Here is a 55,514-nt window from a genome sequence, read left to right as displayed (position 1 = left end):
GGCCCGGTGGCCACGCGCATGCGCGAACTCTATCTGGATGAAATGCGCCGCGCCGCGCTGTGATCCTGCGATGGCCCGGGCCGCCCGATGGGGGTGGCCCGGCGCTCAGCCCTGATCGGGATCGTATTTCGCCATGCCAAGCTTGTAGGCGATCTGTCGCAACATGCCATGAAAGGTGCGCACCTCTGCCGTGGTCAACGGCAGGCGCGACCACATGTTGCGCAAGCTGACCTTCATGCCCGGCGCCTTGTCGGGCGGGAAGAAGAAGCCCGCCTGTTCCAGCCGTTCCTCGAAATGCCGGGCCAGCGCCTCGATCTCATGCGCCTTTGCCGGTTCGGTTCGGGCGAAGTTCATCACCTCGGGGGCGACTTCGGTGGTCTGCCGTGCCCATTCATAGCCCACCAGCAGCACACATTGCCCCAGGTTGAGCGACGGGAATTCCGGGTTCACCGGCACCGTGATGATCGCATTGGCCAGAACCACATCTTCGTTTTCCAGCCCCGCTCGTTCTGGCCCGAACAGGATGCCGACCCGCTTGCCCTGTGCGGCCAGAGCGCGGGCATATTCCATCGCGCGTTCCGGGGTCATGACCGGTTTGGTCAGTTCCCGCGACCGCGCCGTGGTGGCAAAGACGAAATCGCAATCCGCAATCGCCGCAGGCAGGTCATCAAACAGCCCGGCACCATCCAGCACCCGCCCCGCCCCGCTGGCCATGGCCACGGCCTTGGGGTTGGGCCAGCCGTCACGCGGGCCGACAACACGCATCCGCGTCAGGCCGAAATTCAGCATAGCCCGCGCGGCAGCTCCGATGTTTTCGCCCATCTGGGGCCGCACGAGGATGATGGCCGGTTCGGTCATGACACTTCCGTTTCCAATCTGATGCGGCGCAGATACGCTGCATGGGGCGGCAAAACAAGGTGCTGGCCCCGCCGCCAAAAGTAGCCAAGCCGCACAAAACCCGCTAAGGACGCGCAAACCGCTTGCAGGAACCCCCATGTCCGAAGACCGCCCGCAAATCTATCTTGTCACCCCGCCCGAATTTGACCTTGAGGTTTTCCCCGCGCGTCTGGCCGCCGTGCTGGACGGGATCGAGGTGGCCTGTGTGCGCCTTGCGCTTGCCTCGCGCGATGAGGACCGGCTGGCACGCGCCGCCGATGCGCTGCGCGAAGTGGCCCATGCCCGCGACGTGGCGCTGGTGATCGAACAGCATGCGCTGCTGGTGGAACGGCTGGGTCTGGATGGGGTCCATCTGACCGATGGCGCGCGCAATGTGCGCAAGCTGCGCAAGGATCTGGGCGACGATGCGATCATCGGGGCCTTTTGCGGGGTCACCCGCCATGAAGGCATCAATGCCGCCGAAGCCGGGGCCGATTACTGCGCCTTTGGCCCGGTCGGGGAAACACCGCTGGGCGACGGGTCGCGTGCCGGGCTGGAGCTGTTCCAGTGGTGGTCGGAAATGATCGAAGTGCCGATTGTGGCCGAAGGCGCGCTGACGGCCGATCTGGTGGCGCAGCTTGGTCCTGTCACCGATTTCTTCGGCTTTGGCGAGGAAATCTGGCGTGCCGACGACGCCGCGGCCGCGTTGAAAACCCTGCTGGCCCCGCTGGGTTGATTTTCACCTGCACTTTGCGACATGAAAAGGGGGCCTTCCGGCCCCCTTATTGCGATCAATGCACCCGGACCTCGGGCGGTGCCTTGCGGCCCGAGGCAATCACCCGGTCACCCAGAATCAGCCCCTCCGGCCCTGCAGTCACCGACAACTCGCTGCCATCCAGCACTTCGCCCGACAGCAGCATTTCGGCCAGCGGGTCCTGCAACTGGCGTTGGATCACCCGTTTCAGAGGTCGTGCGCCAAAGACCGGATCATAGCCTTCTTCAGCCAGCCAGGCCTTGGCGGCATCATCGAGCGCAAGCGTAATCTTGCGCAGTGCCAGCCGCTTTTCGAGACGCCGCAACTGGATCTCCACGATCCCGCCCATGTCGGCCCGGTTGAGCCGGTCAAAGATGATCTGTTCATCCAGCCGGTTCAGGAATTCGGGCCGGAAATGCGCCCGAACGGCCTCCATCACCTCGGCCTTGGCCGCGGTGACATCGGCTCCATCGGGCAGTTCGCTCAAGGACCGCGCCCCAAGGTTTGACGTCAGGATGATCAGCGTCTGCTTGAAATCGACCGTCCGGCCCTGACCATCCGTCAGGATGCCGTCATCCAGCACCTGCAGCAGCACGTTGAACACATCCGGGTGGGCCTTTTCCACCTCGTCGAACAGCACAACCTGATAGGGCCGCCGCCGCACGGCTTCGGTCAGCACGCCGCCTTCGTCATAGCCGACATAGCCGGGCGGGGCGCCGATCAGACGACTGACCGAGTGCTTTTCCATGAACTCGCTCATGTCGATCCGCACCATCGCGCTGTCATCGTCGAACAGGTATTCCGCCAGCGCCTTGGTCAGTTCGGTCTTGCCAACGCCCGTGGGACCAAGGAACAGGAACGATCCCAGCGGTTTGTTTTCATCCGACAAACCGGCACGCGACCGCCGCACGGCCCGGGATACGGCCTCGACCGCCGCGCGCTGTCCAACAACCCGGCGACCCAGCTCGTCCTCCATGCGCAGCAGTTTTTCCTTCTCACCCTCCAGCATCTTGGTGGTGGGAATCCCGGTCCAGCGTTCGACCACCTCGGCGATCTGTTCGGGCCGTACGGCCTCGGCCACCAGCGCATCGCCCTGCTTGGCCTCGGCTTCGGCCAGCGATTTTTCCAGCCCGGGAATCCGGCCATATTGCAGCTCGCCCGCGCGGGCGAAATCGCCCTCGCGCTTGGCTTGCTCCAATTCGGCGCGGGCGCGGTCCAGCTGTTCCTTCAGATCGCGCGCCTGTTCCAGCGTATCCCGCTCGGCCTGCCATTTCGCAGTCATGCCGGCAGATTGCTGTTGCAGATCGGCCAATTCCTTTTCCAGCTTTTCCAGCCGGTCCTTGGAGGCCGCGTCATCTTCTTTCTTCAGGGCCTCGGCCTCGATCTGAAGTTGCAGGATCTGGCGGTCCAGCGCGTCCAGCTCCTCGGGCTTGCTGTCCACTTCCATGCGCAACCGGCTGGCGGCCTCATCCACCAGATCGATCGCCTTGTCGGGCAGGAAACGGTCGGTGATATAGCGATGCGACAGCGTCGCCGCAGCCACCAGCGCCGAATCGCTGATCCGCACGCCGTGGTGCAGTTCATACTTTTCCTTGATCCCGCGCAGGATGCTGATGGTGTCTTCCACCGTCGGCTCGCTGACCATCACCGGCTGGAACCGCCGGGCCAGGGCGGCGTCCTTTTCCACATATTTGCGGTACTCATCCAGCGTGGTGGCCCCGATGCAATGCAACTCGCCCCGGGCCAGGGCCGGTTTGATGAGGTTGGCCGCATCCATCGCGCCATCTGATTTACCCGCGCCCACCAGCGTGTGCATCTCGTCGATGAACAGGATGATCTCGCCCGCCGCCGCCTCGATCTCTTTCAGGATGGCTTTCAGCCGTTCCTCGAATTCGCCGCGATATTTGGCCCCGGCAATCAACGCCCCCATATCCAGCGCCATCAGTTTCTTGTTGCGCAAGCTTTCGGGCACATCGCCATCGACAATGCGCAGCGCCAGACCTTCGGCAATCGCCGTCTTGCCCACGCCCGGCTCGCCGATCAGCACCGGGTTGTTCTTGGTGCGGCGCGACAGAACCTGCATGGCGCGGCGAATTTCCTCGTCGCGGCCGATGATCGGGTCAATCTTGCCTTCCGCCGCCGCCTCGGTCAGGTCGCGGGCGTATTTCTTCAGCGCCTCCATCGTATCCTCGGACGAAGCACTGTCAGCGGTGCGGCCCTTGCGCACCTCGTTGATCGCGGCGTTCAGGCCCTGTGCCGTGACGGCACCGGCCACCAGAGCATCCTTGGCGCGGGTATTCACCAGTGCAAGCGCCGTGAGCATCCGCTCCACCGGCACGAAGGCGTCACCTGCCCTCTTCGCCACCGTCTCGGCCTCATCCAGCACCCGTACAAGGCTGGGGTCGATATAGGCCTGCCCGTCACCGCCCGTTACCTTGGGTTGCTTGCTGATGAGCGCATTCACCGCTTCGGTCACGCGCGCGGGTTCGCCCCCTGCCTTGCGGATCAGGTTCGCGGCCAGCCCCTGATCATCATCCATCAGGGCTTTCAACAGATGTTCGGGCAAAACGCGCTGATGGCTTTCACGCATCGCGATGGTCTGGGCGGCTTGCAAGAAACCGCGCGACCGTTCCGTGAATTTCTCCAAATTCATCGGTCATTTCTCCTTTCAAAAGCGCCCGTTCGTCGGAATGCCCGTCTGGCGGCACATCCCCTTCAAGGGCCTCAAACCCAAGATGGGCAAGACAAGCCCGGCCCGCAAGACGGGCAAACCCCGGCGGGGGCGGAAATTTTGCGGCGGATTGTCGCCACCCGGCCCTGCCCCCGTCACGGTGGGCGGAGCATCGCCCGTCGCCAGCGCAGGTTTGGGCGAAACCCCGACACCCGATGGGCAGCGTGGCCAAAGCGGCTTGCGGGCAAGGCGCGCGGCCCCGATCCTTGCGGCCACCCTGATCTCCGAGGCTCCGATGCAGCACCTGTTCCGCCCCGTCCTACACAAGGCCCGCCTGCAGGATCTGGCCCTGCATGTAGGGCGCAGCGGGCTATGCCTGAACGACCCCTGCCAATTGCAAACCGAACCGGCAACCGGGCTGATGGTTCATGCCCTGATCGACAGGCCCTTTCTGGGGCTGATCCCACGCCGAACCCGGGTACGGCTGGGCTGTCTGGGTCCGCGTGCCAAGGCCTATCTTGCACCGCATCTGGAAACGGGCGCGCGGCTGCGCCTGCGAATCGTCGGCTTGACACCGGAACATCTGGCCGGGCCGGAGGGGCCTGAAATCAGCGTTTCAGTCTGGAGTGACCAGCTGCTTCCTGCACCGTCGGGGCAAGGCCATATGCGATAGACAGGCAGGCCTATCCGACCGGGTAGGGCATTTCGCCGATTGCGATGCAGCGCGGGTCCGCACGCAATGCTAGAAAGAGGTCACACCAGATGAACGCTCACTACGGAGACAGGCCATGACCCAGATGACCCACCGCATCGCCCGCACAGGTGCCGCCCGTCACAGCCTGCCCGATGTCCAGCGCCTGCAGGTCAGCATCTTTCAGGAACTGCGCCACCGTGAAGAAGCCCGCGCGGCCAGCGCCTCTGGCGCATCCGTGAAACAGCGCCGCAAGCTGCTGGGCGGTCTGTTCCACACGCTGGCCTGCGGGGCATCGGGCCTGTGCCCGACGCTGCACTGATCGCCTGAATTTCCCATACGCTTCGCATCCAACCTCTGTGTCCAAGTCCCTTCTCCGATGCGCGGCGGAGGGGCGCCGGTTGCCCCAATCGCCGGCGCCCCGCCCTTATCTCGATCGATTGATCGCTCAGGCCGGCGCGTAGCGCGCAAAGGCGAAAGCCCTGCCATCGGGTGCCCAGCACGGCACGTTCAGGGTTCCCTGCCCCCCGAACATCGCAAACAAACGCCGCCGCGCAATTCCATCCGGCGCCATGATCCACAACTCTACCGGCAGATCGCGCGGATGGCCTTCTGTGCTGGGCGGATAGGACAGATAGACCACCCAACGCCCACAGGGCGAAGGATGGGGAAACCAGTTCACGCGATCATCACGAAACACCGGCACCGCATCCTGCCCATCGCGCGCCATGCGCCAGATCTGGGCATGGCCGGTTGCATCGCTGTTGAACCACAAATAGCGCCCGCAAGCGGAATAATCCGGCCCGTCATGGTGCCCGGGGTCATGGGTCAACAGCCGTTCCTGCCCGGTCAGCAAATCCATCTCGGCAATACGCAACTGCCGGTCGCCCCGCGCCGCCGCATAGGTGATCGTGGTGCCATGGGCACCGTGCCACCAGCTTGGCCGCCCGGTCAACCGCTCGGCCTGCTCCTGGTGGCCTTTGCGCAATCGCCAGATCGCCGGGCCTTCCGCATCATGCGCCGTAAAGACGATGCTGCCATCGGGCAGAAATCCATGATCATTGTTGCAGCGCAGCCCTTCGGGCGTGGCAATGGGCGACAGCCCTGCCGCATCGGCCCGCCAAAGCCGCCCATCGCCATTGACCAGAAACCAGCCATCCGGGTGCCAGTTCGGTGCCTCGATCAACCGCTCGCTGCGCAGGATCACCTGCGTCTGGCCCGTCAGCGGATCACATGTTTCCAGCGATGTGCGCCAGGATGCGGTCATTCCCGCGCCTTGGGGGTCAGCAGCTTTTTCGGCCGGATCGCCTCGGCCGCCTTGAACAGGCCGAATGTCTGATTGACGTAATTCACCACGCCGCCGATCTGTTCCATATATTTCTGCAGTTCCGGCGTGCGTTCTGCCTCGACCACCTGCACCGGACGGTCCGGGCCATTGCCTTCAAACTGCACATAGAACAGCGGTTCGCCGCGCTTCAGGATGATATCCTGCTGCGGATCGTGCCATTCAAAGGCCCACATCAGCGGACGCGGCCACACGTTCAGCGGAAAGCGCCCGCCAAAGATGGTGCCGGGCAGCGGATCGCGGCGATAATGCATGAAGGCCGACAGCTGCGTCACATAAACCAGTTCATCGGCGATGAAGCAGTAGGGCAGCGACAGCTGGATCGTTGGCCTGTCGGGGTAGCGCCACTCGGCCTCGTTCACCAGCGTCAACACCTCGCCCAGCTTGTTGGCGCGAATGGTTGACGCCACCCCGGCGCGGTTCACCAGATGGCCCTTGCCCTTTTCGTCGCGGCCAAAGCCGATATGGATGTCGAAAGGGCTCTTCACCATGAAATACCGGCTTTCCAGCTGGATCACGCCGGGGCAGCGGCTGGCCGATTTCGCATGGCTCTTGTTGGTCTGGCGGAAACTGACACGTTCGGGCGGATCATACATCACCGCACCCTTGTCGGATGTCAGGAACCAGCCAACGGTGATCGGACCGGACTGGGGGCCATCTTCGGGCCGGTCGAAGGAAACATGGAACTGCATGGGGCGCCTCGTTGAACTTTGGCCCGAATCGTTCACGTGCCGGGCGACAAAGTCAACCTGCGGTGCTTGCCCAAGGGAAAGGCCGGGGCAAATTGCCCCGGCCCCTGTTCTGCCCTTGCGGGCAGATATACCGAACCCGGATCAGGCGCGGACCAGCTTTTCGTAGTCGCCCGCGATATCGCGCACCAATGCGCCCACCTCAAAGGTGTAATCGCCGATCTGGCCCACCGGCGTCACCTCGGCGGCGGTGCCGGTCAGGAAGCACTGTTCGAACCCTTCCAGCTCTTCCGGCATGATATAGCGTTCATGCACGGTGATCCCCTTGGCGCGCAGCATGCCGATCACTGTCTGCCGGGTGATGCCGTTCAGGATGGCATCGGGGTTGGGGGTATGCACTTCGCCATCCTTGACAAAGAAGATGTTCGCCCCCGTCGCCTCGGCCACATAGCCACGGTAGTCGAAGAACAGCGCGTCCGAGCAGCCCTTGGCCATGGCCGCATGTTTCGACATGGTGCAGATCATGTACAGACCGGCGGCCTTGGCGGCGGTGGGAATGGTCTCGGGTGACGGACGCTTCCATTTCGCGATGTCGAGCTTGGCGCCCTTCATCTTGGCATCGCCATAATAGGCACCCCAGCTCCAGCAGGCGATGGCCAGCCGCACCGGATTGCCGATGGAGGCGACACCCATCTCTTCGCCCGCGCCCCGGAAGGCCACCGCACGCACATAGGCATCGGTCAGACCATTGGCCGCCAGAACCTCTTCCTTGGCGCGGTTGATCTGCTCCACCGTGTAGGGGATCGGCATGTCGAGCAATTCGCCCGATTTCAGCAGACGTTCCGAATGTTCGGTCGATTTGAAGATCTTGCCGTTATAGCAACGCTCGCCTTCGAACACCGACGAGGCATAATGCAGCGCATGGGTCAGGATATGGACATTCGCATCACGCCAATCCACCAGCTTGCCATCCATCCAGATCTTGCCGTCGCGGTCGTCATATCCAGCCATCATCGCCTCCAAGGCCGTTCGTTTTGCACAAGTTGCGCAGATCAGGTCCGCATCGGACATAATGTTGCGCAAAATCTGCCATCCGGCTAACAGTTGCGACTTGGAAAGTCAACAAGGCTGACGTAAATTCCCGAGGAAGTGAGGGAGGCAGCAATGAGCGATCCGGGGCATGGCGGCGAAAGCCTGCTGTTTCTGACTGACGAGCAGTTGCGCAAGGGCATCGAGGCGATGTTCTTCGCCTATCGCGGCTTTACCGCAGATCCCGACCGGATTCTGGAAAACCTCGATTATGGCCGTGCCCATCACCGGGCGATGCACTTCATCCATCGCAGCCCGGGCACGACGGTGAACAACCTGCTCAACATCCTTGGCGTTACCAAGCAAAGCCTGAACCGCGTCCTGCGCACGCTGATCGACGACGGTCTGGTGGAAAGCCGGATCGGCAAGGTGGACAAGCGCGAACGCCATCTGTTCCTAACCGAACGCGGCGCGGAACTGGAACGGCAGTTGTCCGATGCCCAGCGGGCCCGGATGCGGGCGGCCTATCGGGCCGCCGGACCGCAGGCCGTGCAAGGATTTCGCACCGTGCTGGAATCGATGATGGACCCGGAACTGAAGCGGCAATACCTGACCTTGAAGGAGGGCGGCGCATGAATGACCTGCAGGCGCATCTTCTTGTGGTGGATGATGACGAACGCATTCGCGGCCTCTTGCAGAAATTCCTGATCCGTAACGGATTTCTGGTCACGGTCGCCAAGGATGCCCCCCAGACCCGACGCCTGCTGGCCGGGCTGGAATTCGACATGATCATTCTGGACGTGATGATGCCGGGCGAAGATGGCATCGCCCTGACCCGCGATCTGCGTGCCAAGCTGAACGTGCCGATCCTGCTGCTGACGGCCAAGGGCGAGACACAGAACCGGATCGAAGGATTGGAGGCCGGCGCGGACGACTATCTGGTCAAACCGTTTGAACCCAAGGAACTCTTGCTGCGCATCAATGCGATTCTGCGCCGTGTGCCCGCCGTGAAACCGGAACAGGCCGGGCCCAAGGTGCTGCATCTGGGCGAGGTACGCTATGACATGGAACGCGGCGAACTGTGGCGCGGGACCGATCCCGTTCGCCTGACCGCGACCGAGGCGCAGTTGATGCGCATTTTCGCGGCCCAGCCGGGCGAGCCGGTCAGCCGCGAAAGGCTGGTGGGCGATCTGGGGCCGGATGACGGGCCTGACAGCGACAAATCGCAGGAACGCGCAGTTGATGTGCAGATCACCCGGCTGCGGCGCAAGATCGAGGCCGACCCCAAACAACCGCGCTATCTGCAGACAGTACGGGGTGCGGGCTACATGCTGCAGCCCGACTGACGCCTTTCCCCGCCCGCGCAAATCCCCTAAACGGGGCGCAAAGGAGCCCTGTCCATGAGCTTGAACACCTTCGGCCATCTGTTCCGCGTCACCACCTGGGGCGAAAGCCACGGCCCTGCGCTTGGGGCCACGATTGATGGCTGCCCGCCCGGCGTACCGGTAGAGCCGGGTGCGCTGCAGCACTGGCTGGACCAGCGCAAGCCGGGGCAAAGCAAGTTCACCACCCAAAGGCAGGAACCCGACGCGGTGAAAATCCTGTCAGGTGTGTTTGACGGCCTGTCCACCGGCACCTCGATTCAGCTGATGATCGAAAATACCGACCAGCGATCAAAGGACTATGGCGAGATTGCCAAGGCCTTCCGCCCCGGTCATGCCGATATCGCCTATCACCTGAAATATGGTCTGCGCGATTACCGTGGCGGCGGTCGGTCCTCGGCGCGGGAAACGGCGGCGCGTGTGGCGGCGGGCGGGGTTGCGCGTTCCGCCCTTGCTACGCTCGTGCCCGGCCTGAAGATCACGGGCTATATGGTGCAGATGGGCGCGCGGAAGATCGATCGCAGCCGGTTCGACGCGGCAGAAATCGGGCGCAACGATTTCTGGTGCCCCGATCCTGTCATGGCGGTGGAATGGGCCGAATATCTGGATCATCTGCGCAAGGACGCGCATGATTCCGTGGGCGCCGTGATCGAGGTGGTCGCCAGCGGCGTGCCCGCAGGGCTTGGCGCACCGATCTATGGCAAGCTCGACAGCGATCTGGCGGCGGCGATGATGTCGATCAATGCCGTGAAGGGCGTGGAGATTGGCGACGGCATGGCGGCGGCAGAACTGACGGGCACCGAAAACGCCGACGAAATCCGCATGGGGCCGGACGGGCCGGTGTTCCTGTCCAACCATGCTGGCGGGATTCTGGGCGGCATCTCCACCGGGCAGGACGTGGTGGTGCGCTTTGCGGTCAAGCCGACCTCTTCGATCCTGACCCCGCGCCGCACGATCAATCAGGCCGGGGATGAAATCGATCTGATCACCAAAGGCCGGCACGACCCCTGCGTCGGTATCCGCGCGGTGCCCGTGGGCGAGGCGATGATGGCCTGCGTGCTGCTGGATCACCTGCTGCTGGACCGTGGCCAGACCGGCGGCGTTCGCGGCGAAATCGGCTGAAACCTGACGCAACCTGCCCTTCAGGTCGGGTTGCGCGACAGTTGCACCCCCAGGATTCCGGCCATCACGATGGCAACCCCGATCATGTCGGTCAGCCGGACGGTTTCACCCAGCAGGACGGCTGCAATGGCCACCCCGAAAAACGGGTTCAGAAAGTGAAAGGTCGCGGCCTTCACCGCGCCGATGCGCCGCACCAGCGCGAACCAGAGCAAGGTGGCGGCCAGCCCGGGCATGACGATCTGATAGGCCATGGCGGTCAGCCAGCGCAGCGACCATGTGCTGTGCCAGACCTCCAGCATCGCGCCCGCCAGCCCAAGACTGATGGAACCAACCCACATCTGCAGCCCGACCACGATCCAGACATTGCCGCCCGAAGCGGCCCCCCGCAGCGTGAGTGTGGCAATCGCCAGAGCCAGGGCCCCGATCACGCACAGCGCCACCCCCAGCGGATCGGCCCCAGACCCCAGCCGGGCCGACATGATGACCGCCACGCCGGCAAAGCCCATGAATAGCCCGGCCATGCCCAATACCGGCAACCGCTCGCCCTTCACCGCCCAGCCCAGACCTGCCACCAGCAGCGGCATGGTCGATGCGATGATCGCGGCCAGCGAAGCCTCGATCCACTGCATCGCAACGAAGTAAAGCCCCAGATAAATCCCGTTCTGGCACAGGCCAAAGATCAGCGTGGCCCGCCCCTGCGCCGCCGTCAGCCGCAGGCTTTGCCCCATGGCCAGCCCCGCCCCCACGGCAATCGCCCCCGAAATCGCAAAGCGCAGGGCCAGCGACAGGATCGGTGCGCTTTCAGCCACGATGATCCGCGCCGTCGCATAGGCGGAAGACCAGATCAGCGCAAAGCTGAGCCCGATGACAATTGCCCGCAAATCCATTGCCGCCCCCTCTTTGCCCCGACCCTAGGCGGCGAATGCCCAAATGCAAAGGGCCGCCCGACAGCGGGGCGGCCCTTGAAAACACATCCCCTGCGGGATCAGGCGTTCACGCTGTCCTTCAGCGCCTTGGCGATGGTGAATTTTACCTGCTTGTCAGCCGGCTTGGTCACGGTTTCGCCGGTGGCGGGGTTGCGGACCTGACGTTCGGGGCGCGCCTTGCAGGCCACCTTGCCCAGACCCGGCAGGGTCACGGTGCCGCCATTGGCCACTTCGCGCGATACGACCTCGGCAATCGCATCCAGCGCGCTGCCTGCCACTTTCTTGTCGGCGCCCATGGCTTCGGCAAGGGCGGCGACGAGTTGGGTCTTGGTCATCGGTTTCGACATGTTTCTGTTCCTTTCTTGTGCCGGGCTGCTCGCGCCGGCAGGGCCCCCGGCGGGGCATGGTGCCCCGCTACACAGGTTTTCGGGGCAAAGTTCAAGCCCCTTTTGCCTGTAAACGCTGGGGAATTGCGGGTCAGAGGAACGCGGTTTCCTCGAAGCTGCGCAGCTTGCGGCTATGGATGCGCTCGATCGGCATTTCGCGGATCAGCTCCATCGCATGAATGCCGATCTGCAGATGCCGTGCCACCTGGGTCTTGTAGAAATCCGATGCCATTCCGGGCAATTTCAACTCGCCATGCAGCGGCTTGTCGCTGACGCAAAGCAGCGTGCCATAGGGCACCCGGAAGCGGAATCCGTTGGCCGCGATGGTCGCACTTTCCATATCCAGCGCGATGGCACGCGATTGCGACAGGCGCTGCACCGGGCCGGACTGGTCGCGCAATTCCCAATTGCGGTTGTCAATCGTGGCCACGGTCCCGGTGCGCATGATGCGCTTGAGTTCATAGCCTTCAAGCTGCGTGACATGCTCAACCGCGTCTTCCAGCGCGATCTGCACTTCAGCCAAAGCCGGGATCGGCACCCAGATCGGCAGGTCGGCATCCAGAACGTGATCTTCGCGCAGATAGGCATGGGCCAACACGAAATCACCAAGCGCCTGCGTGTTGCGCAGCCCCGCACAATGGCCCACCATCAGCCAGGCATGCGGGCGCAGCACGGCGATATGGTCGGTCGCGGTTTTCGCGTTCGAAGGCCCGACACCGATATTCACCAGCGTGATCCCCTGCCCATCGGCCCGCTTCAGGTGATAGGTCGGCATCTGTGGCATTTTCGGCGTCACCGGAAGCTCGGCGTCCGGCGCGGAGATTAGGTGATTGCCCGGCGCGACAAAGGCCACATAGCCCGAAGCCGGATCGGCCAGAACCTTGCGGGCATAGGCCTCGAACTCATCGACATAGAACTGATAGTTGGTGAACAGAACATGGTTCTGGAAATGGGTCGGATCTGTCGCCGTGTAATGGGCCAGCCGTGCCAGACTGTAATCCACCCGTTGGGCCGTGAACGGGGCCAGCGGGCGCGACCCATCGGGATATTCGGTCAGCACACCATTCACGATGTCATCATTGGTGGTGGCCAGATCCGGCACGTCGAACACATCGCGCAGCGGAAAATCCAGCACGCCTTCCTGCGGCACCAGCACACCCGGATTGCCCGCCACCGCAAAATGCACCGGCATCGGGGTGGTGGATGGGCCGATCTGCACCGGAACCCCATGGTTCTGCACCAGAAGATCGATCTGCTGGACCAGATAATTGCGGAACAGATCGGGGCGGGTGATCGTGGTGGCATAGGTGCCGGGCTGTGCGACATGGCCGAAGGACAGGCGTGAGTCGGTCTTGGCAAAGCTGGTGGTGGACAGCCTGATCTCGGGGTAGAAGGCCCGAACCCGTGCGGCAGGACGTTCGCCCCGCATCACGGCATTGAAATGCTCTGACAGAAAGCCCACGGCCTGCCGGTAGAGTGCTTCCAGACGCGCCACCGCTGCGGCGGCATCGGTAAAGCTTTCATGCGCCGCATCGGGCGGCGCGATATGGGTCTGCGATATCTGCATCTTGTCTTTGTCCATTTTTTGATCGCCCTTTCTGCACCGTCTGCCCGGGCGAAATCAAGCCTTGCGTGAGGGCGCTAACGGTCGTGCATGTCAGGCGCATGACGGCCTTGCAGCCGCCGGGCTGCATCCCCAATATCAGGCCATGACCTATACCCTCCTCTCTCTTGGCCACGGCTATTCGGCGCAGGCCCTCGCCCGCCGGGCCTTGCAGCATGGCTGGCGCGTCATCGGCACCACCCGCAGCGCCGAAAAGGCCGCCACATTCGCCGCCGAAGGAATCGAACCGCTGATCTGGCCGGGCACATCGCTCGCCCCTGCGCTGGAAACGGCGACCCATATCCTTGCCTCCATCGCGCCGGGGTCCGATGGCGACCCGTTGCTGAACGCCCACGCCGACGAAATCGCCGCCGCGCGCCCGCAATGGGTGGGCTATTTATCCACAACCGGTGTCTATGGCGATCACGCGGGGGCCTGGGTGGATGAGGATACCCCGCTCACCCCTTCGACCATTCGTGGCAAACAGCGCGTCATGGCCGAGGCACAATGGCAGGCGCTTGGTTTGCCGCTGCACATCTTCCGTCTCGCGGGCATCTACGGCCCCGGTCGCGGCCCGTTCGCCAAGGTCAGGAACCGGACCGCGCGGCGCATCGTCAAACCCGGCCAGGTGTTTTCGCGCATCCATGTCGAAGATATTGCCGCCACGCTGGAGGCCTCGATGCTGCGTCCAAACCCGGGCCGCATCTACAATGTCTGCGACGATGACCCCGCCCCGCCCGAGGCCGTGATCGCCCATGCCGCGCATCTGCTGGGCATGCCAGAACCGCCCGCCGAGGATTGGGACACCGCCGAAATGACGCCGATGGCCCGCAGCTTCTATGCCGAAAGCAAGCGTGTGCGGAACGACCGCATCAAGGCGGAACTTGGCCTGCGGCTGCGCTACCCCAGCTACCGCGAAGGGCTGGCGGCACTGCTGGCGGCGGGGGATTTTACGGATGATGAGGTATAGTCACCCTCACCGCTTCCAGACCGGCGGCAGCAAATGCCCCCGGCGGATTGCGACCATGAGCAAGATCACCCCGGTCGTGGTGCACAAGACCAGCGCCACCACAGAATGCTCCATGCCGAAACTGCCCCCCGTAAGCCATTCCGGCCCCTCGATCCGCGCCTTCAGCAGCCCCGGATCGGTCGCCGAGCCCGACACGATCCCGGAAAACACCGCCGACTGGAAGTAGTTCCACGCCATGTGGAACCCCATGCAAATCCACAACCGACGCGTCACCAGATAGGCCGCCGAGAGCAACAGCCCGGCCTCGATACTGATATAGATCGCCCCGCCCAGGGTTGCGTCAGGGTTCATCAGATGCACCAGACCGAACACCGCCGAGGAAACCAGAATCCCCGCCCAGCTGCCAAACACCGCCTCGACCGAACGGTGCAGCACGCCCCGGAACAGCAATTCCTCAAAGATCCCCGATTTCACCGCCATCGCCAGATTGGGCAGCAGAAAGACCAGCGGGTTCACCCCATCCACCTGATAGATGCCAAGTATCATCAGGATCACCGCGCAGGCGGTGTAAAGCCCGGCGCCACACAACGCGCCCCAGGCCCATTCGCGCGCCAGACCTTGGGTTGCAAGCTCGCTCACCACCCGACGTTCGATGAAGCGGCCATAGGTCAGATACAGGCCAATAGCTGCCAGCCCCAGCACAATCTGGATGGCCAGATTCGTCAGCGGCGCGGCGTTATAAGCCTCCAGCCAGGATTCCGCCCAGCCCATGAAATACAGCATGACAAAGCCCAGCACGAGCAGGCGCGTCAGCGGCGATTGCAGCACGCGCTGCCAGATTGGCCGCGATATGGCAAATGCTTCCGCCATGATATCCTCGTCTTTGCGATCTGCGGCCGGCCCCGCGCCGCCGCCTTGGCCAAACAGTAGCCTTGCCCTTACGGCAAGTCACCCAATTTGCGAAACCGCCAAAGGTAGCGCAACCCAAGGCATGATCGTCGGGCAAGGTGCAGTCAGACAGGGCGGAACCGGGCCAAGCGCAGGACGGACAACCGCCGTCGGCCGAGGTGGTGTCATTGCTCGGGCCAAATTCGTGGTCTCCGACGTGAAGATCGCCTTGGGTTACAGCCCACTGACTTCGGCGAAATACCCTTCATCAACGTCATTAATGATGATGAAGGGCTTGCGTGGCCGCACCCCCACACCGTGCTGGATCATCAGCCGCGCCACCTCGGCCCCGTTGATCAAGACGATCCTGTGCTGCACCTTATTTAGATAAGCCCGCGCCTCGGCCGAGAAATCCGAGGTGGTGACAAACACCCCCTTCGTCGCCCCCTCGCCGGTCAGGCTGCCGACAAATTGCTGGATCGCGGGCCGCCCGACATTGCTGCCGGGGGCATAGCGCTTGGCCTGAATATAGACGGCATCCAGCCCCAAGGCATCTTCATGGATAATCCCGTCAATCCCGCCATCCCCCGAGGCCTTGGTACGCATCGACGTGGCCAGCTCCCGCGCACCGTAGCCCATGGCATTCAGCAGGTCGATGATCAACTGTTCAAAGCGGGTCGGGTGCATTGTGTACACCAATTCCAGCAGATCTGTTTCCAACGCACTATTTAGGTGTTTATAGGCAGCCAAGATCACTTCATCGGGGGTGGCTTCCGGCTGTGTCGACACGACAGGTTGAATAACATCCGCCAGCTCTTCACCCTTTTGCCCCTCGCGCCAATCGTTGAAAGTCTCGAACTCACGCAGCGCCGCCACATCAATGCGTCCCGGCTGCGAGGCCAGCAGGCTCCGCCCGCGCTCCGTGATCTGGTGATGGTTGCGGCGCGGGCTTTCCAACAAGCCCGCCTTGGAAAGATAGGTCCGCGCCCAATGCGCGCGGTTGGCCAACACAGTCATTGTGCCACTCGGCAGCAACTCCTCGGCCTCCGCCTCGGTGATCTGAAACTCCGCCCGAAGGCGCGGCAGCACATCAGAAACCCGCGTTGCCCCTTCCGCAAAGGCGCGCAACACAGGCAACATCAACGTCTGATAGTCAGGAACCGGCATGAGACCTCCGCAACCGCTGCGCGAAGGCTATCCGGCTCACCCGCCTGTTGCAAGGCTCAGGCCCGCAGCCCCACCGTGGCAATGCCCAGCGTTTCCAGCGCCTTGGCCTCGATCTGCGGCGCGTTCATCCCCGCCACGGCATACATGGCCTCGGGGCTCGCCTGATCGATGAACGTATCGGGCAGCACCATGGAGCGATATTTCAGTCCCCGGTCAAACACGCCTTCCTCGGCCAGAAGCTGTGCCACATGGCTGCCAAAGCCGCCCACCGCGCCTTCTTCCACCGTGATCAGCGCTTCATGGTGGCGGGCCAGTTGCAAGATCAGCTCCCGGTCCAAGGGCTTCGCGAACCGCGCATCGGCCACGGTGCAGGCCACGCCGCGCGCCGTCAGCGCCTCGGCGGCTTTCAGCACCTCTCCCAGCCGCGTCCCGAACGAGAGCAGCGCCACGCGCCCGCCCTCGCGGATCACCCGGCCGCGGCCGATCTCCAGCACCGCGCCACGCTCCGGCATCTCCACGCCCATGCCATCGCCGCGCGGATAGCGGAAGGCGCTTGGCCCCTCGTCATAGGCCGCCGCCGTCGCCACCATATCCACCAGTTCGGCCTCATCCGCTGCGGCCATCACCACCATGCCCGGCAGATTGGCCATGAAGGCCACGTCAAAGGCGCCCGCATGGGTGGCGCCATCCGCCCCCACCAGCCCCGCGCGATCAATCGCAAAGCGCACCGGCAGGCGCTGGATCGCCACATCATGCACCACCTGGTCATAGCCGCGCTGCAAGAAGGTGGAATAAATCGCGCAGAAGGGCTTCAGCCCCCCCGCCGCAAGGCCTGCGGCAAAGGTCACCGCATGCTGTTCGGCAATGCCCACATCGAAACAGCGCTTCGGGAACCGCTCGGCGAACAGGTTCAGCCCCGTGCCATCCGGCATCGCCGCCGTCACGGCCACGATCTTGTCATCCCGCGCGCCCTCGGCCAGCAGCGCCTGCGCAAAGACCTTGGTATAGCTCGGCGCGTTGGATTTCGCCTTCACCTGCACCCCGGTCAGCACGTCGAACTTGGCCGTGGCATGGCCCTTGTCCATCGCCGCCTCGGCGGGGGCATAGCCTTTGCCCTTTTTGGTGATCACATGGATCAGCATCGGCCCCGTCGCCCGCGCCTTGACGGTGCGCAGCAGGGGCAGAAGCTGGTCAAGGTCATGGCCATCAATCGGGCCGACATAGGAAAAGCCCAACTCCTCGAACAGGGTGCCGCCCACGGTCATGCCCTTGAGCATTTCCTTGGCCCGGCGCGCGCCTTCCTGCAGGGGTTCGGGCAACAGGCTCACCATGCCTTTGGCCGCCTGTTTCAACTCCTGAAACGGCGCCTCGGCGTATAGACGTGACAGATAGCTGGACAGCGCACCTACCGGCGGCGCGATCGACATTTCATTGTCATTCAGGATCACGAACAGGCGCTTGCCCAGATGGCCCGCATTGTTCATCGCCTCAAAGGCCATGCCCGCGCTCATCGAGCCATCGCCGATCACCGCAATCGCATCGCCGGGATCCCCCCCCAGATCGGCAGCAACCTTGAACCCAAGGGCCGCGCTGATCGAGGTGGACGAATGCGCCGCCCCGAACGGGTCATAGGGGCTTTCCGACCGCTTGGTGAAACCCGAAAGTCCCCCCTCCATCCGCAGGGTGCGGATGCGGTCGCGCCGCCCGGTCAGAATCTTGTGCGGATAGCATTGATGCCCCACATCCCAGATCAGCTTGTCGCGCGGGGTGTTGAACACGGCATGAATCGCAACCGTCAACTCCACCACACCCAGACCCGCGCCCAGATGCCCGCCGGTGACCGACACCGCGCTGATCGTCTCGGCGCGCAATTCATCGGCCAATTGCCGCAGCTCGCGGTCGCTCAGGCCCTTCATGTCGGCGGGCACGCGCACACGGTCAAGGATCGGGGTCTTGGGTCGGTCGGTCATGGCAGGCCCTCCTCGGGCGCGTCAGCTTTGGCGCGAGATAACGAAGCGCGCCGCTTCGATCAAGGCAGCGGCCCTGTCACCATAGGGTGAAAGGGCATTTTCCGCCTGTTGCACCAATTCACTCGCCCGCGCCCGTGCACCTTCCAGCCCGAGATGCGAAACGAAGGTGGCCTTGCCGGCATCGGCATCCTTGCCGACACGTTTCCCGGTGGCTGCTTCGTCGCCTGTCACATCAAGAATGTCATCGGCAATCTGAAAGGCAAGGCCCATTGCCGTGGCATAGGCGCGCAAGGGGGCCGGATCGGCCCCGGCCATCAGCGCGCCCGCTTCGGCAGAAAAGCAGATCAAGGCCCCGGTCTTTCCGGCCTGCAACCGCGTGATCTCGGGCAGAGTCAGGGGCGCGGGGGCGGTTTCGGCGGCAATATCCAGCGCCTGCCCCAGAACCATGCCCTGCGCGCCGCTGGCCCGCGCCAGCCCCGCCACCAAGGCCAGCCGCCGCTCCGCCGCGCCCAAGGCCGGGTCGCACAGCAATTCAAAGGCCAGCGTCTGCAAGGCATCGCCCGCCAGCACCGCCGTCGCCTCATCCCATTTCACATGCACCGTGGGCAGGCCGCGCCGCAGATCGTCATCATCCATGCAGGGCATGTCGTCATGGATCAGGCTATAGGCGTGCAACGCCTCCACCGCCGCCGCCGCACTGACCGAAGCTTCCGGCCCCACGCCATGCAGCCGGGCCGATTCCATCACCAGAAAGGCCCGCAGCCGCTTGCCGCCCTGCACCGCATAGCGCATGGCCTGCACCACCGGCACATCATCCAAACCGGCCAAGGCCGCATCCAGCCGCGCCTGCACCCGCGCGGCATCGGCCTGCAACAGGTCGTGAAAGCTCACAGCCCCTCCGCCGGAGCCGTTGCCACCGCCCGGCCTTCCTGCGCGCGGATCAATTCCACCTTCGCCTCGGCATCCTTCAGCTTTTCGGCGCAATGCGCCTTCAGCAAGGCTCCGCGTTCATACAGCTTGATGCTGGCCTCCAGCGCCACATCGCCGCGTTCCAGCTTGCCGACCACGGTTTCCAGTTCGGCCATGGCCTCTTCAAAGCTCATTTCGGCAATCGGTCTTTCGGTCATCGGCCTCTCCGCTCCAGCACTTCGACATGGGCGGCAACGCTTTCGCCCAAGGCTGCCAGATCATAGCCGCCCTCCAGCGCCGATACCACCCGTCCACCGCAAGTGCCATCGGCCAGATCGCAGATTGCCTCGGTCAGCCAGACGAAATCGGCGGTTTCCCATTCCAGGCTGGCCAGCGGATCTTCCTCATGCGCATCAAAACCCGCGCTGACAAGAATGAGTTCCGGGCGAAATTCGGCCAGCCGGTCCAGCGCCGGTTCCCAGGCCGCCCGCATCGCCGCCCGGCCCGACCCGCCACGCAGCGGCAGATTGACAATCTGTCCATAAGCGCCCCGTTCCCCCGGAGAGCCCGTGCCGGGATACAATGGCATCTCGTGCGAGGATACGAACATCGCCCGTGCCTCGTCCCACAGAAGATCCTGCGTGCCATTGCCGTGATGCACATCGAAATCCAGCACCGCGACACGTCCGAGCCCGTGATGATCCAGCGCATGTTTCGCCGCAATGGCAACAGTGCCGAACAGGCAAAACCCCATGGCCCGATCGGTTTCGGCGTGATGGCCCGGTGGGCGGGTGGCGATAAAGGCATTGGCCGCAGCCCCGGCCAGAACGGCATCGACAGCAGCGCAGGCCGCCCCCACCCCGCGTAGGGCCGCCGCCACCGATCCCGGGGCCAGATAGGTATCGCCATCCAGCATCGCCCAACCCTCGCGCGGGACTGTGGCTGCCACCCGTTCCAGATAGGTACGCGGATGGCACCGCAACACAGATTGCCCGTCGGCCAGCGGTGCGTCCCGGCGATCCAACCGGCTCTGGGCCAGTGCCGCCTCGACCGCGCGCAACCGGGCTGCCTGTTCAGGATGCCCTGGCGGTTCGGCATGGGCGATGCAATCGGGGTGCGAATAGAACAGGGTCGTCATCAGTGGCCTTTCGGGGGGGCGCTGCGCCCCGGGTTCACCCAAACACTGATTAACCTTGATTAACGCCGCCATCCTGCGCAGGTCAGACAGGATTGCAAGCCCTGCCGCAGCGGGAAGCAGGGGCCTTGACCTTGGTTTGATGCTGCGAAACTGTGCGCAGGTTGCAGGGGGGCTACATGTCTCAATTTACACGTTTTCTGGCGGCCAGCGGTTTGGCCAATCTGGCCGATGGCATCGCGACCCTGATCTGGGTCTGGGTGGCCTCACTGCTGACGCGCGACGCGGCCTTGATCGCGCTGGTCCCGGTGGCGCTGCGCCTGCCCTGGGTGATCTTCGCGATTCCGGCCGGGCTGGTGGCTGACCGGGTTGACCGGCACAGGATGGTGCTGGCGATGGATGCGCTGCGCGCTGCCGCCTTTGCGGTTGCGGCTGTTGCGCTGATGGTCTGGGCACCCAGCGCCACTGCCCCCGCAACCGGAGTTTCCTCCTGGCCCTTGTTCCTGACGCTGTGCCTGGCGGCTTTGGTCGTTGGCGTGGCCGAGGTGTTTCGCGACAACGCCGCCCAGACCCTGCTGCCCGCTCTGGTGCCCGATCAGGCGCTGGAGCGGGCAAACGGGCAGCTCTGGTCACTGGAATCCGTGACAAACCAGATGCTTGGCCCGGCGCTTGGTGCATTGCTTCTGGGCGCGGCACTTGCCCTGCCCTTCGCGGTGAATGCGGCCGCCTATGCGGCGGCGGCCCTGATCCTGCTGGCGATGAAGGGCCAGTTCCGGCCAGCACCCGGCGACCAGCCTGCCCATTGGCGCCGCGATCTGGCCGAAGCGTTCCGCTATCTGCTGGCCCAACCACTGCTGCTCATGCTCGCTTGCATCACCGGACTATGGAACCTTCTTGATTCCATGATGATGTTTGCCCTGCTGCTGCATGCGCAGGAAAACCTGCAGATGAGCGCGTCGACCTATGGGCTTGTGCTGTCGGCCATGGCCATCGGCGGGATCATCGCCGGGTTGACCGGTGACCGGGTGGTGGCCCGGATCGGCCCGGGGGCCACCTGCGGCAGCATGCTGTTCCTGAGCGCGTTTGCGGTGATGGCCATGCCGATGCTGGCCCATCCGGTGGCACTCGGGGCCTGTTTTGCGCTGATGCATCTGGGCGGCATCTACTGGAACATCGTGTCGGTCAGCACGCGGCAGCGGTTGATCCCCGACATGTTGCGCGGGCGTGTCAACAGCCTGTACCGGTTGCTGGCCTGGGGCGCGATTCCGCTGGGCAGTCTGCTGGCCGGGGTGATAATCGAACAGTCATCCCCTTGGCTGGGCCGCGCCGACGCGCTGGTTCTGCCGCTCTGGGTGGCGGGGGTGGCACTGGTCATCGTCTCGATCGTGGTTCAGCGCCCCTTGCGGCGCTTGCTGTCCGAAGTGACCGGCTGGCGGCGCTGACCCCGGCTCACGCCAAACATATGCAAATGCCATTTGAATTTCCGGCATTCTGGCCTTACATAACTGGCAAGTGATGCAAGGCAGACGGATGACCGAGGCAAGCGAAGACCTGACCCACAGCCGCGCAACCGAATGGTTGGCGCGTGGTGGCCTGCGCCCGACCCGTCAACGCCTTGCCTTGGCCAGCTTGCTGGTGGGCGATGGCGAAGACCGCCATGTCACCGCCGAAAGCCTGTTCGCCGCTTCGGTCAAAGGCGACGAAAAGGTCAGTCTTGCCACCGTTTACAACACCTTGCGCGCCTTCTGCGATGCCGGGCTGATGCAAGAGGTGGTGGTGGACGGGTCGAAAAGCTATTTCGACACCCGTATGGGGGACCATCCGCATTTCTACTGGGAAGATGCGGCCAGCCTGACCGATGCGCCGGCCGAAGAGCTTGACATCTCGCGCCTGCCGACCCCTCCCGAAGGGATGGAGATCGCCCGGGTCGATGTGGTGATCCGGCTGCGCAAGAAAGCCTGACTAAGCCCCAACGACTAGCGAATTGCTTCGCTGTGATGGCGACTTCGCTTGCGCAATGCCCAAATTTGATCAAATTTCGCAGCACCCCATCGAAGGAACTGCGATGTCCGCCCCTCGCACCGTCTTGCGCCCAGCCATTACCGAGGACGCTGAAACCGTCGCCCGGCTGGTGGCAGCCCTGCTGACCGAATTGTCCGGAACCGACCATCTACCTGCGCCAGACCTTGCCCGCGACGTGCTGTCTGAACCCGGGATTCACGCCATGCTGGCCCTGCAGGAAGGGCAGGCAGTCGGTGTCATGCTGCTCAATGAATGTGCGGCGATCTATGCCGGTGGCCGCTTTGGCGAAATCACCGAACTCTATGTCCTGCCCGCGCTGCGGTCGCAGGGTATCGCCGCCTGTCTTCTGGCACAGGCCAAGGCCATCGCGCGGGCGCGCGGCTGGCATCGGCTGGAGGTCGGCGCCCCGGCCCAGCCGGACTGGGGCCGGACCCTGGCCTTTTATCAGGCGCAGGGGTTTCAGGAAATCGGTCCCCGCCTGCGCCTGCTGATCTGACCGGTTCAGCGCCCCGGGAAGGCGTTCAGGATCGACCGCTCGCCAAATGTGGCGCCACCATTGGCACCAAAGCGGAAATCGACGCCCAGTTTGACATAGGCCCCGTCCGGGTTGGTGGTGCCATAGCGCCCGGCAACTGCCCCGACTTCGCCGATGAACCGGGTGCTGTCGCCAAGCGCCCATACGCCGGTGACGCCGTATTTTGTGGCAGAACTTCCGCCATCCACGCTGGCGAAATCGACATCCAGACCCATTTCAAGCCCGCCCGCGCCGACTGGCATGGCCACATTGAACCCGGCCAGCGTGGCCGATGTATCGGCGGTGGATCGGCCCAGATAGGCCTCGACCTGCGTGGCCCCGATGCCTTGGGTATATTCGGCCCCCAGAACGCCCTCGCCCGAACTGCCCTGAATATCGACGCTGTAGAACAGACCTGCAGCTTGGCCCGGGGCAAAGCTGTAATAGCCATGGGTGGTGATGTTCTTGTTCGTCCGATCCAGCGCATGCAGGCCCGCGATGCCCAGATCGCTTTGCAGGCCGAACTGTCCCCATTGGAAATCGAAGGATCCCCGCGCAGCAGATTTCGCCTCATCCGTGTCGTCCACAAATGCCGAATGTGACAGCGACAGGCTGCCCCCGACAAATTCGGCATGGGCGGCAGTGGGCAGCAGGGCCATAAGCCCGACAATGCCCGCAACACGGGTGATGAACATGACTGTCTCCTGTACACGCCGGGCTTGCCCCGGTTTTCTGCTCGGTCGGGCCTTTGTCGGCCTCTGCAGGCAGAATAGCAGAGCAATGCAGATTTGACAGCCCCGTTTGCAAACCCGGGTTCTCGCCCGGGATTTTCCGCTTGCCGCGAAATTCCAGAGCGTTATGTTCCGCTCTACCTCGGGGTGCCCCATGGGCTGAGACGCGGCAACGCGGACCCGTTGAACCTGAACCGGTTAGGACCGGCGGAGGGAAGGTGCGGCCCCGTGCAATGGGGCGTCCTGTCTCCGCCCGTCGCAGATGAGAGGAGACAAGATCATGAAATCCTTGCCATTTGCCGCGGGTCTTTCTGTATTGGCCACCATGGCCAGTGCCGAGACCCCGGTGCTTGATGTGCTGACCTATGACAGCTTCACCAGCGAATGGGGGCCTGGCCCCGCCATCGAAAAGGCTTTCGAGGCAACCTGCGCCTGCGATCTGCGCTTCACCCCCGCGGGGGACGGCGCCGCACTGCTGGCACGGCTGCAACTGGAAGGTTCCGGATCGAATGCTGATGTCGTGCTGGGGCTGGATACCAACCTGACCTCGGCAGCCCGGGCAACCGGTCTGTTTGCACCGCATGGCCAGACCCCGCAGACCAACCTGCCGGTCGCGTTTTCGGATGCCGAATTTCTGCCCTATGACTGGGGCTGGTTCGCCTTCGTGCATGATCGCAAACTGACCGCCCCCAAGTCCTTTGTCGAACTGGCCGCGTCTGACCTGAAGATCGTCATTCAGGATCCGCGCTCCTCCACCCCTGGTCTGGGCCTGCTGATGTGGGTCAAGGCCGCCCATGGTGACAAGGCCGGGCAAATCTGGGCCGATCTGGCGGACAATATCGTGACTGTCACCCCCGGCTGGTCCGAGGCTTATGGCATGTTTCTGGAAGGCGAGGCCGATCTGGTGCTGAGCTATACCACGTCGCCTGCCTATCACCTGATCGCCGAACAGGATGACAGCAAGACTGCCGCGCTGTTTGACGAAGGCCATTACCTGCAGGTCGAGGTGATGGGCAAACTGGCCGCCAGCGATCAACCGGCACTTGCCGATGCCTTTCTGACCTTCATGCTCAGCGATGCGGCGCAGGTGGTTCTGCCCACGACAAACTGGATGTACCCGGCCAAACAGCCGGCAGAAGGGCTGCCCAAGGGCTTTGAAACCCTGATCCAGCCCGGCAGATCGCTGCTTTTGTCAGCAGATGAGGCCGAGGCCGCACGCGGCCCGGCGTTGGACGAATGGCGCGCCGCGCTGGCGCGTTGATCGCGGCGGGGCTGGGGGTTCTGACCCTTGGCCCCGTGGCTGTGGTCATCTGGCATTCGGGCGGGGTGGCTCCTGCCTTGTCGGCGGCGGATTGGGCCGCCTTGCGCTTTACGGTGTTGCAAGCGGCACTGTCGGCGCTGGCTTCCGTCACCTGCGCGGTGCCGCTGGCCCGGGCTTTGGCGCGGCGGCGTTGGCCCGGGCGCGGCGCCCTGATCGCCGCGCTTGGCGCCCCGTTTCTGTTGCCTGTGATCGTGGCCGTGCTGGGTCTGCTGGCCGTCTTTGGCCGCGCCGGGATCGTCAATCAGGTGCTGGCGGGTCTGGGCCTGCCGCCCGTGTCGATCTTCGGGCTGGGCGGTGTGGTGCTGGCCCATGTCTTTCTGAACATGCCGTTGGCCACCCGGATGATCCTGCAAGGCTGGCAGGCCATCCCGGCAGAGCGGTTGCGGCTGGCCGAAAGTCTGGGCTTTGGTCCTGCCGATCTGTGGCGGCACATCGAAATTCCGATGCTGCGCGCCGTGCTGCCGGGGGCCACCTTGGCCATCTTTGCCATCTGCCTGACCAGCTTCGCGGTGGTGCTGGTGCTGGGGGGCGGGCCAGCCGCCACGACGGTCGAGCTTGCCATCTATCAGGCAGTGCGGTTTGATTTCGATCTGGGCCGCGCGGCGGCCCTTGCGGTGTTACAGGTGGCGGCTTGTGGTGCCGGGGTTGCGCTTGCGGCGATGGTCACCCAAGGGGCCGGTTTTGGGGCCGGTCTGGACCGGATGCAGCCCCTGCCCGCACCGGGTGGCTGGCGACTCATCTGTGACGTTGTCGTGATCACGGCGGCAACCGCTTTTCTGGCCGCCCCCTTGATTGCCGTGGCACTGCGCGGCGTGATCGGCCTGCCCGATTTGCCGGGCGCGGTCTGGCCAGCCCTTGGCGCGTCATTGCTGGTTGCAGGACTTGCGGCCCCACTGGCCGTGGGCGCCGCCCTGACGCTCGCGCTGGCCGTGGCGCAGGGCGCGCGTTGGCAAGGGGCGGCGGCGATGCTGCCACTGGCCGGGTCATCGCTTGTGCTGGGCACCGGGCTGTTTCTGGCTATCCGGCCTTTTGCCAATCCGCCCGACCTTGCGCTGCCTGTTACGGTTCTGGTCACCGCGATGATCGCCCTGCCCTTCGCCTACCGGCTGATCCTGCCCCATGCGCAGGCGTTGCAGGCCGATTATGGGCGGCTGGCGGCGGCGCTGGATCTGCGCGGCTGGGCCGCGTTTCGGCTGCTGATCCTGCCCCGCCTGCGCCGCCCGCTTGGCTTTGCCACCGGCCTCTGTGCGGCCTTGGCAATCGGGGACCTGGGGGTGATCGCCCTTTTCGCCACCGAAGACGGCGTGACCCTGCCACTGGTGATCCAGCGGCTGATGGGGGCCTATCGCACCGACGCGGCGGCAGCTACGGCCCTGTTGCTGGTGATTGCCGCTTTCGGGGTTTTCTGTATCTGTGACAGATGGGGGCGTGCCGATGCTGAGCCTTGAAGGCCTGCAGATCGTGCAGGATGATTTCCGGCTTGAAGCCGACCTGACGCTGGCCGCCGGGGCGCGGATTGCCGTGATCGGTCCCTCGGGTGCGGGAAAATCCACCCTGCTTGGGGCAATTGCCGGGTTTCAGCCAGCGCAAGCCGGCCGCATCCTCTGGCATGGTGACAGGATTGACACCCTGCCGCCCGGGCGGCGGCCGCTTTCGATGCTGTTTCAGGATCAGAACCTGTTTCCGCATCTGACTGTGGCGCAGAACCTAGGCCTTGGGCTGGACCCATCGCTGCGCCGTGTCGATCATCGCGCGGTCGATGCCGTGCTGGAGCGGGTGGGGCTGTCTGGCCTAAGCGCACGCAAGCCAGCGCAACTGTCAGGCGGGCAGCAAAGCCGGGCCGCATTGGCGCGCTGCCTGTTGCGGGCCCGGCCCATTCTGCTGCTGGATGAACCCTTTGCCGCGCTCGGGCCTGCGCTGAAAGCAGAAATGCTGGCCCTGTTGGCCGAAACCGCCGGGCCTGCGCTGGTGCTGATGGTAACGCATGACCCGGGCGATGCCCGCGCCTTTGCCGATCAGACCGTGCTGGTGGCCGAAGGCAGGGCCGAACCGGCAAGACCCACCGCCACCCTGCTGGATCATCCGCCGCCTGCGCTCGCCGCCTATCTGGGCCAAGGCTGACGCGCAAAAGCAAAAACCCCGCAGGTAACTGCGGGGTTTTTTCTTGGTCATGATCTGAAGATCAGGCGTGCGTCTTGCCCTTGATGCCAGCCCAAAGCCGCTTGTTGGTCAGGTAAAGCAGCGTTGACAGCAGGATCAGGAAGGTAACGGCGACAAAGCCCATCTGCTTGCGGGCCATCATCTTGGGTTCCGCCGTCCACATCAGGAAGGCCGACACATCTTCCGCCATATGATGCAAGGTGGCAGGATGGCCGTCGGCATAGGTGACCTGATCATCCGACAGCGGAGGCGGCATGGCAATCCAGCCCCCTGGGAAGGCGTGGTTTTCGTAGAAGGTCGTCCCGGCCTCTTCCTTCGTCTCGCCGGTATAGCCGGTCAGGATCGAATAGATGTATTCCGGGCCGCCGATGCCATTCACCAACTGGCTGATGCCGGTGCCATAGGGGCCGTGGAACCCGGCGCGGGCCTTGGCCATCAGGCTCAGGTCCGGGCCCATACCCTCACCCGAACGCGACGGGAACTTGTCGGTCCATTCACGCGGGCGGGCTTCACCACCCGGCAGTTCCACCTCGTCCAGGCTGGCCGCATAGGCGCGCACCTGATCGGCGGGCAGTTCTGGGCCACCTTCATCGGCCAGGGTGCGGATCGGCACGAACTTCATGCCATGGCAGCCCGAGCAGACCTCGGTGAACACCTGCAGGCCGCGCTGCAGCTGGTTCTTGTCGAAGGTGCCAAACGGGCCTTCATGGGCGAAGGCAACGTCTTCGATATGGCCTTCCGCGCCAGCCGCCAAGGCAGCGCCCGACATCAGGGCAAGAGCGGAAATGGCGCTGATTGCGATTTTACGAAACATCTCAGTCCGTTCCTTTCTCTCACTCGGCCGCATGCGGGTAATGGGCCTTGAAGTCTTCCTCGATGGTCGCGGGCTGCGGCAGCGGCTTTTCGATCACCCCGAGCAGCGGCAGGATCACGAGGAAATAGGCGAACCAGTAGGTAGAGGCTATGAGCGAGATCCAGTCATAGGGCGGATCGGTCGGCATCGCACCCACCCACATCAGCACGACGAAATCGAAGCACAGCAGCGCGAACCACCATTTGAACATCGGGCGATACTTGCCCGACCGCACCGACGAAGTATCCAGCCAGGGGGCCAGCGCCATCACCGCAATCGCGCCGAACATGGCGACCACGCCGAAGAACTTGGCGTCCACGATCCCGAAGGTCAGGAAGCTGGTCAGTTGCACCACCCAGACATCGGCGGTGAAGGCGCGCAGGATCGCGTAGAAGGGCAGGAAGTACCATTCCGGCACGATATGGGCCGGCGTGGCCAACGGGTTCGCCTCGATATAGTTGTCGGGGTGACCCAGATAGTTGGGCATGAAGCCGACGATGGCAAAGAACACCACCAGGATCACGGCCAGCGCGAACAGGTCCTTGATCACATAGTACGGCCAGAACGGCACGGTGTCTTTCTTGGCTTCTTCCTTCGACCCGCGACGCACCTCAACCCCGGTCGGGTTGTTGTTGCCGGTCGTGTGGAAGGCCCAGATATGCACGGCAACCAGCGCCGCAATCACGAAGGGCAACAGGTAATGCAGCGAGAAGAAGCGGTTCAGCGTGGCATTGTCCACTGCAGGCCCGCCCAGCAGCCAGTCCTGAATCGAAGGGCCGACACCCGGGATCGCACCGAACAGGCCGGTGATCACGGTCGCGCCCCAGAAGGACATCTGCCCCCATGGCAGCACATAGCCCATGAAGGCGGTACCCATCATCATCAGATAGATGATCATGCCGATCAGCCAGGTCACTTCGCGCGGGGCCTTGTACGATCCGTAGTACAGGCCGCGGAAGATGTGCAGATACACGGCCACGAAGAACAGCGAAGCGCCGTTGGCGTGCAGGTAGCGCAGCGCCCAGCCGCCATTCACGTCACGCATGATATGTTCGACCGACGCAAAGGCCAGATCGACATGCGGGGTGTAGTGCATCACCAGCACGATGCCGGTCACGATCTGCAGGGCAAGGCAGAAAGTCAGAACGATGCCCCAGATCCACATCCAGTTCAGGTTCTTGGGCGTGGGGATCATCAGAGTGTCATAGGCGAGCCCGACGATGGGCAGGCGCTTGTGCAGCCACTTCTCAACGCCCGATGCGGGCTCGTAATGGTCGTGCGGAATTCCGGCCATTGGGTATACTCCTCAGCCCAGCAGGATCGTGGTTTCGTCGGTGAACTTGGCCACCGGCACATCCAGGTTGCGCGGCGCGGGGCCTTTGCGGATACGGCCCGCAGTGTCGTAATGCGACCCGTGGCAGGGGCAGAACCAGCCGCCGAATTCGCCCGCGCCATTGCCCAGCGGCACGCAACCCAGATGGGTGCAAACCCCCAGCATCACCAGCCATTCGCCCGCTTCATCCAGCGAACGGTTGGCATCGGAGGCATCGGTGCCAGGCTTGTTGGCATTTTCCGACTGGGTATCGATCAGATCGCTCAGCTGCACTGCGCGGGCAGCTTCGATTTCCTCAGGGGTGCGACGGCGGATGAAGACCGGCTTGCCGCGCCATTTCACGGTCAGCTGCGAGCCCACGGCCACGCCCGAGACATCGACATAGATCGAGGCAAGCGCGCGGACATCGGCCGAGGCATTCATCTGGTTGACCAGCGGCCAGACGGCGGCACCGGTCGCCACCGCGCCGGCACCGGCCGTCGCATAATACAGGAAATCCCTGCGGGTGCCTGCGTGATCTTCTGCGTGGGACACGAGATCTTCTCCCTCTCAAGGGCCGCCTCATGCGACCCATGCAAAACCAGGGGCAGTGGTCGCCCACAGCCCGGATGGGCGGGTTTTAGCCAAGGCCCTGCCCTACGTCCAGCGGTCAAAGCCGCGCAGGCCCTGCGAATGCGACCTTTTGTTGCGCTGTGGCCTTGAAGGCGCGGCCCAGGCTTCCTAACGGTCCGGAAAACCTGTCGGACGAACGGGGCTTTGGCACGCATTGCCGTGCCGGTGCCGGCATGGCCTGCACAGTCGGGGCGGAACGGGCCATGCCCACGGCTCCGATTCCGGGAACTTGGACCACCGACAGGCCCACCGGATGCCCCGTCATAGCACCCCTTGTGTCGGTGACGGCAACATTGTGGTTACGGGGGACTGCGCTCTGCAAAGGCAGGCACAAGGCGCATCAGCCCACAGTCAGGCGGCAGGGGGGCGGGTTGCCTGCATGGAGGGGCGGGCCGAAAACTCTGCTTCCCAAGCAGCCAGATGCGGATGATCGGCCCGCCAACCACGATCGGCATGCCGGAAATCCAGATAGCCCAGGGCGGCCCCAACCGCGATCTGGCCCATGGTCAGCGGGCCTTGCAGCCGGTCCATCCAGCGTGTTTCAAGCGCGTCCAGCGCGCGGGCAATCTTGCCCCATTGCCCTTCGACCCAAGGGGAATGGCGCCGCTCTTCAGGACGCATGCGCCATTCATAGACCATCAGCACGGCAGCATCGAGAATGCCATCCGCTGTGGCCTCAAGCGTGACGATGGGCCAATGCGCGGCCCCGGTGCCATAGAGCCCAGCCCCGGCATGATCGTCGATCCAGCGACAGATCACCCGGCTGTCATACAGCACCTCGCCCGTGTCCAGCTCCAGCGCCGGGATCTTGCCTAGCGGGTTCTGCGCCAGGATCAGGTCATCGGGGGCGATGGGTGTTGTCTGCACCGGCACCAGCGCCACCTTCTCCAGCAGCCCCGTTTCGGACAGGGTGACCACAACCTTGCGCACATAGGGCGAGGTCGGCGAGTGATACAGGCGCATGATCGGGCTCCACGATTCGGGTCAGGGCTGGCCGCAGGATAGGCGCGGAATTTCCGGGTTGGAACCCGGCGCGGCCCGTTGCACCCTGCGACGCAGGGAGGACTGACATGACCGACAAAGTAACCGCGCTGGATCTGGAACCTGAAGCCCCGCTGCCCGAAGATGTGGCGACCTATTTCGACAAGTGCCGCGAAAAGCTGGGGCTGATCCCCAATGTGCTGCTGGCCTATGCCTTTGATGCCGAAAAGCTGTGGGCCTTTTCGGCGATGTACAACGATCTGATGCTGGCCCCGTCCGGCCTGACCAAGGCCGAGCGCGAAATGATCGCGGTGGCCGTGTCGGCCCAGAATGCCTGCGTCTATTGTCTGACCGCGCATGGCGCAGCCCTGCGGCAGTTGACCGGCAATCCCGCACTTGCCGAAACCATCGCCCAGAATTGGCGGGTGGCGGACATCACCCCCCGCCAGCGGGCCATGCTGGCCTTTGCGGTAAAGCTGACCAACGCCCCCGCCGACATGGGCGAAGATGATCGCGCCGCCTTGCGCGCTGCGGGGTTCAGCGATGCCGATATCTGGGACATCGCGGCGGTGGCGGCATTCTACAACATGTCAAACCGCGTGGCCGCAGCGGTCGAGATGCGCCCGAACCCGGAGTATCATGGGATGGCACGGTGAAGCGAGCAAGCAATCTGGGGAATCTTCTGAGTGATCCGGTCTCCAGGCTCCAGACCGCAGAAACAAAAGGAACCCCGAGCCTTATGGCGCGGGGTTCGCTGGTGCGCTTCATCCGTATCGTGGATACGGGTGAAGCGAACTCTCCGGCCCTTGCCTATAGCTTGATGACCGTCTTTTCCTGAGCAAGATTACCGTTGTTGGAGTAGGTTATGTATCCTTCAGCGGTGCCATTTTCTTTGCGGTAGAAAGTGCTGCCTGCAAATCCACCGTAGGGGCTTTGTCCTGCGCACTTTGCAGCGAAGCCAATACCATCATCGCTGTCTTTCAACCCGAACGAAGTGATCGAGCCTCCGCACATTTTTGCGGCAAGTGTTTTGATTTCGCTCTCTGAAAAGCCTTGGGCGTTGTACCGACCAGAGACCATGTGTCCGTCTTTGGAAACATTCATGGAAGCAACATTCGGCTGGATGGGACCGCCTCCACATGCGGATAGAAGTAAAAGACCGGCCGCAGCCAATGTTACAGCGATTCTCATGGCATCTCCTTTGCCGACATTCCCTAAGTGGCGCGCAAACTTTAGGTAGATTTGCCCGCGCTCTCTCACTTTAAAGGTGTATTTCGCCCGGAAACAAGTTCAGGATCGCGCAGGCTGCTGGCACTGGCGGGATCGTTCCGCGTAGTCGCTTCGCACTTGCCAGGCTTCTGCGTTTTTCAGCGTGAAGGGCAGATCCGTCTTGCTGCTTTGATTTGGTCTGGGTCTGTATCGGGCAGAAAGTCACGCGCAAGAATGCGACCCGGAAGCGAACAGCCCCCCGAAATGAAAAAACCGCTGCGGTTTCCCACAGCGGTCTTTCAATGCATCGGCGTTACGCTAATCAGCCCTGACGGGCCTTGTAGCGCTTCTGGGTCTTGTTGATCACATAGACCCGGCCTTTACGACGCACAACCTGACAGTCGCGGTGACGCGTCTTCAGCGAGCGCAGCGAGTTCTTGACCTTCATGGCCATCTCTCCATATCGCGGCGCGCGTGCGCCTTGAAACTCGTGCCTTCTTGCGAAAGCGGTGAAATGGTGGGCGGTACTGGGATCGAACCAGTGGCCACTACGATGTCAACGTAGTGCTCTACCGCTGAGCTAACCGCCCACACGCCGGGTGATCCTGCCTGCCGCCCTTCGCCGAAAAACAAAGGACGCGGGCTGAACCGCGTCGGTGAAGGGGTCTATAAAGAGAGTCGCAGGGGTGTTCAAGGGGTTTTGGTCACAGAAAAATTCGCGCTATATGTTTTGTCATGATCCACCGCACCCAGACCGAGGCCTATGTCCTGCTGCGCCCGATGGCGACCTTCGCGCCGCTGGTCTTTTCGTCGCCGCATAGCGGCCGGGATTACCCTTCGGCCTTTCTGGACGCCACGGTGCTTGATTCGCGGCTGATCCGGTCGTCGGAAGATGCCTTTGTGGACAAGCTCTTTGCGGCGGCCCCCCATCATGGCATGCCCCTGCTGGCCGCGCGCGCGCCGCGCGCCTGGCTCGATCTAAACCGCGCCTGCGACGAGCTTGATCCGGCGCTGATCGAAGGGGTCAGCCGCGCGCCCCACAACCCGCGCATCAGTTCGGGCCTGGGCGTGATTCCGCGCGTGGTTGCGCAAGGTCGGCCCATCTATCGCGGCAAACTCCCCCGGTCCGAGGCCGAAGCGCGGCTGCGCGCCCATTGGCACCCCTACCATGACCGGCTGCGCAACCTGATGACCGAAACGGAAAGCCGATTCGGCGAAGCCGTGCTGATCGACTGCCATTCCATGCCGCATGAGGCGATCGAAACCCATGCCAGGCCGGGCAATAGCCACCCCGAGGTGGTGTTGGGCGATCGTTTCGGGGCGGCGGCAGGCCGTGTGGTGATGGACCGGATCGAGACCGCTTTCCGAAGGGCGGGCCTGCGCGTCGCACGCAACGCGCCTTTTGCCGGGGCCTATATCGCCCAGACCTATGGGCGCCCCTCTCGCGGGCATCATGCGGTTCAGGTGGAAATTGACCGCGCGCTGTACATGGATGAGGCGCGGATCGAACCCCGACCGGATTTCCCGGCCTTTCAGGCCCTGATGGCCGAGGTGGTCGCCGATCTGGCCGAAAGCTTCGCCCCCGACCGGCGACTGGCCGCAGAATAACCCTGCCAGAACCTGCGATCAGCGCAGCGCCCGGCCCTTGATGATCGCGTCTTGGCCGAACCTGTTGCGGATCGCATCCGTTGCCTGTTCCGCCCGGGCGCGACGGCTGGCGCCGGGATCAAGCAGATCCTGCGTCACATCAGCCAGTGACCCGGCGCACAGATCGGCAAGCCCTGTGCCGATCAGCCGGTAGGCCGCTCCGGGCGGCACCTGATCGAACATGGCCCGCGCCTCGCGATAGATGCAATCGGCCAGCTGCGTCGGGCTGGACAGCGCATGGCGACGGGTGATCTGGCTGAAATCCACGCGCTTGAGCTTCAGCGTCACCGTGCGGCCTGCCAGATCCTTGGCCTTTGCCCGGTCCGCCACCCCGACCGCCAGCCGCCACAGGTGACCATCCAGCAGATCGGGATCGGCGGTATCTTCGTGAAAGGTGGTTTCCTTGGAAATCGACTTGACCTTCGCATCCCGGCTGACCCGTCGGTCATCCTGCCCCCGCGCCAGATGCCAGAGCCGGTCACCCATATGGCCGAAACGGGCGACCAGATCGCCACGTTCCCATCGCAACAGATCGGTTATGGTGCGAATGCCGGCGCGTTCCAGTGCCGTCTGGGTCGCCGTGCCCACCCCCCAGATCACCCGCACGGATTTGGGGGCCAGAAATGCCGCCGTCTCGGCCCGGCCAATGACCGAAAACCCGCGCGGCTTGTCGAGATCCGAGGCGATCTTGGCCAGAAACTTGTTATGCGACAGCCCGATCGACCCGGAGATGCCCAATTCGTCTTCCATCCGCTTGACCAACCGGGCCAGCATGACCGCAGGCGGCGCACCATGCAGGCGGGCGGTTCCGGTCAGGTCCAGAAAGGCCTCGTCCAGACTGAGGGGTTCGATGGCCGGGGTCAGGTCTTCCATCAATGCGCGGATCTGGCGCGACACCGCCACATAGGCCTGCATGCGCGGCTTGATGACCACCGCCTCGGGGCAGAGCTTCAGCGCCTGAAACATCGGCATGGCCGACCGCACACCGGCAATGCGTGCAACATAGCAGCAGGTTGAAACCACGCCGCGCGTGCCGCCCCCCACAATCACCGGAAGGGCAGCCAGATCGGGATTGTCGCGCTTTTCGACCGAGGCGTAGAAGGCATCGCAATCCATATGGGCAATGGACAGATCAAACAGTTCGGGATGTGCGATCACGCGCGGGCTGCGGCAGGCCGGGCAGCGCGGCCCGCTGTCAAAACTGGTCAGGCAGGATCGGCACAGCGCAGGCATGCCTTCGGTTTAGCACGGCCGCAGGGGCGCGTCACCCTGCGGCGCCTTCGCGAAAGGCGACTACTCTGCCGCAACCGGGCGCAAGGCCCCCGTCTGCGGCGCACCTTCACGCAGATAGCGGGCATGACCCAGATCACCCGCCTCGATCTCGGGCACGCGGCCTGACATCAGATCGGCCAGAACCCGGCCCGATCCGCAAGCCATGGTCCAGCCCAGCGTACCGTGGCCGGTGTTCAGGAACAGGTTGCCGATGGCGCTGCGCCCCACGATAGGGGTGCCATCCGGTGTCATCGGTCGATGGCCGCACCAGAAGCTGGCCCGCGACTGATCGCCCGCGCCGCCAAACAGGTCTTCGACCGAATGGGTCAGCGTGGCCTGCCGCTTGGGCGACAGGGATGTATCAAAGCCCGCGATCTCCGCCATGCCGCCCACCCGGATACGGTCGCCCAGCCGGGTGATCGCGATCTTGTGGGTTTCATCCATGACCGTGGAAACCGGGGCACGGCTTTCATCCACCACCGGAACCGTGATCGAATAGCCCTTCACCGGATAGACCGGCAGCTTGATGCCATGTTCGGCGGTCAGGAAGGGCGAATAGCTGCCCATGGCCACCACGAAGGCATGCGCTTCCATCCGGCCTTCGGACGTATCGACCGAAACGATCCGGTCGCCCGAGCGGTTGAGCCGCAGCACCTTCACGCCCCAGCGGAAGGTCACGCCCAGCCCTTCGGCCCGGTCGGCCAGTGCCTTGGTGAATTTGAAACAATCGCCGGTTTCATCATTGGGCAGGCGCAGACCGCCCGCGATCTTGTCGGCCGAGGCCGCCAATCCCGGTTCCGCCGCCACGCAGCCCGCGCGATCCAGCACTTCGAACGGCACACCGCTGTCGCGCAGCACGGCGATATCCTTGGCCGCGCCATCCACCTGTTTCTGGGTGCGGAACAGCTGCAAAGTGCCCTGCATCCGCTGGTCATATTCGATGCCGGTCTCGGCCCGCAGGTCGATCAGGCAATCGCGCGAATATTCGGCCAGCCGCACCATGCGCGCCTTGTTCACCTGATAGGCTGCGGTGGTGCAGTTCATCAGCATCCGCGCCATCCAGGCCAGTTTCGCCATGTCAGGGCGCGGGTTCAGGATCAGCGGCGCATGCTGCATGAACATCCATTTCAGCGCCTTGACCGGCACCCCCGGTGCCGCCCAGGGCGCGGAATACCCCGGGCTCACCTCGCCTGCATTGGCAAAGCTGGTTTCCAGCGCCGGGCCGGGCTGGCGGTCGATCACCGTCACCTCATGCCCCTGCCGGGCCAGATACCAGGCCGAGGTCACACCGATCACGCCGGCGCCAAGGATGACGATCTTCATGGGGTACTCCGCATCTTTTTGGGATGGCGACAGAATACAGCATCTGCCGGAAATCTTTCCCTGATCACGCCCCGGAAAGCCCCCTTCAATCGAAGAAATCTTCGCATTTTTACACTATAAACGAATAATGATCGGCATATATTCTACATGAAGCAAGATACAACGGCGATTACTGCAGAAGACAACAGAATCATTTGCCTATTGCTTGTGCAGTCTGCGAAGACCATCTTGAACCCATCCTTTACAGGTTCAATTTCCGAGGCATCCATGAACGGTCAGGAATTTCTGGGGGGCAATGCGATTTTTCTCGCGCTTGCTGCCTTTCTCATCCTCTGCGTTTTTCTGGGCGTGCGCATCGTGCCGCAAAGCCAGAAACATGTCGTCGAACGGTTCGGCAGGCTGCGCGCCGTGCTGGGGCCCGGGATCAATTTCGTCGTCCCTTTCCTGGATCGGATCGCCCACAAGGTTTCGGTGCTGGAGCGGCAATTGCCCACTGCCTCGCAGGATGCGATTACTGCCGACAACGTGCTGGTGAAGGTGGAAACTTCGGTCTTCTACCGCATCATCGAACCGGAAAAGACCGTCTATCGCATCCGCGATGTCGATGGCGCGATTGCCACGACGGTCGCGGGGATCGTTCGGTCGGAAATCGGCAAGCTGGAACTGGATCAGGTGCAATCCAACCGGGCGGATCTGATCGGCAAGGTGCGCGAACAGGTTGCCGCGATGGTGGATGACTGGGGGATCGAGGTCACCCGCGCCGAGGTGCTGGATGTGAACCTGGATGACGCGACCCGCGCCGCCATGCTGCAACAGTTGAACGCCGAACGGGCACGCCGCGCACAGGTGACCGAGGCCGAGGGCAAGAAACGTGCCGTTGAACTGAACGCCGAAGCCGAACTCTACGCCGCCGAACAGCAGGCCAAGGCCCGGCGCGTGCTGGCCGATGCCGAAGCCTATGCAACGGGTGTGATTGCCGAGGCGATCAAGATGAACGGGATCGAAGCCGCGCAATATCAGGTCGCGCTGAAACAGGTGGAAGCCCTGTCCGAGGTTGCCAAGGGCGCCGGCAAGCAGACGATCCTTGTGCCGGCCCATGCGCTGGATGCCTTTGCCAATGCCTTTACCATGCTGAAAGGGCGGTCATGAGCTGGTGGGTCTGGGTTGTTGCCGGGTTGGCCGTCGGGATCATCGAAATCCTTGCGCCTGGCTATATCTTTCTGGGCTTTGCCATCGGTGCGGTGGCGGTGGGCCTGCTGCATTGGGCTGGGCTGATGGCCAGCGGGCTTGCATTCCAGATTGCCGCCTTCGCGGTGATCTCGGTTCTGGCGTGGCTTGGCCTGAGCCGCGCCTTCCCGCTGCAGCGCGGTCAGGTCAAACGCTGGACACGCGATATCAACGAGTGATCTCGGGCGATCCGGATAGCGCGGCATCATAGCGGTCGCGGGCCTGACGGACCAAAGGTTGATGGGTATCTGCCCAATCGCGCAATTGCGCCAGCCGCTCCACCAGCCCAAGCGCCATCGGGGTCAGCGCATATTCCACCTGCGGCGGGGCCAGCGGCAGAACCCTGCGGCTGACCAGACCGTCACGCTCCAGATGCCGCAAGGTGACGGACAGCATCCGTTGCGAAACACCATCGATCACCCGGCGCAGCGCATTGAACCGGCACGGACCCTTGCGCAATTCCAGCATCACCAGAACCGACCAGGCATCCCCGATCCGATCCAGCACATCGCGGACGGGGCAGGCATGGTTGACTGAATCGCGCGGTGGCACCCGAGGTTCCCTCCCTGTTACCATAAGCCATATGCGTGCCTATCCCGGCGGCAGCCGTTGTGGACCATATGGTTATTACTCGTGACTTGATACAGATGGTGCAACATGAAATCGATCCTTGTCGCAGGCCTTGCGGGCCTGTTGCTGACCGCCCCGGCCCATGCGGCCGACCTGACGCTGACCCCGTACAATCCTGGGCCTGATGGCATGTTTCCGGTCACCTCCACCCTTGTCGAAGGCCCGACCGAAGTGCTTCTGGTCGATGCGCAGTTCGAAAGGGATGATGCACAGGTGCTGCTTGACCGTATCCGCGCCACAGGCAAACCCCTGACCACGATCTATATCAGCGCAGGCGATCCCGATTTCTATTTCGGGCTGGATGTGATCACGGAGGCCTATCCTGACGCGAAGGTTCTGGCGACCGCAGCAACCGCCGAACACATCAGCAAGACAGCAGAAGGCAAACTTGCCTATTGGGGCCCGATCCTTGGCGCCAATGCCCCGACCCGGCTGATCCAACCTGAGGTCATCGCCACCGATCGCCTGACCGTGGATGGCATTCCGCTGCAGATCACCGGCCCGGAGAGCGCCCATCAGTTTCTTTGGGTTCCATCCGAACAAACCATACTTGGCAGCGTCGCCCTGTTTGAAAACCAGCATGTCTGGATGGCCGATACCCAGACCAAGGCCGCACGGCAGGGCTGGCAGGATACGCTGGCGGCCATGCTGGCCTTGAACCCGGAAAGGGTCATTCCTGGTCACACGCTGGGCAATAGCAGCGAGGCCCCTGATATCATCCGCTTTACTGCAGATTACATCGTGGCCTTCGAGACCGAGGCAGCCACTGCCGCGGGGTCCGCTGCCTTGATTGCCGCGATGCAGGGGCGCTACCCGGCCTTCGCCGCAAGTGCCGGGCTGGAAATCAGCGCAAAGGTGTTCACCGGCGAAATGACCTGGCCGCAATCGGCCAGCAGGATCGGGGCGCAGATAATGATTGCGCCCCGAACAGCCTCAGGGCAGTTCGGCAATCACCGCACGGGCGGCAGCGGCAGGATCCGCATGTTGCCAGATCGGGCGGCCCACCACGATGTGATCGGCTCCGTCGGCAATGGCCTGCGCCGGTGTTGCCACCCGCTTCTGATCGCCCAGGGCCGCGCCTGCAGGCCGCACGCCCGGGGTGACAATCAGCTTGCCCACCGCCTGCGGCAAGGCGCGGATCATCGCAGCCTCTTGCGGGCTGGCGATCACACCATCGGCCCCGGCCTCCAGCGCCCGCGCTGCACGCTCCAGCGTGATGTCATGGATATCGCCGGGCTTGAAGAGATTTGCGTCCAGATCGGCCCGGTCGAGCGAGGTCAGAACGGTGACCGCAAGGATTTTCAGGTCTGATCCCGCGCGGCCCTGCGCGGCGGCGCGCACCACCTGTGGATCGCCATGCACCGTCAGGAAATCCAGATTGTATTGCGCGATGCCCCGGACCGCCGCCTCGATGGTGGCGCCGATGTCAAACAGCTTCAGGTCCAGAAAGACCCGCTTGCCGCGCTCCTGCTTCAGTTCGTTCGCTAGCGCAAAGCCGCCGCCGGTCAGCATGCCCAACCCGACCTTGTAGAAGCTGGCGGCATCCCCGATCCGGTCGGCCAGCGCCAGACCCTGCACCACATTCGGCACATCCAGTGCCACGATCAGACGGTCATCGGACATGCGCCCACCCCTTGTGCCGGTTTCGGCGCGGTTTGGGCTGACAGGCGCGACCTGTCAAGCCCCGGGGATGCCGGCATTGGTCGCGGTGACAATGCGTTCAGTGCCACCGCCGACCTGATGCCAATGCGGTTCAGTTGCCTGCGCTGCCCTCTGCTGCCGGTGCGGCATCATGGCCAGCCGCGCCATGGCCCATCGCCGCATGGTCATGCGCCGCAGCACCGGGCGGATCAACCATGAATTCCACGGCCACACGCCCCGCCTGTTCAAAGACCAGCGTGCCCGGCACCATGTCACCTTCGGACAGTGTTGCCGTCAGGCCCATCAGCATCACATGCATCCCGCCCGGTTCCAGAACGACAGTCTCGCCCGCCGGAATATCGACCGACTCCAGATGTTTCATCCGCGCCACGCCATCGGCCCCATGCTCCGTGGTATGCAGCATCACCGATTGTGCAACCTCCATTTCCACCGCGATCAGACGGTCCGGCGTGGCACCATCATTGGCGATGGCCATGTAACCCGCCGCCGATTTGGCGCTGGCTGCTGGCGCGGGGATATTGGGATGGATGATCTCCAGCCCGTCCTTCTTGACCCCATGGGCCAGAAGCGGGGTCGCAGACAGCACAAGCGCGGCCATCAGGGTCAGAACAGGTTTCATGTCGGATCTCCGAGAAGGGCTGGCAAAGCCAGACGTGGACAAGGCGGCACAACTGCCGCAGAAAGGAAAAGCCCCGTCCGATCCGCTGCCTGAGACTGCCGCAGGATCGGACGGGTCAGTGAAGGCTCGCCCCACGGGATAAGAGGGGCAGAACCGGACGGCCTTGCGGATCATGGGACGCCTCCCCCGCAAGGCCGCCACAACTGCAACGCAGCCGGGCGCGTGATGTCACACAGATGAAGAATCAGGACTGGTCGGCTGCAACCTGTCCGCAAAGGACAGGCGGGCAGGTCAGGCGCGCGGTGGCGCGCGCACCCCATGCGCCGGATCGCGGCCATGGGGCAGAACGGGGAAGCTGTCCGTTTGGGCCAGATCGGCAGGCTGCCAATGCCCGGCAGGCAATGGCAGAGTCGGCGGCTTGGGCAACAGCAAGGACGCGGACAGCGTGCAAACCGGGCAAGCATCGCCGGGCAGCATCTCGCCGTCATCACCGCAAAGGTCGCTGAGCGCACCACCCGCCAGTTCATAGGCAAGTCGATCTGCGTCAGGCGCACGATGCCCTGCGGCGCTGGCCACAAAGGCAAGCACCAGCACCAGAACGGTGGCCCAACGGGCAAACAGGGACGACAGGACTGTCATGGTTGTTGTGATGCCCGATTTGCCTCTGCCGCGCAAGCATCGCAAGATGGCCCAACGCCCTTTTGGCCCCCGTGGCCATGGCAAGCACAGGAACAGTGATGATCGCGGCATTCGATATAGGCGGCACCCATATTCGGGCTGCCCTGTCCAGCGAACCCGGTGCCATTGGCCCGATCCGGCGCGTGGCGACCCCGACCGGGAATTTCGGGGATTTCGTCGCCTGTCTGGCCGAGTTGTCCGAAGACGCGGATCGTCTTGCCATCTCGGTCGCGGGTTGCTGCGATCCGCTGACGGGCCGCATGAAGGTGGCCAATATTCCCTGTCTCGATGGCCGCAGCGCTGCCAATGACCTGTCGCAGGCGCTTGGTCGTCCGGTCTGGATCGGCAATGATGCCGATTGCTTCGCCCTGGCCGAAGCCCTTCAGGGCTCTGGCCGTGGCCATCGGTCGGTCTTCGGGGTGATTCTCGGCACCGGCGTTGGCGGCGGGCTGGTGATCGATGGCAAGATCATCACCGGCGCGGGCGGATTTGCCGGGGAATGGGGCCATGGTCCGGTACAGGACAGCCGACCGCTGGGCCGTGACGTGCCCCGCATGGCCTGTGGCTGTGGACAGGCCGGCTGTCTTGATGCGATCGGATCGGCGCGCGGGATCGAACGGTTGCACCGCCATCTGCACGGCATGGACCTCTCGGCCCGCGCGCTGCTGGAGCTTTGGCAGCAAGACAATGCGCAGGCCACCGACACGATCGCCGTCTGGACCGAGATCATGGCCGGGCCGCTGGCGATGGTGCTGAACGTGATCGGGGCCAGCATCGTGCCGGTGGGTGGCGGGCTGGCGCAGGTTCCGGCGCTGGTCGCCGCGCTGGATGCGGCGGTGCGGGCCCGCAGGCTTTGGCAATCCCCAGGGGCCCTGCTGGTTCCGGCAGAGGTGCCAGGGGAACCAGGGCTGATCGGGGCCACGCTTGCGGGCTGGGCCATGGACGGGGGTGCGGCGCCATGCTGATCGAGATTTGCGTCGATAGCGCTGCCGGTCTGGCCGAGGCCGTGGCCGGAGGGGCCGACAGGATCGAGCTTTGCTCTGCCCTGGCGCTTGGCGGCCTGACACCTTCCCACGGTTTCATGGCCCATGCCGCCAGTTGCGATTTGCCGGTTCTGGCGATGATGCGGCCCCGGGATGGGGATTTCCACTGGTCCGCGACCGAGGTGGAAATCATCCTGAACGACATCGCAAGCGCACGGGCCGCCGGTCTGTCCGGTGTGGTGCTGGGGGCCAGCCTGCCGGATGGGCGGCTGGATGAACCGACCTTGGCCCGGATGGTCGCGGCGGCTGACGGTCTGGACCTGACGCTGCACCGCGCCTTCGATCTAACCCCCGATCCCTTTGCCGCGATGGAAACCGCCATAACGCTCGGCTTTTCGCGCATCCTCAGTTCCGGTCAGGCGCTGCGTGCCGAAGCCGGGTTGCCGCTGTTGCAGGCCTTGCAGCGGCAGGCGGCAGACCGGATCACGCTGATGCCCGGATCAGGGATCACCCCGGAAAATGCAGGCTTGTTCCGTGCAGCAGGGTTTGGCGAAGTTCATGCCTCTTGCAGCGCGGTTGCGGCAAGCTCAGAAAAGGTACAGGCGTTCGGCTTTGCGCAAGCGGGCAGCCGCCGCACCGACGCCCGGGTGATCCGGGCGCTGCGCGCGGCCTGCAGCGCCGATCAGACCTGACGGCCGCGATCAATCCGCAGGAATTCCGCCGCGCGACGGTTGTCTGCAGGCACGGGCACAGGGCGCCGCCGCAGATCCTGCCACAGTCTTTCACTGCCTTCGCGGGCGATCCGCAGGAATTGTGCCACCCTGGTACCCGTGGCGGGGCTGCGCTTGTCGGCCAGATGTTTGGTCATGGGTCACTCCCTCCGATCTGGGGGCACAGTATCACGGATTTCGCCCGATCCCAAACCGTGCAGGCGGGAAATGGCCCAAAGGGCGGCATCAGCCACTGCCGGATCGGGGTCTGACAGATGGGGCCTTGCCACATCAATCAACGAAGGAAGGCCCGAATTGCCGATGGCATAGAGCACATTGCGCAGAAACCGGTCGCGCCCGATCCGCTTGATCGGGCTACCGGCAAAGCGCGCGCGGAAACCGGTATCGTCCAACCCGGCCAATTCGGCCAGTTCCGGCGCCCCGACGCGGGGTTGATAGCCGATCTCCTGCGCAGCAACAGCGAACTTGTTCCACGGACAGGCCGCCAGACAATCGTCGCAGCCATAAATCCGGTTGCCCAGCATCGCCCGCAAATCAGGGTCCACCGGCCCTTTGTGTTCGATGGTCAGGTAGGAAATGCAGCGCCGGGCATCCAGCCGGTAAGGGGCCGGAAAGGCCTGCGTCGGGCAGATGTCCAGACAGGCCCGGCAAGTGCCGCAATGGCTGGTTTCGGCGGTGTCATTCGGCAGGTCGATCGTGGTGAAGATCGCGCCCAGAAAGAACCAGTTGCCCAGATCGCGTGAAAGAAGATTGGTGTGCTTGCCCTGCCAGCCCAACCCCGCCGCCTGCGCCAGCGGCTTTTCCATCACCGGGGCCGTATCGACAAAGACCTTGATCCCCGCCTCTGCCGGGCCCTGATCCAGCAGCCAGCGCCCCAGACGCTTCAGTCGCCGCTTTACCAGATCGTGGTAGTCCTTGCCCTGGGCATAAACACTGATCGCGGCACGATCCGGCATGGCCAGCACGGCACGCGGATCGTCCTGTGGCGTATAGACCTCGGCCAGCATGATGACCGACCGCGCCTCGGGCCACAGGGCCGCCGGATTGCCGCGCCATTCCACCCGCTCGGCCATCCAGCCCATCTGACCATGATGCCCTTCTGCCAGAAAGGCGGCAAGCCGCCCGGCAGCTTCGGGCACGGCATCGGGGGCGCAAATGCCCATCCCGGCGAAGCCCTCTTCCTGCGCCCTTTGGCGCAGCCGATCCTTCAATCCGGCAAGCTGTTCTGCCGTCCAGCGATCCCCGCCAGATCCCGGGGGGGAAAGGCCCCCCGGGTCGCCATCAGAAATCGAGATCGGCATAATGCGCGGGCGGCGGGAAGCCCGGAATCTGATCGGCGAGCAAGGTGCGGAAACTGGGGCGCGATTTCAGCTTCACATACCAGTCCTTCACCGCCGCATGGCGGTTCCAGTCCACATCGCTGATGTAGTCCAGACAGGACAGATGCGCGGCGGCGGCAAAATCCGCCAGTGTCATGCTGTCACCCGCCAGCCAGCGGCGCTGGTCCAGCAGCCAGGCCAGATAATCCAGATGGTATTTGATCCGGGTCGCGCCGAATTTCACATTGCGGCTGTCGGGATAGCCGGTGCCCTGCACCTTGCGGTTCACCCGTTCGTACAACAGTTTGGACGTGACCTCGTTGTGGAACTTGTCATCGAACCAGCTGCACAGCCGCCGCACCTCATAGCGGGCATCCACATCGCGCGGCATCAGGGCAGGCGCAGGATAGGCTTCATCCAGCCATTCGCAAATCGCCTGACTTTCGCTCATCATCCGGCCTTCGATCCGCAACACCGGCACCTTGCCCGCAGGGTTGCGGCGCAGGAAATCCGGCGTGCCTTCCCAATACCGTTCTTCGATCAGTTCCACCTCGATCCGCTTTTCGGCCAATGTCAGGCGGACCTTGCGGCAAAAGGGGGAAAGGGGAACGTGATACAGTCGGTTCATGGGTCTATCCGGATGGGAATGACCCGTGATAGCCCCGCAGGGCAGAGGGATCAATGGTTGCGGCGTCAGTTCTCGAAACAGGCGGCCCGGCCATCGGCCAGAATCGTCTCGGCCCCCGAGATGATCTGCGCGGTCCGCCGCCGCACCACCGGGCCGGGGCGGGCCGGATTGCGGCCCTTCGGATCCGGCAGCACCGCCGCCAGCCGCGCAGCCTGCGTAGGCGTCAGATCGCGGGCCGACACCCCGAACCAATGCTGGGCGGCAGCCTCGACGCCAAAGACACCTTCGCCGAATTCGGCCACGTTCAGATAGACATGCAGGATGCGCTTCTTGGTCCAGACCAGTTCGACCAGCGGTGTGATCGCGCCTTCGGCGGCTTTGCGGGCCCATGTCCGACCATGCCAGAGAAAGACATTCTTCACCACCTGCTGCGACAGGGTCGAAGCCCCCCTGCCCCGACCTTCGGCCAGGGCCGCGCGAATGGCGACCATGTCAAACCCCCAATGCAGGCAGAAATTGGCATCTTCGGCCGCAACAACCGATCGCGCCATGACCGGCGCAATATCATCCCAGCCGACCCAGTCCTTTTGCAACCCGCCAAGGCGCCAGCTTTCCTGCATCTGGTAGATATTGGTTGGCACCGGCAGGACGGCATAGATCAGGATCAGTCCCGCGAATAACGCCACAACACCGACCACACCACGCCGAACCCACAGAAACAGCCGACGCCGCAAGGGCACGGGCGGCACCTCGATGATTTCGGGTTCCGGCGGTGGTGCAGGTTTCTTGCGGGTGGTTTTCGCCATGCGGCCCAGAAACCACAAAGCGCTGTGCAGGGTCAAGCAAGGCCCTGTCGGGCAGCCACAAACACCGAACCTGTCGCGGCTGCGCCCGATGCGGGTCTGGCATTGGGGGATGGGCGGGTGGCTGGCGAAATGCGGGCTGCCTGACCTGTCTGCCGGGGAATTTGCGGTGGGATGCGGGGCTGGCTAAAGCTGGCTGCGTATCCTGCCTATATCCCAGACTTAGCCAGGGAACCGGCGCATGTCAATTTTATTCTGCAATTTCAAATAGTTAACCTTTTAAATCAGGAATGCGCCGCTGACGGGCCTGACAATGACAAAGGGCGGGGTTTCCCCCGCCCTTGGCCTGATGGGTTTACGGCGTCACTCTGCCGGAACCCGCGCCGCCTCATCGCTGAGCGGATGGGGCAGATGCACCAGCATTTCCTTCGGGCAGACCTGCAGGAAATTCGCCCGCTCGGCCTCCCAGTTGGCCAGGATGCGCTGCGCCTTCTGGCTGCCGGTTTCCGCGGCATGCCGTTCGACCAGCCCCTTGAGCTGTGCCTCCCAATGCGGATGGCTGACAGCACAGGTGACAAGGCTTTCCAGGTTCATGAACTCTTCCGCGACCCCATCGGGATCGTAAAGATATGCCATGCCCCCGGTCATGCCGGCGCCGAAGTTGGCCCCGATCTTGCCCAGAATCACCGCCACACCACCGGTCATGTATTCACAGCCGTTCGATCCGCAGCCCTCGATCACCACCGATGCACCCGAGTTGCGCACCGCGAACCGTTCACCCGCCTTGCCAGCGGCGAACAGATAGCCCGCCGTCGCCCCATACAGAACTGTGTTGCCGATTATTGTGTTCTGATCCGCAACCAGCGGCGATGACATCTGCGGCCGGACCACAATCAGACCACCTGACAGGCCCTTGCCGACATAGTCGTTGGCATCGCCCTGCACTTCGATCTTCAGCCCGTTCACCGCGAAAGCGCCCAGCGATTGCCCGGCGTTACCGGTCAGCTTCACCGTCAGGTGATCGGGCTGCAGACTGTTGCGCATGCCGAACTTCTTCACGATATGGCTCGACGAGCGGGTGCCGATGGTGCGCAGCGTGTTGCGCACGGCATAGGACAACTGCATCTTTTCGCCATCTTCAAAGAAGCGCGCGCCGTCCTTGACGATTTCGGCATCCAGCGTATCGGGCACCGCATTGCGCGGCTTCGACCGGTCATAGGTGATCTTGTTGGCCCCATCCACCGTGATGAGCAGCGGATTGAGGTCCAGATCATCCAGATGCGCCGACCCACGGCTGACCTGGCTCAGCAGATCGGCCCGACCGATGATTTCATCCATCGACCGTGCGCCGATGGAGGCAAGGATTTCCCGCACTTCCTGGGCATAGAAGGTGATGAGGTTCACCACCTTGTCCGCCGTGCCGGTGAACTTGGCGCGCAGATCGGGGTTCTGGGTGCAGACGCCCACCGGGCAGGTGTTCGACTGGCACTGACGCACCATGATGCAGCCCATGGCGATCAGGGCCGCCGTGCCGATGCCATATTCCTCGGCCCCCAGCATTGCCGCCATGACCACATCGCGACCGGTGCGCAGACCACCATCGGTGCGCAGCGTCACCCGCTCGCGCAGGTTGTTCATGGTCAGAACCTGGTTAGCCTCGGTCAGACCCATTTCCCATGGCAGGCCGGCATATTTGATCGAGGTGCCAGGGCTGGCACCCGTGCCGCCATTATGGCCGGAAATCAGGATGATATCGGCCTTGGCCTTGGCCACACCGGCGGCAATCGTGCCCACACCGGAGGCCGACACCAGCTTCACCGTCACCTTGCAACGCGGATTGATCTGCTTGAGATCGTAGATCAGCTGCGCCAGATCCTCGATCGAATAGATGTCGTGATGCGGCGGCGGGCTGATCAGCGTCACGCCCTTGGTCGAATGGCGCAGACGGGCGATCAGGTCGGTGACCTTCATGCCGGGCAACTGGCCACCCTCGCCAGGCTTGGCACCCTGGGCGACCTTGATTTCCAGCTCTTCGCAGGCGTTCAGGTATTCGGCGGTCACACCGAACCGGCCCGAAGCCACCTGCTTGATCTTGGCACAGGGGTTATCGCCATTCGGGAAGGGGTGCTGATGCGCCGGGTCTTCGCCGCCTTCGCCGCTGTCGGATTTCGCGCCGATGCGGTTCATGGCGATGTTCAGTGTCATATGCGCCTCGGGGCCAAGCGCCCCAAGCGACATGCCCGGCGTCACGAACCGCTTGCGGATCGAGGTGATGCTCTCCACCTCGTCAATCGGCACCGGCTTGCCCAGCGGCTTGATATCCAGCAGGTCGCGGATATGGATGGGCGGGTTCGCCCGCATCGCCGCCGAATACTGCTTCCAGATGTCATAAGACGCCCGGTCGCAGGCTGCCTGGAGCATATGCATGGTCTGGGCTTCCCAGGCGTGCTTTTCGCCCGAACGCCGCGCCTTGTAGAACCCGCCGATGGGCAGCACATCGCTGCCCCCCTTCCAGCCACGGGCATGGATTTCCTCCAGCTTCATCTGGATACCATGCAGACCGATGCCGGAAATGCGGCTGTGCATGCCGGGGAAATACTCCGCCACCATGGCCCGCGACAGGCCCACCGCCTCGAAGTTCAGCCCACCCCGATACGAAGACACAACCGAAATGCCCATCTTCGCCATGATCTTCAACAGACCCGCATCAATGGCATCGCGGTAGCGGCGCATCGCATCGGTCAGGCTGCCTTCCAGCAGGCCACGGGCGATCCGGTCGGCGATGCTGTCCTGCGCCAGATAGGCGTTCACCGTCGTGGCCCCGCAGCCGATCAGCACCGCAAAGTAATGCGGGTCGATACATTCGGCCGACCGGACGTTCAGGCTGGTGAAGGTGCGCAGCCCCTTGCGCGTCAGCCAGCTATGCACCGCGCTGGTGGCAAGGATCATCGGCATCGCCACCTTGGTCGCGCCCTGATGTTCATCGGTCAGCACCAGATGCGCCGCGCCCGACCGCACGGCATCTTCGGCCTCGGCACGGATGCGCTCCAGCCCCATCCGCAGCGCGTCCTGATCGCTGCCTGCGGGGAAGGTGCAGTCGATGATCGCCACCTGCGCCCCGAACTGGCGCAGCATCACCTGATATTCCACATTGGCGATGAACGGGCTTTCCAGCACAAGGATTTCAGTCTGGGCCGAGCTTTCGTCCAGCACGTTCTTCAGATTGCCAAACCGCGTCTTCAGGCTCATCACCCGGGTTTCACGCAGACTGTCGATCGGCGGGTTGGTGACCTGGCTGAAGTTCTGACGGAAATAGTGCGACAGCGGGCGGTACTGCTTGGACAGCACCGCAACCGGCGTATCATCGCCCATCGAGGCGACCATTTCCTTGCCGTCTTCGGCCATGGGCGCCAGAACCTGTTCCAGTTCCTCGACGCTATAGCCCGCCGCGATCTGGCGCTTGCGCAGATCGGCGCCCTGATAGGTCTGCACTTCGGGCACATCGCGCAGCATGCTGTTCAGATCGACGACCTTTTCGATCCATTCGCCATAGGGCTGGCTGGCGGCCAGACGGTCCTTCATCTCGGCGTCGTGGTACAGCTTGCCCTCTTTGGTATCGACGGCAATCATCTGCCCCGGCCCAAGCGCGCCCTTTTCACGGATGGTGGTTTCATCCACCGGCACCATGCCCGCCTCGGACCCCGCGATCAGCAAGCCGTCGCCGGTGACGACATAGCGCATCGGGCGCAAGCCGTTGCGGTCAAGGCCCCCACAAACCCAGCGGCCATCGGTCATGGCCAGCGCGGCGGGGCCGTCCCATGGCTCCATGACGGCGTTGCAATAGGCATACATATCCGCCCATGCCTTCGGCATGTCTGTGGTGGTCTTGCTCCAGGCTTCTGGCACCAGCATGGTTTTGGCCATGGGGGCAGACCGGCCTGACCGCACCAGAACTTCGAACACCGCATCCAGCGCGCCCGAATCCGATGTGCCGCCCGGGATGATCGGCTTGATGTCTTCGGCCATTTCACCAAAGGCGCTGGAGGCCATGCGGATCTCATGGCTGCGCATCCAGTTCACGTTGCCTTTCAGCGTGTTGATCTCGCCGTTATGGGCCAGCATGCGGAAGGGCTGCGCCAGCCACCATTGCGGGAAAGTATTGGTGGAATAGCGCTGATGGTAGATGGCGAAGGTGGATTCGAACCGCTCATCCTGCAGGTCGGGGTAGAAGACCGAAACCTGCTCGGCCAGCATCATGCCCTTGTAGATGATCGAGCGGCAGGACAGCGAACACAGGTAGCAGCCCGCGATGCCAGCAGCAGTCACCGCCTTTTCGATGCGACGGCGGATGATATACAGCTCGCGCTCGAACTGTTCCTGATCCACGTCCTTTTCGCAGCGGATGAGGATCTGTTCGATTTCGGGGCGGGTGGCATTGGCCTTTTCACCCAGCACCGATGTATCCACTGGCACATGACGCCAGCCATAGATGTAATGGCCCATGCGCAGCACTTCGGTTTCCACGATCGTGCGGCAGCGTTCCTGAGCGGCGAAATCGGTGCGCGGCAGGAAAACCTGACCGACGGCGATCAGCTTGGCCGGATCAGGCTCGTGCCCGGTGCGGCGCACGACATCATAGAAGAACTTCACCGGGATCTGGATATGGATGCCCGCGCCGTCACCGGTCTTGCCATCCGCATCCACGGCGCCGCGGTGCCAGATGGCGCGCAGCGCATCAAGACCCGCCTCCACCACTTTGCGGGTGGGCTTGCCGCTGATCGACGCCACCAGACCGACGCCACAAGAGGAATGTTCGTCATCCTCCTTGTAAAGCCCGTGCTCATGCATCCAGGCGCGCTTGGTTTCCTCGGCCTTCACCCAGGCTTCATCATAGATCGTCATGGCTCACTCCTCTGGGTTGGCTTGCAGCGAGGCCTCGAATTCGGCCCCGGTCAGTCGTGAATGGGTGCCCGCGAGCGCATAGCCATCCGGCCTTCCATCGACATAGATTTCGCGGGTCAGCGGCAGGCCGTTGGGATCATCCAAAGTGCCCACCGACAGGTAATAATCGGCAGTGGCGGCATCGGGTTGGGTCAGCCGATACCATAGCCCCGCGCCACAGCAGGCGCAGAAGGATCGCGCGGCCCAGGGCGACGAGACATAGGTGCTGATATGCTCCGCCCCTTCGATCTGCATGGCGGCATAGGGCACCACAACACTCAGCGACATCGCCCCGGTAATGCGGCGGCACATGCTGCAATGGCAGGCATGCATGTGGTCGGGAAGGTCCGCCGCAACATAGCGCACCGCGCCACACAGACAGCCGCCCTGGCGTTCAGCGGTCATGGCGCACCTGTTGCGGTAGCAAGGTCCCCGGGGCCTCGGACATCATTGCCCCACATTCAAAGATCGGCTGGGTGGCGGCAAAGCCCTTTTCGCCGGGCAGGATGAACTGCACCGGGCTGCCATCGCTGGGCAACCAGTCGCTGCCATCATGCCATTCCGAAGGTCCGGCAAAGAACAGCCGCCATTCGGGATGCACATATTCCCGGCCGCGCGCACGGCGCAGTTGGTTGCCTTCGGCATCGACTTCGGTGAAATCGAATTCGGTCTGCAGCAGTTCAATCCCGTCAATGGCAATACGCTGTCCAGTCAGGGCGTCATGCCCCGTGACATGCGTTTTCTCGCCATTGTCGCGGCTAAGCCGGAAATCGAAATCGTCGCGCCCCTGCAGCAGGTCAGAAAAGCTGGCCGGATCATCGGCCCCGTCCAGCACCTGCTTGACGCGCGGATTGAATTCGTAGCTTTCCACCCATTGCGCCTCGGCATCAATGCGCGACAGGAAGAAAATGCCCTCCAGATCGAAATCGGCACGCCACTGATCACCCGGCTGATCGGCGCTGCAGCGGTAATGGTTGGAGACCCGACAGCCGCGCGATTGCACGGTCAGCCAGGTTTCGCAGCCCTCCGGGGCCTTGAAACTGCCCGCACCAACCGGCGCCGCGGCACTCAGCAGCAGCGCAACCAATGCGGCGGTAATGCCTTTTCCCTTCGTCATGGCCCATGGCCCTTTCGTTCAGGTCAGCCTTGCTGCCCCATCCATCCGGGGCAGCGTAAAAGTATCGCGATTACTCGGCGGCCACGCTGGCCGGTTGGGCCAGGAAATCCGCGATCGCCTCGGCGGCCTCGCGCCCGTCGCGGATGGCCCAGACCACCAGCGAGGCCCCGCGCACGATATCCCCCACCGCAAAGACGCCCGGCAGGGCCGTCTCATGGGTGCGGAAATCGGCCTTGATGGTGCCCCAACGGGTGATTGCAAGTTCCGGCACGCCCCAAAGCTTGGGCAGGTCTTCCGGTTCAAAGCCAAGCGCGGTGATCACCAGATCGGCCGGTTCGATGTAATCGGCACCTTCGATGATCTCGGGGCTTTGGCGGCCGCTGGCATCGGGGGCACCAAGGCGCATCTTCTGCACCATCACACCCTCGACAGTTCCATTGCCGGTAAAGCCCTTGGGCGCCGCCAGCCAGACGAATTCCACGCCTTCTTCTTCGGCGTTCTGGGTTTCGCGCTGACTGCCGGGCATATTGGCCCGATCGCGGCGATACAGGCATTTTACGCTGGTCGCACCCTGCCGGATCGCCGTGCGCACGCAATCCATCGCCGTGTCGCCGCCACCGATGACCACCACCCGCTTGCCCTCGGCATTCAGGGTGCCATTGTCGAAGGCCTCGACATCATCGCCAAAGCTTTTGCGGTTGGATGAGGTCAGGTAGTCCAACGCCTGAACGATGCCTTTCTGGCCTACCCCCGGCCCGCCGGTGTCGCGCATCTTGTAAACGCCCGTGGCGATCAGCACGGCATCATGCTGGCCCCGGATGGCATCAAAGCTCAGATCCTCACCCACGCGGCAATTCAGCACGAAATGGACCCCAGCCTGTTCCAGTTGTTCCACACGACGCATGACGACCGGCTTTTCCAGCTTGAAGCCCGGGATGCCATAGGTCAGCAACCCACCCGCCCGATCGTAGCGATCATAGACCGTGACCTGAAAGCCCTTGCGGCGCAGCATGTCGGCGGCAGCAAGACCACCCGGGCCCGCGCCAATGATGCCGACGCTTTCGCTGCGCTCCATCGCGGGGAGATTGGGCAGAACCCAACCATTTTCCCAGGCAGTATCTGTGATGTATTTCTCGACCGACCCGATGGTCACCGTGCCATGGCCCGATTGTTCGATCACGCAATTGCCTTCGCAAAGCCGATCCTGGGGGCAGATGCGGCCACAGATTTCGGGGAAGGTATTGGTTGCCTGGCTCAGGGCATAGGCCTCTTCCAGCCGCCCCTCGGCGGTCATGCGCAGCCAATCGGGGATATTGTTGTGCAGCGGGCAATGCGATTGGCAATAGGGCACGCCGCACTGGCTGCAGCGGCTGGCCTGTTCCGCCGCCTTTTGCGCGGCAAATTCCCGATAGATTTCATGGAAATCCTGTGCCCGCAGGTCTGCCGGACGCTTTTCGGGCATCTCCCGCTTCACGCTGACGAACTGAAGCATGCGATCCTTGGCCATGGTGGCGCCTCCCTGCGGCAAAAAGGTGGGTGCGCCTTGATAAACCGGGATATTTCCGAATAAAAGTCAGCAATGCTGACCTTATTTCAGGTTTTTTGCAATTTAGGTCCGCTTTTCTGACATAATTTTCATTTTTTATGTCAGCACGACTTACCTATATTCCTATGGCCACGTCAAAAGAGCGCACAGCGCCACAACCCCAACGATGATTCGCCACCAGCCGAACAGCCCATAGCCATTGCGCGCGACATAGCCGAGCAGCCATTTCACCACAAAGACCGCTGCGATGAAGGCCGTGGCAAAGCCGACGCCGATTTCCGTCAGGGCAGCACTGTCCAGGGCATCGCGGTTCTTCCAGAGATCATAGGCGAAGGCACCCGCCATGGTCGGCATCGACAGGAAGAACGAAAATTCGGCCGCCCCCCGACGCGAGACCCCCAGCAAGAGCGCCCCGACAATGGTCGATCCCGACCGGCTGACGCCAGGAATCATGGCAAGGCACTGGATCAGGCCGATCTTCAGCGCCACGCCCAGCGGCACATCCTGCGCATCTTCATAGCGGGGTGTAAGCGCCATGCGATCAACCACCAGAAGTACGATACCACCCAGGATCAGGTTTACCACGATTAGCATCGGCGTTTCGAACAGGACCGTCTTGATGAAGTCATGCGCCAATACGCCGACGACCACTGCAGGAAAGAAGGCCAGCGCCACTGCGGCAATGAAACGCCGCGCGGCAGGATCATGTGGGGCGCTGGAAAACAGGTGGATCAGCCGCGCCGCATAGACTGACAGCACCGCCAGCACCGCGCCAAGCTGGATCACCACCTCAAAGGCATTTCCGGCACTCTCAAAGCCCAGAAAATGCCCAGCCAGCAGGATATGGCCCGTCGAGGAAACCGGGATGAACTCGGTCAGCCCTTCCAGTACCCCCAGAAAGGCCGCGACGAGCAGATTGTCCGCCATGATCAGGCTTTGCGCAGGTTCTTGGCCGAAGCCTTGATGGCGTCATACTGCCCCGAGGGACGATAGGGCCACAGATAATCGGGCAGCACAGCGGCGATGGCCGAAGGCGCGATCCCAAGATCGGCAAAGCCCTTGGCATCGGCACTGACCACGTTGTCGCGATAAAGGTTCTTCAGTTGATCGCCGGTCAGCACCTTGTTTTCGATCAGCCCCAGCGTGCAGGCCTGCACCGCGTCAAACCCGAAAGCCATGACCCGCCCGACAAAACGCGGCAGCGGCAGCACCAGCCGACGGCGGTTGATGGCCTTGAGCATGGTGTGCATCAGCCCGGCGAAGGTATCGACATCCGGCCCGCCCAATTCGTAGATGCCGGGCTGTGCCTGCCCCAGCGCGCCTTGCACTGCGGCTGCCGCCACGTCTTCGACATGCACCGGCTGGAACCGGGTCTTTGCGCCAAAGATCGGCAGGATCGGCGACATGCGCGCCATGCTGGCAAAACGGTTGAAGAATTGGTCTTCATTGCCAAAGATCACCGAAGGCCGCAGGATCATGGCCGTGGGGAACGCCGCCAGAACGGCAGCCTCACCTTCGGCCTTGGTTACGGCGTAATCGCTGGGCGATGAGGCATCTGCACCAATGGCCGAAACATGCACCAGATGGCCAACACCTTCCGCGGCAGCCAGACGGGCCACGCGACCAGCCCCTTCTGCCTGCACCGCATCGAACCGGTTCTTGCCCACCGCGTTCAGGATGCCCACGCAGTTGACCACCGCATCTGCCCCACGCAGGGCCGCTGCGACGCTGGCTTCATCCCGGATGTTGCACAGGACGGGCTCCACCTGCCCCACGACGCCATAAGGGCGCACGAAAAGCGCCTCGTTCGGGCGGCGGGTGGCCACGCGGACGCGCCAGCCTTCCTTTGCCATGCGCCGTGCGATGTAGCGCCCGACAAACCCCGAACCGCCAAAGATCGTGACCAGCTTGCTCATGTTCCGCGAGCCCTTCCCGTCAGGTATTGGTGCAAAATTCCCTGTCTCCATAGCTATTAGGCGTTTTCCAAACAAGCTGCAAATCCTTGCCAAGAATTTTCACGACAGCCTGTTGACACCCCTGCCCGCCCCGCATAGAAGCCGCTTCACGACATCGCCCAGATGGCGGAATTGGTAGACGCGCTGGTTTCAGGTACCAGTGCCGCAAGGCGTGGAGGTTCGA

General features: G+C 63.4%; 57 protein-coding genes, 1 tRNA gene, 1 pseudogene and 1 riboswitch (1 of these 60 running past the window's edge). Of the genes and pseudogenes, 21 read left to right on the top strand and 38 right to left on the bottom strand.

The features are described 5' to 3' along the window. Positions 1-63, top strand: the end of a protein-coding gene (locus tag V6590_RS08345) for a D-amino-acid transaminase (protein ID WP_335421857.1). Its footprint begins 798 nt before the window's first position; 63 of the gene's 861 nt are visible here — the last part of the coding sequence; the start codon falls outside the window, past its left edge; the stop codon is at positions 61-63. 42 nt (positions 64-105) lie between these two features. On the opposite strand, the gene V6590_RS08340 is transcribed toward V6590_RS08345, so the two are convergent. Further along, positions 106-858, bottom strand: coding sequence for an RNA methyltransferase (locus tag V6590_RS08340; RefSeq protein ID WP_335421855.1), 753 nt, complete (start codon positions 856-858; stop codon positions 106-108). A 136-nt stretch (positions 859-994) separates the two neighbouring features. On the opposite strand from V6590_RS08340, the gene V6590_RS08335 reads away from it, so the two are divergent. Then, positions 995-1,612 carry a thiamine phosphate synthase gene (locus tag V6590_RS08335; protein ID WP_335421853.1) on the top strand — a complete coding sequence of 206 codons (618 nt, stop codon included), beginning with the start codon at positions 995-997 and terminating at the stop codon, positions 1,610-1,612. A 55-nt stretch (positions 1,613-1,667) separates the two neighbouring features. Here V6590_RS08335 and clpB read toward each other — a convergent pair whose 3' ends face one another. Beyond that, positions 1,668-4,283, bottom strand: a complete 2,616-nt coding sequence (gene clpB, locus V6590_RS08330) for an ATP-dependent chaperone ClpB (RefSeq protein WP_335421852.1) — start codon at positions 4,281-4,283, stop codon at positions 1,668-1,670. Positions 4,284-4,320: 37 nt separating this feature from the next. Between clpB and V6590_RS08325 the strand changes: the two genes are divergently transcribed. Together V6590_RS08325 and V6590_RS08320 are read left to right on the top strand one after the other, a co-directional pair. After that, positions 4,321-4,974 carry a hypothetical protein gene (locus tag V6590_RS08325; protein ID WP_335421850.1) on the top strand — a complete coding sequence of 218 codons (654 nt, stop codon included), beginning with the start codon at positions 4,321-4,323 and terminating at the stop codon, positions 4,972-4,974. 115 nt (positions 4,975-5,089) lie between these two features. Further along, entirely contained in the window at positions 5,090-5,314 is a 225-nt protein-coding gene (locus V6590_RS08320) for a hypothetical protein (protein ID WP_335421847.1), read from the top strand. Positions 5,315-5,440: 126 nt separating this feature from the next. On the opposite strand, the gene V6590_RS08315 is transcribed toward V6590_RS08320, so the two are convergent. The 3 genes from V6590_RS08315 to V6590_RS08305 form a co-directional block, all read right to left on the bottom strand. Further along, complete coding sequence (locus V6590_RS08315) at positions 5,441-6,259, bottom strand: TolB family protein (protein WP_335421845.1); 819 nt, start codon at positions 6,257-6,259, stop codon at positions 5,441-5,443. Continuing rightward, entirely contained in the window at positions 6,256-7,029 is a 774-nt protein-coding gene (locus tag V6590_RS08310) for a hypothetical protein (protein ID WP_335421844.1), read from the bottom strand. Before V6590_RS08310 ends, V6590_RS08315 begins: the two co-directional genes overlap by 4 nt. 141 nt (positions 7,030-7,170) lie before the next feature. After that, a complete protein-coding gene (locus tag V6590_RS08305) occupies positions 7,171-8,037 on the bottom strand; it encodes a branched-chain amino acid aminotransferase (RefSeq protein WP_335421841.1) in 867 nt (288 codons plus the stop codon). Between the two features lie 153 nt (positions 8,038-8,190). Between V6590_RS08305 and V6590_RS08300 the strand changes: the two genes are divergently transcribed. Genes V6590_RS08300 through aroC form a run of 3 tightly spaced genes read left to right on the top strand, consistent with a single transcriptional unit; the run spans position 8,191 to position 10,559 of the window. Next, positions 8,191-8,691 (top strand): MarR family winged helix-turn-helix transcriptional regulator, encoded by a 501-nt coding sequence (locus tag V6590_RS08300; protein WP_335421839.1) that lies wholly within the window; start codon positions 8,191-8,193, stop codon positions 8,689-8,691. Continuing rightward, positions 8,688-9,401, top strand: a complete 714-nt coding sequence (locus tag V6590_RS08295) for a response regulator (protein WP_335421837.1) — start codon at positions 8,688-8,690, stop codon at positions 9,399-9,401. The genes V6590_RS08300 and V6590_RS08295 overlap by 4 nt, the downstream gene beginning before the upstream one ends. Before the next feature lie 54 nt (positions 9,402-9,455). Beyond that, entirely contained in the window at positions 9,456-10,559 is a 1,104-nt protein-coding gene (aroC, locus tag V6590_RS08290; protein ID WP_335421835.1) for a chorismate synthase, read from the top strand. 20 nt (positions 10,560-10,579) lie between these two features. Here aroC and V6590_RS08285 read toward each other — a convergent pair whose 3' ends face one another. The 3 genes from V6590_RS08285 to V6590_RS08275 all read right to left on the bottom strand — a co-directional run bounded on the left by V6590_RS08285 (position 10,580) and on the right by V6590_RS08275 (position 13,453). Next, positions 10,580-11,446, bottom strand: a complete 867-nt coding sequence (locus V6590_RS08285; protein WP_335421833.1) for a DMT family transporter — start codon at positions 11,444-11,446, stop codon at positions 10,580-10,582. A gap of 98 nt (positions 11,447-11,544) precedes the next feature. Continuing rightward, positions 11,545-11,832 (bottom strand): HU family DNA-binding protein, encoded by a 288-nt coding sequence (locus tag V6590_RS08280; protein WP_335421831.1) that lies wholly within the window; start codon positions 11,830-11,832, stop codon positions 11,545-11,547. Between the two features lie 130 nt (positions 11,833-11,962). Beyond that, positions 11,963-13,453: an AMP nucleosidase gene (locus tag V6590_RS08275; RefSeq protein WP_434063241.1), complete on the bottom strand. Its 1,491-nt coding sequence runs from the start codon at positions 13,451-13,453 to the stop codon at positions 11,963-11,965. 127 nt (positions 13,454-13,580) lie between these two features. Between V6590_RS08275 and V6590_RS08270 the strand changes: the two genes are divergently transcribed. Beyond that, on the top strand, positions 13,581-14,444 hold the full coding sequence (locus V6590_RS08270; protein WP_335421829.1) for an SDR family oxidoreductase: 864 nt from the start codon (positions 13,581-13,583) through the stop codon (positions 14,442-14,444). Positions 14,445-14,450: 6 nt separating this feature from the next. On the opposite strand, the gene V6590_RS08265 is transcribed toward V6590_RS08270, so the two are convergent. The 6 genes from V6590_RS08265 to V6590_RS08240 all read right to left on the bottom strand — a co-directional run bounded on the left by V6590_RS08265 (position 14,451) and on the right by V6590_RS08240 (position 20,516). Further along, positions 14,451-15,314: a CPBP family intramembrane glutamic endopeptidase gene (locus V6590_RS08265; protein WP_335421826.1), complete on the bottom strand. Its 864-nt coding sequence runs from the start codon at positions 15,312-15,314 to the stop codon at positions 14,451-14,453. A gap of 252 nt (positions 15,315-15,566) precedes the next feature. Beyond that, positions 15,567-16,499, bottom strand: coding sequence for a restriction endonuclease (locus V6590_RS08260; RefSeq protein ID WP_335421824.1), 933 nt, complete (start codon positions 16,497-16,499; stop codon positions 15,567-15,569). 56 nt (positions 16,500-16,555) lie between these two features. Further along, on the bottom strand, positions 16,556-18,469 hold the full coding sequence (gene dxs / locus V6590_RS08255; protein ID WP_335421822.1) for a 1-deoxy-D-xylulose-5-phosphate synthase: 1,914 nt from the start codon (positions 18,467-18,469) through the stop codon (positions 16,556-16,558). A 21-nt stretch (positions 18,470-18,490) separates the two neighbouring features. Continuing rightward, on the bottom strand, positions 18,491-19,360 hold the full coding sequence (locus V6590_RS08250; protein WP_335421820.1) for a polyprenyl synthetase family protein: 870 nt from the start codon (positions 19,358-19,360) through the stop codon (positions 18,491-18,493). Then, positions 19,357-19,596: an exodeoxyribonuclease VII small subunit gene (locus tag V6590_RS08245; protein ID WP_335421817.1), complete on the bottom strand. Its 240-nt coding sequence runs from the start codon at positions 19,594-19,596 to the stop codon at positions 19,357-19,359. The genes V6590_RS08250 and V6590_RS08245 overlap by 4 nt, the downstream gene beginning before the upstream one ends. Further along, a complete protein-coding gene (locus V6590_RS08240; RefSeq protein ID WP_335421815.1) occupies positions 19,593-20,516 on the bottom strand; it encodes a histone deacetylase family protein in 924 nt (307 codons plus the stop codon). The genes V6590_RS08245 and V6590_RS08240 overlap by 4 nt, the downstream gene beginning before the upstream one ends. Positions 20,517-20,692: 176 nt before the next feature. On the opposite strand from V6590_RS08240, the gene V6590_RS08235 reads away from it, so the two are divergent. From V6590_RS08235 to V6590_RS08225, 3 genes are all read left to right on the top strand, one after another. Then, on the top strand, positions 20,693-21,955 hold the full coding sequence (locus tag V6590_RS08235; protein ID WP_335421813.1) for an MFS transporter: 1,263 nt from the start codon (positions 20,693-20,695) through the stop codon (positions 21,953-21,955). Positions 21,956-22,043: 88 nt separating this feature from the next. Further along, positions 22,044-22,475 carry an iron response transcriptional regulator IrrA gene (gene irrA, locus V6590_RS08230; RefSeq protein WP_335421811.1) on the top strand — a complete coding sequence of 144 codons (432 nt, stop codon included), beginning with the start codon at positions 22,044-22,046 and terminating at the stop codon, positions 22,473-22,475. A gap of 103 nt (positions 22,476-22,578) precedes the next feature. After that, positions 22,579-23,031, top strand: a complete 453-nt coding sequence (locus V6590_RS08225) for a GNAT family N-acetyltransferase (protein WP_335421809.1) — start codon at positions 22,579-22,581, stop codon at positions 23,029-23,031. A gap of 5 nt (positions 23,032-23,036) precedes the next feature. Here V6590_RS08225 and V6590_RS08220 read toward each other — a convergent pair whose 3' ends face one another. Further along, positions 23,037-23,744, bottom strand: coding sequence for a hypothetical protein (locus tag V6590_RS08220; RefSeq protein ID WP_335421807.1), 708 nt, complete (start codon positions 23,742-23,744; stop codon positions 23,037-23,039). 169 nt (positions 23,745-23,913) lie between these two features. Next, positions 23,914-24,013, top strand: a riboswitch (TPP riboswitch). 47 nt (positions 24,014-24,060) lie between these two features. Here V6590_RS08220 and thiB point away from each other — a divergent pair. From thiB to V6590_RS08205, 3 genes are read left to right on the top strand one after another with little or no spacing between them, the layout of a single operon-like run. Further along, complete coding sequence (gene thiB, locus V6590_RS08215) at positions 24,061-25,041, top strand: thiamine ABC transporter substrate binding subunit (protein ID WP_335421805.1); 981 nt, start codon at positions 24,061-24,063, stop codon at positions 25,039-25,041. Then, a complete protein-coding gene (locus tag V6590_RS08210) occupies positions 25,017-26,549 on the top strand; it encodes an ABC transporter permease family protein (RefSeq protein WP_335421803.1) in 1,533 nt (510 codons plus the stop codon). Before thiB ends, V6590_RS08210 begins: the two co-directional genes overlap by 25 nt. Continuing rightward, complete coding sequence (locus V6590_RS08205) at positions 26,536-27,222, top strand: thiamine ABC transporter ATP-binding protein (RefSeq protein ID WP_335421801.1); 687 nt, start codon at positions 26,536-26,538, stop codon at positions 27,220-27,222. Before V6590_RS08210 ends, V6590_RS08205 begins: the two co-directional genes overlap by 14 nt. A gap of 61 nt (positions 27,223-27,283) precedes the next feature. Here the strand turns inward: V6590_RS08205 and V6590_RS08200 are convergent, their stop codons facing one another. From V6590_RS08200 to V6590_RS08185, 4 genes are all read right to left on the bottom strand, one after another. Further along, positions 27,284-28,075 (bottom strand): cytochrome c1, encoded by a 792-nt coding sequence (locus V6590_RS08200; RefSeq protein WP_335421799.1) that lies wholly within the window; start codon positions 28,073-28,075, stop codon positions 27,284-27,286. A gap of 19 nt (positions 28,076-28,094) precedes the next feature. Beyond that, a complete protein-coding gene (gene petB / locus V6590_RS08195) occupies positions 28,095-29,408 on the bottom strand; it encodes a cytochrome b (RefSeq protein WP_335421797.1) in 1,314 nt (437 codons plus the stop codon). Positions 29,409-29,420: 12 nt separating this feature from the next. Then, positions 29,421-29,981, bottom strand: coding sequence for a ubiquinol-cytochrome c reductase iron-sulfur subunit (gene petA / locus V6590_RS08190; RefSeq protein WP_335421794.1), 561 nt, complete (start codon positions 29,979-29,981; stop codon positions 29,421-29,423). Positions 29,982-30,410: 429 nt separating this feature from the next. Continuing rightward, on the bottom strand, positions 30,411-31,022 hold the full coding sequence (locus tag V6590_RS08185) for a glutathione S-transferase (RefSeq protein WP_335421792.1): 612 nt from the start codon (positions 31,020-31,022) through the stop codon (positions 30,411-30,413). Positions 31,023-31,129: 107 nt separating this feature from the next. Here V6590_RS08185 and V6590_RS08180 point away from each other — a divergent pair, with 107 nt between their 5' ends. Continuing rightward, positions 31,130-31,696, top strand: a complete 567-nt coding sequence (locus V6590_RS08180) for a peroxidase-related enzyme (RefSeq protein WP_335421790.1) — start codon at positions 31,130-31,132, stop codon at positions 31,694-31,696. A gap of 154 nt (positions 31,697-31,850) precedes the next feature. Here V6590_RS08180 and V6590_RS08175 read toward each other — a convergent pair whose 3' ends face one another. The 3 genes from V6590_RS08175 to V6590_RS08165 all read right to left on the bottom strand — a co-directional run bounded on the left by V6590_RS08175 (position 31,851) and on the right by V6590_RS08165 (position 32,839). Then, entirely contained in the window at positions 31,851-32,231 is a 381-nt protein-coding gene (locus V6590_RS08175; RefSeq protein WP_335421789.1) for a hypothetical protein, read from the bottom strand. A gap of 340 nt (positions 32,232-32,571) precedes the next feature. Further along, a complete protein-coding gene (gene ykgO, locus V6590_RS08170; protein WP_054302743.1) occupies positions 32,572-32,697 on the bottom strand; it encodes a type B 50S ribosomal protein L36 in 126 nt (41 codons plus the stop codon). A 67-nt stretch (positions 32,698-32,764) separates the two neighbouring features. Beyond that, a tRNA-Val gene (locus V6590_RS08165) sits at positions 32,765-32,839 on the bottom strand. A gap of 145 nt (positions 32,840-32,984) precedes the next feature. On the opposite strand from V6590_RS08165, the gene V6590_RS08160 reads away from it, so the two are divergent. Further along, complete coding sequence (locus V6590_RS08160; protein ID WP_335421779.1) at positions 32,985-33,857, top strand: N-formylglutamate amidohydrolase; 873 nt, start codon at positions 32,985-32,987, stop codon at positions 33,855-33,857. Between the two features lie 18 nt (positions 33,858-33,875). Here V6590_RS08160 and V6590_RS08155 read toward each other — a convergent pair whose 3' ends face one another. Further along, entirely contained in the window at positions 33,876-35,129 is a 1,254-nt protein-coding gene (locus V6590_RS08155; RefSeq protein ID WP_335421777.1) for a DNA polymerase IV, read from the bottom strand. A 60-nt stretch (positions 35,130-35,189) separates the two neighbouring features. Beyond that, positions 35,190-36,524 carry a D-amino acid dehydrogenase gene (locus V6590_RS08150; protein WP_335422500.1) on the bottom strand — a complete coding sequence of 445 codons (1,335 nt, stop codon included), beginning with the start codon at positions 36,522-36,524 and terminating at the stop codon, positions 35,190-35,192. A gap of 234 nt (positions 36,525-36,758) precedes the next feature. Here V6590_RS08150 and V6590_RS08145 point away from each other — a divergent pair, with 234 nt between their 5' ends. Further along, a complete protein-coding gene (locus V6590_RS08145) occupies positions 36,759-37,640 on the top strand; it encodes an SPFH domain-containing protein (protein ID WP_335421775.1) in 882 nt (293 codons plus the stop codon). After that, positions 37,637-37,897, top strand: coding sequence for an NfeD family protein (locus tag V6590_RS08140; protein WP_335421773.1), 261 nt, complete (start codon positions 37,637-37,639; stop codon positions 37,895-37,897). Before V6590_RS08145 ends, V6590_RS08140 begins: the two co-directional genes overlap by 4 nt. Here the strand turns inward: V6590_RS08140 and V6590_RS08135 are convergent. After that, entirely contained in the window at positions 37,887-38,270 is a 384-nt protein-coding gene (locus V6590_RS08135) for a winged helix-turn-helix transcriptional regulator (protein ID WP_335421771.1), read from the bottom strand. The genes V6590_RS08140 and V6590_RS08135 overlap by 11 nt on opposite strands. 105 nt (positions 38,271-38,375) lie before the next feature. Here V6590_RS08135 and V6590_RS20875 point away from each other — a divergent pair. After that, positions 38,376-38,972, top strand: a pseudogene (locus V6590_RS20875) (MBL fold metallo-hydrolase); the annotation flags it as partial. Between the two features lie 309 nt (positions 38,973-39,281). Here V6590_RS20875 and pyrF read toward each other — a convergent pair. From pyrF to V6590_RS08115, 3 genes are all read right to left on the bottom strand, one after another. Continuing rightward, complete coding sequence (gene pyrF / locus V6590_RS08125) at positions 39,282-39,971, bottom strand: orotidine-5'-phosphate decarboxylase (RefSeq protein WP_335421767.1); 690 nt, start codon at positions 39,969-39,971, stop codon at positions 39,282-39,284. Positions 39,972-40,101: 130 nt separating this feature from the next. Then, entirely contained in the window at positions 40,102-40,629 is a 528-nt protein-coding gene (locus V6590_RS08120) for a copper chaperone PCu(A)C (protein ID WP_335421765.1), read from the bottom strand. Positions 40,630-40,920: 291 nt separating this feature from the next. Beyond that, positions 40,921-41,268 carry a hypothetical protein gene (locus V6590_RS08115; protein WP_335421763.1) on the bottom strand — a complete coding sequence of 116 codons (348 nt, stop codon included), beginning with the start codon at positions 41,266-41,268 and terminating at the stop codon, positions 40,921-40,923. A gap of 98 nt (positions 41,269-41,366) precedes the next feature. Here V6590_RS08115 and V6590_RS08110 point away from each other — a divergent pair, with 98 nt between their 5' ends. Next, positions 41,367-42,272, top strand: a complete 906-nt coding sequence (locus V6590_RS08110) for an ROK family protein (protein ID WP_335421761.1) — start codon at positions 41,367-41,369, stop codon at positions 42,270-42,272. Continuing rightward, positions 42,266-42,982, top strand: coding sequence for a copper homeostasis protein CutC (locus tag V6590_RS08105; protein WP_335421759.1), 717 nt, complete (start codon positions 42,266-42,268; stop codon positions 42,980-42,982). The genes V6590_RS08110 and V6590_RS08105 overlap by 7 nt, the downstream gene beginning before the upstream one ends. On the opposite strand, the gene V6590_RS08100 is transcribed toward V6590_RS08105, so the two are convergent. From V6590_RS08100 to V6590_RS08055, 10 genes are all read right to left on the bottom strand, one after another. Next, positions 42,973-43,158 carry a hypothetical protein gene (locus V6590_RS08100; protein ID WP_335421757.1) on the bottom strand — a complete coding sequence of 62 codons (186 nt, stop codon included), beginning with the start codon at positions 43,156-43,158 and terminating at the stop codon, positions 42,973-42,975. The genes V6590_RS08105 and V6590_RS08100 overlap by 10 nt on opposite strands. 3 nt (positions 43,159-43,161) lie before the next feature. Beyond that, positions 43,162-44,322, bottom strand: coding sequence for a tRNA epoxyqueuosine(34) reductase QueG (gene queG, locus V6590_RS08095; RefSeq protein WP_335421755.1), 1,161 nt, complete (start codon positions 44,320-44,322; stop codon positions 43,162-43,164). After that, positions 44,303-44,968 (bottom strand): FtsZ-binding protein FzlA, encoded by a 666-nt coding sequence (gene fzlA / locus V6590_RS08090; protein WP_335421753.1) that lies wholly within the window; start codon positions 44,966-44,968, stop codon positions 44,303-44,305. The genes queG and fzlA overlap by 20 nt, the downstream gene beginning before the upstream one ends. A gap of 65 nt (positions 44,969-45,033) precedes the next feature. Beyond that, a complete protein-coding gene (gene mtgA, locus V6590_RS08085) occupies positions 45,034-45,774 on the bottom strand; it encodes a monofunctional biosynthetic peptidoglycan transglycosylase (RefSeq protein WP_335421751.1) in 741 nt (246 codons plus the stop codon). Positions 45,775-46,134: 360 nt separating this feature from the next. Next, on the bottom strand, positions 46,135-50,673 hold the full coding sequence (gltB, locus tag V6590_RS08080; protein ID WP_335421748.1) for a glutamate synthase large subunit: 4,539 nt from the start codon (positions 50,671-50,673) through the stop codon (positions 46,135-46,137). 3 nt (positions 50,674-50,676) lie between these two features. Further along, positions 50,677-51,117 carry a GFA family protein gene (locus V6590_RS08075; RefSeq protein WP_335421746.1) on the bottom strand — a complete coding sequence of 147 codons (441 nt, stop codon included), beginning with the start codon at positions 51,115-51,117 and terminating at the stop codon, positions 50,677-50,679. Continuing rightward, positions 51,107-51,829, bottom strand: coding sequence for a hypothetical protein (locus V6590_RS08070; protein ID WP_335421744.1), 723 nt, complete (start codon positions 51,827-51,829; stop codon positions 51,107-51,109). Before V6590_RS08070 ends, V6590_RS08075 begins: the two co-directional genes overlap by 11 nt. A 70-nt stretch (positions 51,830-51,899) precedes the next feature. Further along, positions 51,900-53,336, bottom strand: coding sequence for an NAD(P)-dependent oxidoreductase (locus V6590_RS08065; protein WP_335421743.1), 1,437 nt, complete (start codon positions 53,334-53,336; stop codon positions 51,900-51,902). A gap of 162 nt (positions 53,337-53,498) precedes the next feature. Further along, entirely contained in the window at positions 53,499-54,302 is an 804-nt protein-coding gene (locus V6590_RS08060) for an undecaprenyl-diphosphate phosphatase (RefSeq protein WP_335421741.1), read from the bottom strand. 2 nt (positions 54,303-54,304) lie between these two features. Then, a complete protein-coding gene (locus V6590_RS08055; RefSeq protein WP_335421739.1) occupies positions 54,305-55,291 on the bottom strand; it encodes a complex I NDUFA9 subunit family protein in 987 nt (328 codons plus the stop codon). Positions 55,292-55,514: the final 223 nt, after the last annotated feature.

It is taken from the genome of Gemmobacter denitrificans, from assembly GCF_036964905.1.
Lineage (GTDB): Bacteria > Pseudomonadota > Alphaproteobacteria > Rhodobacterales > Rhodobacteraceae > Gemmobacter > Gemmobacter denitrificans.
This window is presented reverse-complemented; position numbering and strand designations above follow the sequence as displayed.

Excerpts from the sequence above, each read along its gene's own strand:
- thiB (WP_335421805.1), top strand. The coding sequence starts at position 24,061 with ATGAAATCCTTGCCATTTGCCGCGGGTCTTTCTGTATTGGCCACCATG.
- V6590_RS08220 (WP_335421807.1), bottom strand. The coding sequence starts at position 23,744 with ATGTTCATCACCCGTGTTGCGGGCATTGTCGGGCTTATGGCCCTGCTG.
- V6590_RS08120 (WP_335421765.1), bottom strand. The coding sequence starts at position 40,629 with ATGAAACCTGTTCTGACCCTGATGGCCGCGCTTGTGCTGTCTGCGACC.
- clpB (WP_335421852.1), bottom strand. The coding sequence starts at position 4,283 with ATGAATTTGGAGAAATTCACGGAACGGTCGCGCGGTTTCTTGCAAGCC.
- petB (WP_335421797.1), bottom strand. The coding sequence starts at position 29,408 with ATGGCCGGAATTCCGCACGACCATTACGAGCCCGCATCGGGCGTTGAG.
- V6590_RS08300 (WP_335421839.1), top strand. The coding sequence starts at position 8,191 with ATGAGCGATCCGGGGCATGGCGGCGAAAGCCTGCTGTTTCTGACTGAC.
- V6590_RS08260 (WP_335421824.1), bottom strand. The coding sequence starts at position 16,499 with ATGCCGGTTCCTGACTATCAGACGTTGATGTTGCCTGTGTTGCGCGCC.
- V6590_RS08065 (WP_335421743.1), bottom strand. The coding sequence starts at position 53,336 with ATGGCCAAGGATCGCATGCTTCAGTTCGTCAGCGTGAAGCGGGAGATG.
- V6590_RS08340 (WP_335421855.1), bottom strand. The coding sequence starts at position 858 with ATGACCGAACCGGCCATCATCCTCGTGCGGCCCCAGATGGGCGAAAAC.
- gltB (WP_335421748.1), bottom strand. The coding sequence starts at position 50,673 with ATGACGATCTATGATGAAGCCTGGGTGAAGGCCGAGGAAACCAAGCGC.
- V6590_RS08055 (WP_335421739.1), bottom strand. The coding sequence starts at position 55,291 with ATGAGCAAGCTGGTCACGATCTTTGGCGGTTCGGGGTTTGTCGGGCGC.
- V6590_RS08315 (WP_335421845.1), bottom strand. The coding sequence starts at position 6,259 with ATGACCGCATCCTGGCGCACATCGCTGGAAACATGTGATCCGCTGACG.
- V6590_RS08105 (WP_335421759.1), top strand. The coding sequence starts at position 42,266 with ATGCTGATCGAGATTTGCGTCGATAGCGCTGCCGGTCTGGCCGAGGCC.
- V6590_RS08145 (WP_335421775.1), top strand. The coding sequence starts at position 36,759 with ATGAACGGTCAGGAATTTCTGGGGGGCAATGCGATTTTTCTCGCGCTT.
- V6590_RS08305 (WP_335421841.1), bottom strand. The coding sequence starts at position 8,037 with ATGGCTGGATATGACGACCGCGACGGCAAGATCTGGATGGATGGCAAG.
- V6590_RS08235 (WP_335421813.1), top strand. The coding sequence starts at position 20,693 with ATGTCTCAATTTACACGTTTTCTGGCGGCCAGCGGTTTGGCCAATCTG.
- V6590_RS08060 (WP_335421741.1), bottom strand. The coding sequence starts at position 54,302 with ATGGCGGACAATCTGCTCGTCGCGGCCTTTCTGGGGGTACTGGAAGGG.
- V6590_RS08265 (WP_335421826.1), bottom strand. The coding sequence starts at position 15,314 with ATGGCGGAAGCATTTGCCATATCGCGGCCAATCTGGCAGCGCGTGCTG.
- V6590_RS08200 (WP_335421799.1), bottom strand. The coding sequence starts at position 28,075 with ATGTTTCGTAAAATCGCAATCAGCGCCATTTCCGCTCTTGCCCTGATG.
- V6590_RS08110 (WP_335421761.1), top strand. The coding sequence starts at position 41,367 with ATGATCGCGGCATTCGATATAGGCGGCACCCATATTCGGGCTGCCCTG.
- V6590_RS08180 (WP_335421790.1), top strand. The coding sequence starts at position 31,130 with ATGACCGACAAAGTAACCGCGCTGGATCTGGAACCTGAAGCCCCGCTG.
- pyrF (WP_335421767.1), bottom strand. The coding sequence starts at position 39,971 with ATGTCCGATGACCGTCTGATCGTGGCACTGGATGTGCCGAATGTGGTG.
- V6590_RS08270 (WP_335421829.1), top strand. The coding sequence starts at position 13,581 with ATGACCTATACCCTCCTCTCTCTTGGCCACGGCTATTCGGCGCAGGCC.
- irrA (WP_335421811.1), top strand. The coding sequence starts at position 22,044 with ATGACCGAGGCAAGCGAAGACCTGACCCACAGCCGCGCAACCGAATGG.
- ykgO (WP_054302743.1), bottom strand. The coding sequence starts at position 32,697 with ATGAAGGTCAAGAACTCGCTGCGCTCGCTGAAGACGCGTCACCGCGAC.
- V6590_RS08295 (WP_335421837.1), top strand. The coding sequence starts at position 8,688 with ATGAATGACCTGCAGGCGCATCTTCTTGTGGTGGATGATGACGAACGC.
- V6590_RS08100 (WP_335421757.1), bottom strand. The coding sequence starts at position 43,158 with ATGACCAAACATCTGGCCGACAAGCGCAGCCCCGCCACGGGTACCAGG.
- V6590_RS08240 (WP_335421815.1), bottom strand. The coding sequence starts at position 20,516 with ATGACGACCCTGTTCTATTCGCACCCCGATTGCATCGCCCATGCCGAA.
- V6590_RS08335 (WP_335421853.1), top strand. The coding sequence starts at position 995 with ATGTCCGAAGACCGCCCGCAAATCTATCTTGTCACCCCGCCCGAATTT.
- V6590_RS08175 (WP_335421789.1), bottom strand. The coding sequence starts at position 32,231 with ATGAGAATCGCTGTAACATTGGCTGCGGCCGGTCTTTTACTTCTATCC.
- V6590_RS08225 (WP_335421809.1), top strand. The coding sequence starts at position 22,579 with ATGTCCGCCCCTCGCACCGTCTTGCGCCCAGCCATTACCGAGGACGCT.
- V6590_RS08310 (WP_335421844.1), bottom strand. The coding sequence starts at position 7,029 with ATGCAGTTCCATGTTTCCTTCGACCGGCCCGAAGATGGCCCCCAGTCC.
- V6590_RS08325 (WP_335421850.1), top strand. The coding sequence starts at position 4,321 with ATGCCCGTCTGGCGGCACATCCCCTTCAAGGGCCTCAAACCCAAGATG.
- V6590_RS08210 (WP_335421803.1), top strand. The coding sequence starts at position 25,017 with ATGGCGCGCCGCGCTGGCGCGTTGATCGCGGCGGGGCTGGGGGTTCTG.
- V6590_RS08280 (WP_335421831.1), bottom strand. The coding sequence starts at position 11,832 with ATGTCGAAACCGATGACCAAGACCCAACTCGTCGCCGCCCTTGCCGAA.
- queG (WP_335421755.1), bottom strand. The coding sequence starts at position 44,322 with ATGCCGATCTCGATTTCTGATGGCGACCCGGGGGGCCTTTCCCCCCCG.
- V6590_RS08140 (WP_335421773.1), top strand. The coding sequence starts at position 37,637 with ATGAGCTGGTGGGTCTGGGTTGTTGCCGGGTTGGCCGTCGGGATCATC.
- dxs (WP_335421822.1), bottom strand. The coding sequence starts at position 18,469 with ATGACCGACCGACCCAAGACCCCGATCCTTGACCGTGTGCGCGTGCCC.
- mtgA (WP_335421751.1), bottom strand. The coding sequence starts at position 45,774 with ATGGCGAAAACCACCCGCAAGAAACCTGCACCACCGCCGGAACCCGAA.
- V6590_RS08115 (WP_335421763.1), bottom strand. The coding sequence starts at position 41,268 with ATGACAGTCCTGTCGTCCCTGTTTGCCCGTTGGGCCACCGTTCTGGTG.
- V6590_RS08070 (WP_335421744.1), bottom strand. The coding sequence starts at position 51,829 with ATGACGAAGGGAAAAGGCATTACCGCCGCATTGGTTGCGCTGCTGCTG.
- V6590_RS08285 (WP_335421833.1), bottom strand. The coding sequence starts at position 11,446 with ATGGATTTGCGGGCAATTGTCATCGGGCTCAGCTTTGCGCTGATCTGG.
- V6590_RS08155 (WP_335421777.1), bottom strand. The coding sequence starts at position 35,129 with ATGCCTGCGCTGTGCCGATCCTGCCTGACCAGTTTTGACAGCGGGCCG.
- aroC (WP_335421835.1), top strand. The coding sequence starts at position 9,456 with ATGAGCTTGAACACCTTCGGCCATCTGTTCCGCGTCACCACCTGGGGC.
- fzlA (WP_335421753.1), bottom strand. The coding sequence starts at position 44,968 with ATGAACCGACTGTATCACGTTCCCCTTTCCCCCTTTTGCCGCAAGGTC.
- V6590_RS08185 (WP_335421792.1), bottom strand. The coding sequence starts at position 31,022 with ATGCGCCTGTATCACTCGCCGACCTCGCCCTATGTGCGCAAGGTTGTG.
- V6590_RS08245 (WP_335421817.1), bottom strand. The coding sequence starts at position 19,596 with ATGACCGAAAGACCGATTGCCGAAATGAGCTTTGAAGAGGCCATGGCC.
- V6590_RS08075 (WP_335421746.1), bottom strand. The coding sequence starts at position 51,117 with ATGACCGCTGAACGCCAGGGCGGCTGTCTGTGTGGCGCGGTGCGCTAT.
- V6590_RS08205 (WP_335421801.1), top strand. The coding sequence starts at position 26,536 with ATGCTGAGCCTTGAAGGCCTGCAGATCGTGCAGGATGATTTCCGGCTT.
- V6590_RS08320 (WP_335421847.1), top strand. The coding sequence starts at position 5,090 with ATGACCCAGATGACCCACCGCATCGCCCGCACAGGTGCCGCCCGTCAC.
- V6590_RS08275 (WP_434063241.1), bottom strand. The coding sequence starts at position 13,453 with ATGGACAAAGACAAGATGCAGATATCGCAGACCCATATCGCGCCGCCC.
- V6590_RS08160 (WP_335421779.1), top strand. The coding sequence starts at position 32,985 with ATGATCCACCGCACCCAGACCGAGGCCTATGTCCTGCTGCGCCCGATG.